Annotated in this window: 56 protein-coding genes, 1 other RNA gene and 1 pseudogene (1 of these 58 running past the window's edge); 18 read left to right on the top strand and 40 right to left on the bottom strand. The window is 68.6% G+C overall.

What is annotated here, in order from left to right; translation table 11 throughout:
• Positions 1–239: the 5' portion of a hypothetical protein gene (locus tag DI526_RS05310; protein WP_304274991.1), read on the bottom strand. Its footprint begins 178 nt before the window's first position; only the first 239 of its 417 coding nucleotides appear in the window; its start codon is at positions 237–239; the stop codon falls past the left edge of the window.
• A gap of 60 nt (positions 240–299) precedes the next feature.
• A complete protein-coding gene (locus tag DI526_RS05305) occupies positions 300–638 on the bottom strand; it encodes a hypothetical protein (RefSeq protein ID WP_304275034.1) in 339 nt (112 codons plus the stop codon).
• A gap of 171 nt (positions 639–809) precedes the next feature.
• Between DI526_RS05305 and DI526_RS05300 the strand changes: the two genes are divergently transcribed.
• Together DI526_RS05300 and DI526_RS05295 are read left to right on the top strand one after the other, a co-directional pair.
• Positions 810–2,708: an ATP-binding protein gene (locus DI526_RS05300; protein WP_304274988.1), complete on the top strand. Its 1,899-nt coding sequence runs from the start codon at positions 810–812 to the stop codon at positions 2,706–2,708.
• A gap of 125 nt (positions 2,709–2,833) precedes the next feature.
• On the top strand, positions 2,834–3,184 hold the full coding sequence (locus tag DI526_RS05295; protein WP_304274986.1) for a hypothetical protein: 351 nt from the start codon (positions 2,834–2,836) through the stop codon (positions 3,182–3,184).
• 6 nt (positions 3,185–3,190) lie between these two features.
• Here DI526_RS05295 and DI526_RS05290 read toward each other — a convergent pair whose 3' ends face one another.
• From DI526_RS05290 to thiD, 3 genes are all read right to left on the bottom strand, one after another.
• Positions 3,191–4,018, bottom strand: a complete 828-nt coding sequence (locus tag DI526_RS05290) for a PhzF family phenazine biosynthesis protein (RefSeq protein WP_304274984.1) — start codon at positions 4,016–4,018, stop codon at positions 3,191–3,193.
• 85 nt (positions 4,019–4,103) lie between these two features.
• On the bottom strand, positions 4,104–4,688 hold the full coding sequence (locus DI526_RS05285) for a nucleotidyltransferase family protein (RefSeq protein ID WP_304274981.1): 585 nt from the start codon (positions 4,686–4,688) through the stop codon (positions 4,104–4,106).
• Entirely contained in the window at positions 4,685–5,500 is an 816-nt protein-coding gene (thiD, locus tag DI526_RS05280; RefSeq protein WP_304274978.1) for a bifunctional hydroxymethylpyrimidine kinase/phosphomethylpyrimidine kinase, read from the bottom strand. Before thiD ends, DI526_RS05285 begins: the two co-directional genes overlap by 4 nt.
• 248 nt (positions 5,501–5,748) lie before the next feature.
• Here thiD and DI526_RS05275 point away from each other — a divergent pair, with 248 nt between their 5' ends.
• Both DI526_RS05275 and DI526_RS05270 read left to right on the top strand, forming a co-directional pair.
• The gene (locus DI526_RS05275) at positions 5,749–7,626 is read left to right on the top strand and encodes a glycoside hydrolase family 127 protein (protein WP_304274974.1); all 1,878 of its coding nucleotides are present in this window, start codon (positions 5,749–5,751) and stop codon (positions 7,624–7,626) included.
• A 410-nt stretch (positions 7,627–8,036) separates the two neighbouring features.
• Positions 8,037–9,866 (top strand): HAMP domain-containing methyl-accepting chemotaxis protein, encoded by a 1,830-nt coding sequence (locus tag DI526_RS05270; RefSeq protein ID WP_304274972.1) that lies wholly within the window; start codon positions 8,037–8,039, stop codon positions 9,864–9,866.
• A gap of 20 nt (positions 9,867–9,886) precedes the next feature.
• On the opposite strand, the gene folP is transcribed toward DI526_RS05270, so the two are convergent.
• The 11 genes from folP to ybgC all read right to left on the bottom strand — a co-directional run bounded on the left by folP (position 9,887) and on the right by ybgC (position 22,073).
• Positions 9,887–10,717, bottom strand: coding sequence for a dihydropteroate synthase (folP, locus tag DI526_RS05265; RefSeq protein WP_304274969.1), 831 nt, complete (start codon positions 10,715–10,717; stop codon positions 9,887–9,889).
• 10 nt (positions 10,718–10,727) lie between these two features.
• Positions 10,728–12,749 carry a PAS domain-containing sensor histidine kinase gene (locus DI526_RS05260; protein ID WP_304275032.1) on the bottom strand — a complete coding sequence of 674 codons (2,022 nt, stop codon included), beginning with the start codon at positions 12,747–12,749 and terminating at the stop codon, positions 10,728–10,730.
• Between the two features lie 205 nt (positions 12,750–12,954).
• A complete protein-coding gene (ftsH, locus tag DI526_RS05255; protein ID WP_304274966.1) occupies positions 12,955–14,835 on the bottom strand; it encodes an ATP-dependent zinc metalloprotease FtsH in 1,881 nt (626 codons plus the stop codon).
• A gap of 34 nt (positions 14,836–14,869) precedes the next feature.
• Entirely contained in the window at positions 14,870–16,096 is a 1,227-nt protein-coding gene (gene tilS, locus DI526_RS05250; RefSeq protein WP_304275029.1) for a tRNA lysidine(34) synthetase TilS, read from the bottom strand.
• Positions 16,097–16,319: 223 nt separating this feature from the next.
• Positions 16,320–17,177, bottom strand: coding sequence for a tol-pal system protein YbgF (gene ybgF, locus DI526_RS05245; protein WP_304274964.1), 858 nt, complete (start codon positions 17,175–17,177; stop codon positions 16,320–16,322).
• 165 nt (positions 17,178–17,342) lie between these two features.
• Complete coding sequence (gene pal / locus DI526_RS05240; RefSeq protein WP_304274961.1) at positions 17,343–17,912, bottom strand: peptidoglycan-associated lipoprotein Pal; 570 nt, start codon at positions 17,910–17,912, stop codon at positions 17,343–17,345.
• Positions 17,913–18,114: 202 nt separating this feature from the next.
• Entirely contained in the window at positions 18,115–19,458 is a 1,344-nt protein-coding gene (tolB, locus tag DI526_RS05235; RefSeq protein ID WP_304274958.1) for a Tol-Pal system beta propeller repeat protein TolB, read from the bottom strand.
• A complete protein-coding gene (locus DI526_RS05230; RefSeq protein ID WP_304274955.1) occupies positions 19,458–20,273 on the bottom strand; it encodes an energy transducer TonB in 816 nt (271 codons plus the stop codon). The genes tolB and DI526_RS05230 overlap by 1 nt, the downstream gene beginning before the upstream one ends.
• Positions 20,274–20,280: 7 nt before the next feature.
• Positions 20,281–20,802, bottom strand: a complete 522-nt coding sequence (locus DI526_RS05225) for a biopolymer transporter ExbD (protein ID WP_304274953.1) — start codon at positions 20,800–20,802, stop codon at positions 20,281–20,283.
• A 3-nt stretch (positions 20,803–20,805) separates the two neighbouring features.
• Positions 20,806–21,498 carry a protein TolQ gene (gene tolQ, locus DI526_RS05220; RefSeq protein ID WP_304274950.1) on the bottom strand — a complete coding sequence of 231 codons (693 nt, stop codon included), beginning with the start codon at positions 21,496–21,498 and terminating at the stop codon, positions 20,806–20,808.
• 119 nt (positions 21,499–21,617) lie between these two features.
• Positions 21,618–22,073: a tol-pal system-associated acyl-CoA thioesterase gene (gene ybgC, locus DI526_RS05215; protein ID WP_304274948.1), complete on the bottom strand. Its 456-nt coding sequence runs from the start codon at positions 22,071–22,073 to the stop codon at positions 21,618–21,620.
• A 101-nt stretch (positions 22,074–22,174) separates the two neighbouring features.
• Here ybgC and DI526_RS05210 point away from each other — a divergent pair, with 101 nt between their 5' ends.
• A complete protein-coding gene (locus DI526_RS05210; RefSeq protein WP_304274944.1) occupies positions 22,175–22,351 on the top strand; it encodes a CopG family transcriptional regulator in 177 nt (58 codons plus the stop codon).
• Positions 22,351–22,623: a type II toxin-antitoxin system RelE/ParE family toxin gene (locus DI526_RS05205; RefSeq protein ID WP_304274942.1), complete on the top strand. Its 273-nt coding sequence runs from the start codon at positions 22,351–22,353 to the stop codon at positions 22,621–22,623. The genes DI526_RS05210 and DI526_RS05205 overlap by 1 nt, the downstream gene beginning before the upstream one ends.
• Here DI526_RS05205 and DI526_RS05200 read toward each other — a convergent pair.
• From DI526_RS05200 to ruvC, 4 genes are read right to left on the bottom strand one after another with little or no spacing between them, the layout of a single operon-like run.
• Complete coding sequence (locus DI526_RS05200) at positions 22,620–23,441, bottom strand: FtsW/RodA/SpoVE family cell cycle protein (RefSeq protein ID WP_304274939.1); 822 nt, start codon at positions 23,439–23,441, stop codon at positions 22,620–22,622. The two genes, DI526_RS05205 and DI526_RS05200, sit on opposite strands and share 4 nt — an antisense overlap.
• 3 nt (positions 23,442–23,444) lie before the next feature.
• Positions 23,445–24,482 carry a Holliday junction branch migration DNA helicase RuvB gene (gene ruvB, locus DI526_RS05195; protein ID WP_304274937.1) on the bottom strand — a complete coding sequence of 346 codons (1,038 nt, stop codon included), beginning with the start codon at positions 24,480–24,482 and terminating at the stop codon, positions 23,445–23,447.
• Entirely contained in the window at positions 24,479–25,099 is a 621-nt protein-coding gene (ruvA, locus tag DI526_RS05190) for a Holliday junction branch migration protein RuvA (RefSeq protein WP_304274934.1), read from the bottom strand. Before ruvA ends, ruvB begins: the two co-directional genes overlap by 4 nt.
• Positions 25,096–25,617: a crossover junction endodeoxyribonuclease RuvC gene (gene ruvC / locus DI526_RS05185; RefSeq protein WP_304274931.1), complete on the bottom strand. Its 522-nt coding sequence runs from the start codon at positions 25,615–25,617 to the stop codon at positions 25,096–25,098. The genes ruvA and ruvC overlap by 4 nt, the downstream gene beginning before the upstream one ends.
• A gap of 102 nt (positions 25,618–25,719) precedes the next feature.
• On the opposite strand from ruvC, the gene DI526_RS05180 reads away from it, so the two are divergent.
• The 3 genes from DI526_RS05180 to DI526_RS05170 all read left to right on the top strand — a co-directional run bounded on the left by DI526_RS05180 (position 25,720) and on the right by DI526_RS05170 (position 26,823).
• Positions 25,720–26,019 (top strand): hypothetical protein, encoded by a 300-nt coding sequence (locus tag DI526_RS05180; RefSeq protein WP_304274929.1) that lies wholly within the window; start codon positions 25,720–25,722, stop codon positions 26,017–26,019.
• Positions 26,020–26,081: 62 nt separating this feature from the next.
• A complete protein-coding gene (locus DI526_RS05175) occupies positions 26,082–26,363 on the top strand; it encodes a hypothetical protein (protein WP_304274926.1) in 282 nt (93 codons plus the stop codon).
• 55 nt (positions 26,364–26,418) lie between these two features.
• On the top strand, positions 26,419–26,823 hold the full coding sequence (locus tag DI526_RS05170) for a GFA family protein (protein ID WP_304274924.1): 405 nt from the start codon (positions 26,419–26,421) through the stop codon (positions 26,821–26,823).
• Here DI526_RS05170 and DI526_RS05165 read toward each other — a convergent pair.
• From DI526_RS05165 to ssrS, 7 genes are all read right to left on the bottom strand, one after another.
• Positions 26,820–27,752: a nucleoside hydrolase gene (locus DI526_RS05165; protein ID WP_304274922.1), complete on the bottom strand. Its 933-nt coding sequence runs from the start codon at positions 27,750–27,752 to the stop codon at positions 26,820–26,822. The two genes, DI526_RS05170 and DI526_RS05165, sit on opposite strands and share 4 nt — an antisense overlap.
• Before the next feature lie 49 nt (positions 27,753–27,801).
• Entirely contained in the window at positions 27,802–28,536 is a 735-nt protein-coding gene (locus tag DI526_RS05160) for an MgtC/SapB family protein (protein WP_304274919.1), read from the bottom strand.
• 59 nt (positions 28,537–28,595) lie between these two features.
• Entirely contained in the window at positions 28,596–29,351 is a 756-nt protein-coding gene (locus tag DI526_RS05155; RefSeq protein WP_304274917.1) for a YebC/PmpR family DNA-binding transcriptional regulator, read from the bottom strand.
• A gap of 99 nt (positions 29,352–29,450) precedes the next feature.
• Complete coding sequence (locus DI526_RS05150; protein ID WP_304274915.1) at positions 29,451–29,864, bottom strand: organic hydroperoxide resistance protein; 414 nt, start codon at positions 29,862–29,864, stop codon at positions 29,451–29,453.
• Positions 29,865–29,948: 84 nt separating this feature from the next.
• Positions 29,949–30,782, bottom strand: coding sequence for a YmdB family metallophosphoesterase (locus tag DI526_RS05145; RefSeq protein WP_304274912.1), 834 nt, complete (start codon positions 30,780–30,782; stop codon positions 29,949–29,951).
• A 30-nt stretch (positions 30,783–30,812) separates the two neighbouring features.
• Complete coding sequence (locus tag DI526_RS05140; protein ID WP_304274910.1) at positions 30,813–31,412, bottom strand: 5-formyltetrahydrofolate cyclo-ligase; 600 nt, start codon at positions 31,410–31,412, stop codon at positions 30,813–30,815.
• Positions 31,413–31,437: 25 nt separating this feature from the next.
• A non-coding RNA gene (ssrS, locus tag DI526_RS05135) (6S RNA) lies at positions 31,438–31,602 on the bottom strand.
• Positions 31,603–31,719: 117 nt separating this feature from the next.
• On the opposite strand from ssrS, the gene DI526_RS05130 reads away from it, so the two are divergent.
• Both DI526_RS05130 and DI526_RS05125 read left to right on the top strand, forming a co-directional pair.
• A complete protein-coding gene (locus DI526_RS05130) occupies positions 31,720–32,001 on the top strand; it encodes a type II toxin-antitoxin system ParD family antitoxin (RefSeq protein WP_304274907.1) in 282 nt (93 codons plus the stop codon).
• Positions 32,002–32,031: 30 nt separating this feature from the next.
• Positions 32,032–32,292: pseudogene (locus DI526_RS05125) on the top strand (type II toxin-antitoxin system RelE/ParE family toxin); the annotation flags it as partial.
• Here DI526_RS05125 and DI526_RS05120 read toward each other — a convergent pair.
• Complete coding sequence (locus DI526_RS05120; protein ID WP_304274904.1) at positions 32,293–32,619, bottom strand: cell division protein ZapA; 327 nt, start codon at positions 32,617–32,619, stop codon at positions 32,293–32,295. It abuts the pseudogene before it with no gap.
• Between the two features lie 3 nt (positions 32,620–32,622).
• Positions 32,623–32,997: a hypothetical protein gene (locus DI526_RS05115; RefSeq protein ID WP_304274902.1), complete on the bottom strand. Its 375-nt coding sequence runs from the start codon at positions 32,995–32,997 to the stop codon at positions 32,623–32,625.
• Positions 32,998–33,299: 302 nt separating this feature from the next.
• Between DI526_RS05115 and gap the strand changes: the two genes are divergently transcribed.
• The 3 genes from gap (at position 33,300) to fba (ending at position 36,897) form a co-directional block, all read left to right on the top strand.
• Positions 33,300–34,307 (top strand): type I glyceraldehyde-3-phosphate dehydrogenase, encoded by a 1,008-nt coding sequence (gene gap / locus DI526_RS05110; RefSeq protein WP_304274899.1) that lies wholly within the window; start codon positions 33,300–33,302, stop codon positions 34,305–34,307.
• A 70-nt stretch (positions 34,308–34,377) separates the two neighbouring features.
• Positions 34,378–35,568 carry a phosphoglycerate kinase gene (gene pgk / locus DI526_RS05105; protein ID WP_304274898.1) on the top strand — a complete coding sequence of 397 codons (1,191 nt, stop codon included), beginning with the start codon at positions 34,378–34,380 and terminating at the stop codon, positions 35,566–35,568.
• Positions 35,569–35,805: 237 nt separating this feature from the next.
• Entirely contained in the window at positions 35,806–36,897 is a 1,092-nt protein-coding gene (gene fba / locus DI526_RS05100; RefSeq protein ID WP_304274895.1) for a class II fructose-bisphosphate aldolase, read from the top strand.
• 90 nt (positions 36,898–36,987) lie between these two features.
• On the opposite strand, the gene DI526_RS05095 is transcribed toward fba, so the two are convergent.
• Together DI526_RS05095 and DI526_RS05090 are read right to left on the bottom strand one after the other, a co-directional pair.
• Positions 36,988–38,202, bottom strand: a complete 1,215-nt coding sequence (locus DI526_RS05095; protein ID WP_304274893.1) for a histidine-type phosphatase — start codon at positions 38,200–38,202, stop codon at positions 36,988–36,990.
• Between the two features lie 95 nt (positions 38,203–38,297).
• Positions 38,298–41,105, bottom strand: a complete 2,808-nt coding sequence (locus DI526_RS05090) for a TonB-dependent receptor (protein ID WP_304274891.1) — start codon at positions 41,103–41,105, stop codon at positions 38,298–38,300.
• Between the two features lie 177 nt (positions 41,106–41,282).
• Here DI526_RS05090 and DI526_RS05085 point away from each other — a divergent pair, with 177 nt between their 5' ends.
• Positions 41,283–42,044 carry a DeoR/GlpR family DNA-binding transcription regulator gene (locus DI526_RS05085; RefSeq protein ID WP_304274889.1) on the top strand — a complete coding sequence of 254 codons (762 nt, stop codon included), beginning with the start codon at positions 41,283–41,285 and terminating at the stop codon, positions 42,042–42,044.
• Between the two features lie 9 nt (positions 42,045–42,053).
• Positions 42,054–42,929, top strand: coding sequence for an endonuclease/exonuclease/phosphatase family protein (locus DI526_RS05080; protein WP_304274886.1), 876 nt, complete (start codon positions 42,054–42,056; stop codon positions 42,927–42,929).
• On the opposite strand, the gene DI526_RS05075 is transcribed toward DI526_RS05080, so the two are convergent.
• On the bottom strand, positions 42,926–44,254 hold the full coding sequence (locus tag DI526_RS05075; RefSeq protein WP_304274884.1) for a DUF5690 family protein: 1,329 nt from the start codon (positions 44,252–44,254) through the stop codon (positions 42,926–42,928). The two genes, DI526_RS05080 and DI526_RS05075, sit on opposite strands and share 4 nt — an antisense overlap.
• 68 nt (positions 44,255–44,322) lie before the next feature.
• Positions 44,323–45,042, bottom strand: coding sequence for a UTRA domain-containing protein (locus DI526_RS05070; RefSeq protein WP_304274882.1), 720 nt, complete (start codon positions 45,040–45,042; stop codon positions 44,323–44,325).
• 173 nt (positions 45,043–45,215) lie between these two features.
• Here DI526_RS05070 and DI526_RS05065 point away from each other — a divergent pair, with 173 nt between their 5' ends.
• The gene (locus DI526_RS05065) at positions 45,216–47,339 is read left to right on the top strand and encodes a phosphocholine-specific phospholipase C (RefSeq protein WP_304274879.1); all 2,124 of its coding nucleotides are present in this window, start codon (positions 45,216–45,218) and stop codon (positions 47,337–47,339) included.
• Positions 47,340–47,360: 21 nt separating this feature from the next.
• Entirely contained in the window at positions 47,361–47,936 is a 576-nt protein-coding gene (locus DI526_RS05060) for an HD domain-containing protein (RefSeq protein ID WP_304274874.1), read from the top strand.
• Here DI526_RS05060 and phnX read toward each other — a convergent pair.
• From phnX to DI526_RS05025, 7 genes are all read right to left on the bottom strand, one after another.
• Positions 47,933–48,745, bottom strand: coding sequence for a phosphonoacetaldehyde hydrolase (phnX, locus tag DI526_RS05055; RefSeq protein ID WP_304274871.1), 813 nt, complete (start codon positions 48,743–48,745; stop codon positions 47,933–47,935). The two genes, DI526_RS05060 and phnX, sit on opposite strands and share 4 nt — an antisense overlap.
• Complete coding sequence (locus tag DI526_RS05050) at positions 48,742–49,875, bottom strand: TIGR03364 family FAD-dependent oxidoreductase (protein ID WP_304274869.1); 1,134 nt, start codon at positions 49,873–49,875, stop codon at positions 48,742–48,744. The genes phnX and DI526_RS05050 overlap by 4 nt, the downstream gene beginning before the upstream one ends.
• Positions 49,872–50,840 carry an aspartyl/asparaginyl beta-hydroxylase domain-containing protein gene (locus tag DI526_RS05045; protein WP_304274868.1) on the bottom strand — a complete coding sequence of 323 codons (969 nt, stop codon included), beginning with the start codon at positions 50,838–50,840 and terminating at the stop codon, positions 49,872–49,874. The genes DI526_RS05050 and DI526_RS05045 overlap by 4 nt, the downstream gene beginning before the upstream one ends.
• 3 nt (positions 50,841–50,843) lie before the next feature.
• Positions 50,844–52,760, bottom strand: coding sequence for a tetratricopeptide repeat-containing sulfotransferase family protein (locus DI526_RS05040; protein WP_304274866.1), 1,917 nt, complete (start codon positions 52,758–52,760; stop codon positions 50,844–50,846).
• Positions 52,757–53,386: an aspartyl/asparaginyl beta-hydroxylase domain-containing protein gene (locus DI526_RS05035; RefSeq protein ID WP_304274861.1), complete on the bottom strand. Its 630-nt coding sequence runs from the start codon at positions 53,384–53,386 to the stop codon at positions 52,757–52,759. The genes DI526_RS05040 and DI526_RS05035 overlap by 4 nt, the downstream gene beginning before the upstream one ends.
• Positions 53,383–54,021: a sulfotransferase family 2 domain-containing protein gene (locus DI526_RS05030; RefSeq protein ID WP_304274858.1), complete on the bottom strand. Its 639-nt coding sequence runs from the start codon at positions 54,019–54,021 to the stop codon at positions 53,383–53,385. The genes DI526_RS05035 and DI526_RS05030 overlap by 4 nt, the downstream gene beginning before the upstream one ends.
• A gap of 82 nt (positions 54,022–54,103) precedes the next feature.
• A complete protein-coding gene (locus tag DI526_RS05025; protein ID WP_369691887.1) occupies positions 54,104–55,501 on the bottom strand; it encodes a TonB-dependent receptor in 1,398 nt (465 codons plus the stop codon).
• Positions 55,502–55,559: the final 58 nt, after the last annotated feature.

The following is a 55,559-nucleotide window of genomic DNA, read 5'->3' as shown; positions in this document are numbered from 1 at the left end:
AGCCAGAAGCTGGCGTAGCGCAGGGCCAGAAGCAGAAAGCCGACCCCGACGAAGCCGTCCACGGCCAGCAGCAGCAGGCCTTGCAGCTCGCCCCGTGTCGTCAAATGGATGATTTCGACGCCGATCGTCGAGGCCGCCACGATCATGCCGGCGTATCGCTCCGCCGCCCCGCCTTTCACCATCGCGAAAAGGCAGACGGCGAAAATCAACGCCAAGGACAGAATCAGAAAAAGCGACATAGGCATGAAAAAGGCCTCTAACCGGGATTAGAGGCCTTGTGGGTTAAACTATTGCAACCTTCAGATGACCTGGCGGAGACCCGCCTCGCCGGTCGTCCGGGTGCCTTGGTTCTTTTCTTCCACGCCAGCCAGCTTGGTGCGGATGCCGAGGCGGAGCTTGGTTTCGTTCAGCTCCGAGTGGGCTTCGACCATCGCCGACCGCGCCTGGCTCAGCGCGCTCATGGCTTCGGCCAGCTTCGTGGCGGCGCGATCGCCGACCACGGCCGAGATGCCGAGATCCTTACGAGCCTTCATCAGGTCGGCCATCAGTTCGGCCGTTTCGACCATCGCCGCGTCAACGGCGTTCTCCGACGCGAACAGCTTGGTCGCGACCCGTTGAGCAACAAACACTTTTTCCACGCCCGCCTCCATTAATGAAACACTAATGGTGAAGGTAAATAGGAAGTTAACTTAATTGCAATACCGTATTTGCGCGCAATCGTTGGCACGATCGGGCGCGCACGCATTTTTAGAAGTGAAGCGTTAGGAACCTTGCGGCAAACTGCCGCCGAATCGAGCTCCTGGACGCCTATGAGCGACAGACCCCACACGCGGGATTCCCGCGAATCGACGCACGCGCCGCTCCAGGCGCGGATCGCTGGTGTGGCTCTGGCCACCACGGTCCTCGCGCTCGTGGCGGCATGCCTCTGTTTCATGTTGCAGCAATGGAGCGTGGCGCGACAGGAATCGCGCGCCAACCACGCCGTCCTGGCCGAGATGGCCGTGGCGGGCGCGGCGGGGCCGCTGGCCGACAACAACCTTCCCGGCGTCTATCGCGCGCTTGAGGCGGTCTCAAGAGCCCCGGGGGTCGCCGCCGTTCGGATGATCGACTCGCGCGGCCGCACCGTCGCCCAGCTCGGCGAAGCCGCCCCTGCGGACGCCGACACGCTGAAGCGTTCGGTCAACGCCGGCGGCAAGCAGATCGGCGAGATCGTGCTGGTCGCTCGCCGCCCCAGCATAAGCCAGATCCTGGCCCGCGACCTGGCCTTGACCGGCGCTCTGTTCTTCGGTTCGGCGGGCCTGGCGATCCTGCTGGCCAACGGCATGGCCCGCAGCATGGCGCGCCCGATGAAGCGGCTGTCGCAAGCCATGCACGAGACCGCGGTCGGCGGCCGGTTCATGCCGGTCGAGCAGACGGCGGACGACGACGTCTTCCAGAGCCTGATCGACAGTTTCAACCATCTGGTGGCGCGGCTGCGCGCCAATGACGAGGACCTGCGCGGCGCCATGGCCGAGCTGGTCAAGGCCCGCGACGACGCCAACACCGCCAACGTGCTGAAGTCGCACTTCCTGGCCAATATGAGCCATGAGATCCGCACCCCGCTGAACGGCGTGCTCGCCATGGCCGAGGTCATGGACATGGACGAGCTGAAGCCGGCCCAGCGCGAGCGCCTGGCGGTGATCCGCGAGTCGGGCGGGCTGTTGCTGGCGGTCCTGAACGACGTGCTGGACCTCTCGAAGATCGAGGCCGGTCGCCTCGAGATCCAGGACCGTCCCTTCGACATCGCCCAGCTGGCCCAGTCGATCCGCGAAACCTACGCCCATCAGGCCCGCGAGAAGGGTCTCGCCTTCGAGGTGGCGGTGGCGCCCGAAGCCCAGGGCCTGTGGCGCGGCGACGCCGACCGGCTGCGCCAGATTCTTGGCAATCTGATCTCCAACGCGCTGAAGTTCACGCTGGAGGGCGCGGTCGCCGTTCGCTTCGCCTCGGCCGAGGACGGGTCGGGCCTGCGCATCGACGTGGCCGACACCGGTATCGGCATCTCATCGGATATCCTGCCGCGCCTGTTCGACAAGTTCGTGCAGGCCGACAGTTCGACCAAGCGCCGGTTCGGCGGGTCGGGCCTTGGCCTGGCCATCTGCCGCGAACTGGCGGCGCTGATGGGCGGCTCGATCAAGGTGCAAAGCCGCGAAGGCCGCGGCTCGACCTTCACCGTGCTGGTCGCGCTGCCCCGCGAGGAGGCGATCGTCCAGGTCCACGCTGTCGAGGAGGCCGCCGACAGCGCCCCGCAGCCGGCGCCGCAGACGGCCAAGGCGCCGCTGCGGGTTCTGGCCGCAGACGACAATCCGACCAATCAAAAGGTCATCGAGGCCGTGCTGGCCCCGCTCGGCGTCGAGCTGACGGCCGTGACCGACGGCGCGGCCTGCGTCGAGGCCTGGAAGGCCGCCAAGTTCGACATCATCCTGATGGACATCCACATGCCCGTCATGGATGGCATCGAAGCCGCGCGCGCCATCCGCGCCCTGGAGGCCCAGGAGGGCCGCGACCGCACCCCGATCGTGGCCGTGACCGCCAACGCCCTGGCTCACCAGGTCGAGGACTACCTGTCGGCCGGCATGGAAGGCCACGTCGCCAAGCCGGTCGAGGTCACCAAGCTCTACAGCGCGATCGACGACGCGATCGCCGCCGCCCGCATGGCCCAGGCCGCCTGAACCCAGGCCAGCCCATTATAGCACGCCTCTGAGAACCGCTTCCGCCGTCGCGAGTTCTTCTTGCTTCAGCGCCGTCGTCCCTCTGGGAACGTCGGCGGACATGATGATCAAGAGGAACCGAACCGATGAAGAAGATCATGATTCCGATCGCCGCGGTTTCGGCCCTGGCGGCCGTCACCCTTCCGCCCGTCGTATCGGCCCAGCCCATCCAGCAGCGCCAGGACCAGCTGGAGCGCCGCATCGACTTTGGCCTGCGCAACGGTTCCCTGACCCGCCAGGAAGCCTATCGGCTGCGGGCCGACCTTCGCGAGACCGAGCGCATGGAGCAGCGCTACCGTCGCGGCGGCCTGAACGGCTGGGAACGCGCCGACCTCGACCGCCGCTTCGACCGCATCAGCCAGCAGATCCGCTACGAACGCCATGACCGCGACTACGGCTACGGCTATGGCAACCGTCAGGGTCCCGCCCGCTGGTAGTCGGGCCTAGCTGAAGGCCGGCTCCACGCGGAGCCGGCTCTCCAACACGGTGACGCCGCGGCCGCGCAGCAAGACACGCGCGCCGCGGCGTTCGCATTCCAGATCCCCGCCGCGGCCCGGATAGGCCTGGTGGAACCGCAGGACCTCCGCGCCCAGCTTGTCGCCGTAGAGCGGCATGAGGATGCAGTGGGCCGAGCCCGTGGTCGGGTCCTCCGGAATGCCGAAGCCCGGGGCGAAGAAGCGGCTCACGACCGCATAGGGCCGCCCTGGATCGGCCTGGGCGACCACCACCGTCTGGCCAGGGCCACCGGTCGCCTCGCCGCCGATCGCCTTCAAGGCCGGCAGGTCTGGCTTCAGCGCCCGCACCGTCGCCTCGTCTTCCAGAACCGCGATCAGATAGGCGCCCGCCCAGACCTCGACCGGCGTCGCGCCCAGCGCCTCGGCGAGGCCATCCGGAATTGAGGTCCGGCGCGGCGGATCGGCGGGAAAATCCATCTCCAGACCCTCCCCCGCGCGCTTCACCGTCAACGGCCCCGACAGGGTGTCGAAGGTCAGCAGCGGCGCATCGGCGCCGAGCTCCGCGAACAGCATGTGCGCCGCCGCCAGCGTGGCGTGGCCGCACAGCGGGGCTTCCTGCGTCGGCGTGAACCAGCGCAGGCCGTAGCGCGCGGGATCGTCCGTCTTCAGCAGATAGGCCGTCTCGGCCTGATTATTCTCGGCGGCCAGAGCCTGCATCCAGACGTCGGTCGGCCAGGCGTCGAACGGCTCGACCACGCAGGCCGGATTGCCCTTGAAGGGGGCGCTGGCGAAGGCGTCGATGGTCCACTGGCGCATGCGGGCGATCTCCCGGAAATCCGTTGGACATCGCTGTTATGCGGGCGCGTGTCGCCGCGCAAAGCCTTTATTGTCCCGGTGACAATCAGGGCTCGATCGTGATCTCCGGCCAGCGGGCCTTGGCCGAGCCCGTCGTGCGCTCCCAGCCGCCGGCGCCTTTCAGCCGCAGCGGATTGGGCCGCAAGCGCAGGGCGAAGAGATCCTCCAGGCCGAACGGCGCGTGGACGGTCAGGCTGTCATCGGCCTCCAGACGCACGCCGACGCAGAAGGCCGTGGCGACGAAGCGCTTCAGCGCCGCGGCGCTGCTCTCCAGAGGCGGATAGGGCTCGTCGGCCCCGAACTTGTCGGCGAACCACAGATGGACCCGCGCCTGGTTGCGAACCTCGACCAAGTCGCGCAGCGGCGGGTCGAAAGCGGCCGCGACGCGCTTGATGACCACGTCCTCGGCCTCGTAGCTGACATCGCCGGCGTCGTGATAGGCCAGGTCATAGTCCTTGATGCCGTAGTCCAGCGGCCGCCCCGTCAGGTGGTTCCAGACAGGCTGGTAGACCGCGCCGGAGAAGATCATCCAGTCGGGCAGGTCCAGCTCGCGCGCCGTCTGGAGCACGGCCCAGGTGGTCGGGGTGGCGCGGACGATCTCGGCCAGCCGGGCTTCGAGCGCGCCCGTCATGCGCGCAGCGTCCAGCCGTGGTCCAGCGGGCCATGGCCGCCGCCGAAACCGGGCGCGCGCAGCATAGCCTCGTGGACATAGTTCCAGGCGCGGGCGACCGCCTGCTCCAGCGGCAAGCCCTGAGCCAGCCCCGCCGCGCAGGCCGAGGCCAGGGTGCAGCCGGTGCCGTGGGTGTGGCGGGTCTCGATCCGCTCGCCCTCGAAGGTCGTCTCGCCTTCGGCCGTCATCAGCACGTCGATGACGCGGTCTCCCGCCACATGCCCGCCCTTCATCAGCACCGCCTTGGCGCCGAGGGCCAGCAGGGCCTCGCCGGCGCGGCGCAGGTCGTCGGTAGTCTCGACCGTCAGGCCCGTCAGGGCGGCGGCCTCGGGGGCGTTGGGGGTCAGCAGGGCCGCGCGCGGGATCATCAGCGCCTTGACCGCGCCGATCGCCGCCTCTGCCAGCAAAGGCGCGCCGCCCTTGGCCACCATGACGGGGTCGACCACCGCCGGGACCTGGCCCGCGTGGTCGATCGCGGCGGCCACGGTCTCGACCACGGCGGCGTCGCCCAGCATGCCGGTCTTGATCGCGTCGGCCCCGATGTCGTCCAGCACCGCGCGGGCCTGGGCGGCGATGATGTCCAGCGGGATCGGGTGGACGCCCGTGACGCCCAGGGTGTTCTGCACCGTCACCGCCGTGATCGCCGTGGCCGCATAGCCGCCAAGCGCGGTGATCGTCTTGATGTCGGCCTGGATTCCCGCGCCGCCTCCGGAATCCGATCCGGCGATCACGAGAACACGGCCTTGCGGCGCCGGGGATGATGCTTGCGACATGGCAGACGTTTAGGCGGGAATCGGCGCGATGGGGAGGCCCGACCCGCGCCGGTCGTGAGTCAGGCCGCCCCGATCGACCACGCCCAGGGCGCGGACGGTAAATCGCCGACGAGACGCTTTCCTCGGCGCCGTTCAGCGCTTAATAACTCCTACAATAAGCGGCGCACGGCCGCATCGCGTCAGGGAGTTCGCGTATGGCCCATGGTGACTGCTGCTCCGGCCTCCGCGCGGGATGGCCCAGGCGTTCCGTGCTCGCCGGCGCCCTGGGCGCTATGGCCTCGACCAGCGCCCTGACCGCCGCAGCCGCCGCTCCAGGCGCCCCCCGCCTCTCCCCGTTCGACATGCGCGACGTCGAGCTGCTCGACAGCCCCTTCCTGCACGCCCAGCGCCAGACCGAGGCCTATCTGCTGTCGCTGGAGCCCGACCGCCTGCTCAGCGCCTTCCGCACCAACGCGGGCCTCGCGCCCAAGGCCCCGCCCTACGGCGGCTGGGAGTCGGAAGCGATGTGGGCCGATATCAACTGCCATGGCCACACCCTGGGCCACTACCAGTCGGCCTGCGCCCTGATGTACCGCTCGACCGGCGACGCGCGGTTCAAGCAGCGCGTGGACTACATCGCCGACGAACTCGCCGCCTGTCAGGCGGCGTCCAACTCCGGCCTCATCTGCGCCTTCCCGAAGGGCCCTGCCCTGGTCGCGGCTCATATTCGCGGCGAGAAGATCACCGGCGTGCCCTGGTACACCCTGCACAAGGTGTTCGCCGGCCTGCGCGACGGCTGGCAGCTGGCCGACAGCCAGACCAGCCGCGCCGTGCTGCTGCGCCTGGCCGATTGGACGGTCAAGGCGACCGCCCCGCTGTCGGACGCCCAGTTCGAGACCATGCTGCAGACCGAGCACGGCGGCATGAACGAGGTCTTCGCCGACCTCTTCGTCCTGACCGGTGATGCGCGCTACCGGACCGCGGCCGAGCGCTTCTCGCACAAGGCCCTGCTGACGCCGCTGTCCCAGGGCCGCGACACGCTGGATGGCCTGCACGCCAACACCCAGATCCCCAAGGTCATCGGCTTCCAACGCGTGCATGAGGCCACCGGCCAGGGCGCCTACGGCGACGCCGCCCTGTTCTTCTGGCGCACCGTGACCCGGACGCGGTCGTTCGCCACCGGCGGTTCGGGCGATAACGAGCACTTCTTCCCGCGCGCCGATTTCGACAAGCGCGTGTTCTCGGCCAAGGGCTCGGAGACCTGCTGCCAGCACAACATGCTGAAGCTGACGCGCGCCCTGTTCGCCCAGGACCCGCGCGCCGAGTACGCCGACTATTACGAGCGCACCCTCTACAACGGCATCCTGGCCTCGCAGGACCCCGACAGCGGCATGGTCACCTACTTCCAGGGGGCGCGGCCGGGCTACATGAAGCTCTACTGCACGCCGGTCGACTCGTTCTGGTGCTGCACCGGCACGGGCATGGAGAACCACGCCAAGTACCGGGACTCGATCTACTTCCACGACGCCAAGACGCTGTACGTGAACCTGTTCATTCCGTCGAAGGTCGCCTGGAAGGCGCACGGCGCGACCCTGACCCAGACCACGACCTTCCCGGACGACCCGACCACCACCCTGCGCTGGAGCCTCAAGCGCCCGACCGCCCTGACGCTGAAGCTGCGCCAGCCGGGCTGGAGCCGCACGGCGACGGTCCTGGTCAACGGCAAGGTCGCGCTGCGCTCGAAAACCCCCGGATACCTCCAGATCGCCCGCACCTGGAAGGACGGCGACACGGTCGAGCTGCGCCTTGAGATGCGGACCGGCTTCGAGACCGATCCCGCCGCCACGAACATCGCCGTCTTCACCCACGGCCCGCTGGTGCTGGCCGGCGCCCTGGGGACCGAAGGCCTGGCGCCCGGCGCGGACATCATCGTCAACGAACGGCTCTACGGGAAGTACAACGACGGCCCGTTCACCCCGCCGACGCTGTCGGGCCAGCCAGCCTCGGTCGCCGCCCGCATCCGGCCGACGGGCAAGCCGCTGGAGTTCACGGTGACCTCGGCCGAGGGCGGCGCGGTGCGCCTCGTTCCCTACCACCGCATCGCCCACCAGCGGTACGCGACCTACTGGCGGCTGAGCGACGCCTAGCCGTCGAACCCAAGGTTGGCGCGCGCCCTACGACAAGGCGCGCCGGCCGCTCGGCGTCGCCAGCGGCGCCTTGAGCTCTTTCGAATGTCCGTTAAGGCCCGCACCGATCTTTAAAAGCAGCCACACCGCCGCAAGATCCTAGTAGAATATTCCTTATTTAGGATTTCCCCCGGCTTCGTAGACATTAATCGATAAACTTTTCGATATGCGAATAATATGATATTTGCTTTTTACTTTGATACCGCTCACACGAGACAGATATTAGGGCGAATTCTAAAGTCTTCATGCCTTTCCGACTGATTTCTATACATGGGTCATATTGCCGCATATCGACTTCGTTAACCTCGACCTAAACGCCCCCCCCCGCAAGCTCCAGCATAACCTTTCCTCCTGCGTGTGAGCTCGCGCCGATGATCGACAACCTGAAACTGCTGACCAAGATCATGACCGTGATCGGCCTGATGGCCGTTCTCGCGCTCGGCGGCGCCATCTTCGGCGTGCTTCAGATCATGAAGGTCGACACGGCCTATTCAGAACTGACCGACCACCGCGCCCCGGCCGCCGTGGAGCTCGTGCGGATCAACCGCTCGCTGAACAAGCTGAGCTATGCGGCTTATCGCACCCTCGTCTATGACGGCGCGTCGGCGGAGGCGAAGGCCGCGGCCAAGGCGGGCGCCGACGCGGTCAAGGAAATCAATACGGCGGCGGCGAAGGCCAAGCAGATCGATCCGGCCCAGGCCGCCTTCGTCGACTCGATCATGCCGAAACTCAACGCCCTGACCGGGACGGGGCAGGCCGTCATGGAAGCCGGGCTGAGCAACGACGACGAGAGCGCCAAGGCGCTGCTGCGCGGCTACGACAAGGACGTCGTCAAGCTGAGCACCGAAATCAAGCGGCGAAACAACAGCCTGACCAAGGATATCGCGGCGCAAAGCGCGAATCTGTCCAATGAATCGCGCTTCGACATGGCCACGCTGTTCGGCCTCATGATGGTGGCGATCGTGGTGGGCGGCGCCGCCGCGGCCTGGATGGCGATCTTCAAGATCACCCGTCCGCTGCAAGCCCTGGCCGGTCGCATGGAAAAGCTGGCCAATGGCGATCTCAGCGTCGAGGTGCAGGGGCAAGCCCGTCGCGACGAAGTCGGCCTGATGGCCAAGGCCGTGCAGATCTTCAAGGACAACGGCATCAAGGCCCGCGAGGCCGCCGCCGAGATCGAGGCCGCCCGCGCCGAGAACGAGGCCGAGCGCGCCCGCAACGACGCCCAGCGCCGCGCGCTCGAGGCCGAGCAGACCATGATCGTCCAGACCCTGGCCCAGAGCCTGGGCCGCCTGGCCAAGGGTGACCCGACGACCTCGATCCAGGCCGACTTCCCCGGCCAGTACCGCCAGATCAAGGACGACTTCAACGCCGCCGCCCAGAGCCTGCGCACCGCCATGACCGCGATCCGCACGGCCGCCGAAGGCGTGCGCGGCGGCGCGGCCGAGATCTCCGAAGCCTCTAACGACCTGTCGCGCCGCACCGAGCAGCAGGCCGCCAGCATCGAGGAAACCGCCGCGGCGCTTTCGGAAGTGGTCGGGCGGGTCAAGCGCAGCGCCCAAGGCGCCAATGAAGCTTCTAAAGCCGCCTCCGGCGCCCGCGTCGACGCTCAGCAGTCGGGCGAGATCATGCGCCAGGCGGTGGCGGCCATGGCCCAGATCGAGGAAAGCTCGGGCCAGATCAGCCAGATCATCGGCGTGATCGACGAGATCGCCTTCCAGACCAACCTCCTGGCCCTGAACGCCGGCGTCGAAGCCGCTCGGGCGGGCGAGGCGGGCAAGGGCTTCGCCGTCGTCGCCCAGGAGGTCCGGGCCCTGGCCCAGCGCTCGGCCGAGGCCGCCAAGGAGATCAAGCAGCTGATCTCCGACAGCAGCTCGCAGGTCGACCAGGGCGCCAAGCTGGTGACCAGCACGGGCGAAGCGCTGCAAGGCATCGTCGACAAGGTCAGCCACATCGACAGCCTGATCAAGGAAATCGCCGCCAGCGCTCAGGACCAGGCCAACAGCCTGTCCGAGGTCAACGCCGCCGTGAACCAGATGGACCAGGTCACCCAGCAGAACGCCGCCATGGTCGAAGAGGCCACGGCCGCGGCCGCCAGCCTGAGCGGCGAAGGCGCCGAACTGACGCGCCTCGTCGGCCAGTTCCAGATCGCCAACGACGACCAGGTCGCCGGCGGGGTCACCAAGCGGGCGTCGGGCTTCTAGCCCTTGAAGGGGCGCGGGGCCTACCGCGCTCCGGCGATCGCCGCCTGGACCGCCAGGGCCTGGACCGTCTCGCGCACGTCATGGACCCGGACCGCCGCCACGCCCGCGGCGGCGGCGGCCAGATGCGCGGCGAGCGAGCCGCCCAGGCGATCGTCCGCCTCGCGCGCCGAAGGATCGACGCTGGCGATGAAGCGCTTGCGGCTGGCGCCCAGCAGGATCGGATAGCCCAGGGCCACGAACCGCGGCAGGGCCGCCAGCAGGGCGAGGTTGTGCTCGGCGGTCTTGCCAAAGCCGATGCCGGGATCGAGCCAGATCTTCTCCTTGGCGACGCCCGCGGCCATGGCGGTGAAGGCGCGAGCCAGCAGGAAGGCCTCGACCTCGGCGACGACGTCGTCATAGCGCGGGGCGTCCTGCATGGTCCCGGGCTCGCCCAGCATATGCATGAGCACGACCTCGCAGCCCAGCGCGGCGGCGACCTCGGGCGCGTCGGGCGAAAAGCGCAGGGCGCTGACGTCGTTCCAGATCGTCGCCCCCGCCTTGACCGCCGCGCGGGCGACCTCGGGCTTCATGGTGTCGATCGAGATCGGGACCGCGCTGGCCGCGCGAACCGCCTCGATCACCGGAACCACCCGCCGGATCTCCTCGAAGGCCGAGACGGGCGTCGCGCCAGGCCGGGTGCTCTCGCCGCCGATGTCGAGGAGGTCCGCGCCCTGGGCGATCAGCCGCCGCGCGTGTTCGATCCCTTCCGCCGGATCGAAGAACCGGCCGCCGTCCGAGAAGCTGTCGGGCGTGACATTGACGATCCCCATCACCTGGGGGCGCGGAGCGGCGGGACGGGCGGCGAGGCTCATGGCCGGGCTTTTACCCCTCGCACAGCATCCGGTCGATGCGTCCGGTCAGGTCGCCGACGGCGAACGGCTTGGTCAGCACCTCCATGCCGTGCTCGATATGGCCGTGGTTCAGCACGGCGTTCTCCGCATAGCCGGTGATGAACAGGACCTTCAACTCGGGACGCAGGGCCCGCGCCGCGTCGGCCACCTGGCGGCCGTTCAGCCCACCCGGCAGGCCGACATCGGTGATCAACAGGTCGATGCGTCGTTCGCTCTGGAGGATGCGCAGGCCGGCCGCGCCGTCCTGCGCCTCCAGAACGGCGTAGCCCAGCTCGCTCAGGGCGTCGACCACCAGCATCCGCACGGTCGGCTCGTCATCGACCACCAGCACCGTCTGGTCGGCGTGGGCGGGCGCCGCGTCCGGGCTGGCCAGTATCGGATCCTCGTCCTCGTCGCCCAGGTGCCGGGGCAGGTAGAGGCAGACCATCGTGCCCTGGCCCACCTCGGAATAGATCCGCACATGGCCGTTCGACTGGCGGGCGAAGCCGTAGACCATCGACAGGCCCAGGCCCGTCCCCTGGCCGATCGGCTTGGTGGTGAAGAAGGGGTCGAACACCCGCTCCAGCGTCGCCTTGTCGATGCCCGAGCCGGTGTCGCTGACGCAGACCGAGACGTACTGGCCGGACTCCAGGCCGTGCTCGCGGGCGGTGCGCTCGTCCAGCCAGCGGTTGCCGGTCTCGATCGTGATCCGCCCGCCGTCCGGCATGGCGTCGCGCGCATTGATGCAGAGGTTCAGCAAGGCGTTTTCGAGCTGGTTGGCGTCGACCAGGGTCGGCCACAAGCCGGCGGCCGCCACCATCTCCACGTCGATCGACGGGCCCACGGTGCGGCGGACCAGTTCGACGAAATCGGCCATCAGCCGGTTGATCACCACGGCCCGGGGCGCGAGGGTCTGGCGACGCGAGAAGGCCAGCAGGCGATGGGTCAGGGCCGCCGCACGCCGCGCCGCGCCTTGCCCCGCGCCCAGATAGCGCTCGACGTCGCCGGTCCGGCCCTGGGCCAGCCGCGTTCCGATCATCTCGAAGGCGCCCGAGATGCCGGCCAGCAGGTTGTTGAAGTCGTGAGCCAGGCCGCCGGTCAGCTGGCCGACCGCCTCCATCTTCTGGGCCTGGCGCAGCTCCTCCTCGGTCCGCTCGCGCTCGGCCAGGGCCTCGGTCACGCGGGCCTCCAGAGTCTCGTTCAGATGGCGCAGCTCGGCCTCGGCGCGCTTGCGGTCGGTGACGTCCTGGAAGAGTACGGCCACCTGTTTCAGCTCCGGCGGCTCGATGCGGAACGACGACAGCGACAGGTGGCGTCCCGTCGCCACCAGCTCCTGTTCGAAGCGGATGGGAACGCCGGTGCGTAGCACAGCGCCGTAGCGCGCGACCCAGGCGTCGGCCTCGGCGGGGACCATCTCGCGCAGCGTCTGGCCGACGACATTGGGAATGCCCGCGTGCCGCTCATAGGCGGCGTTGGCCATGATGTGGATGTAGTCGCTGTCGGGCCCGTGCGGGCCGTCGAAGAATTCGATGACGCAGAAGCCCTCGTCCATCGACTCGAACAGGGCGCGATAGCGGCGCTCCTTGGCCAGCCGCGCCTGGTCTTGCAGGACCCGGGCGGTGATGTCGTTGCAGTGGACCAGAACGCCCTGGACCACCCCGTCCTCGTCTCGGACCGGCGAGGCCAGCAGGTTGCACCAGGCCTCCTCGCCCGCCCGGGTGAAGGAGACATTCTCGAGCACGACGCTTTCCCCCGCGCGTCCCCGCGCCAAGAGTTCGGCGGCCTGGGGAATCGGCAGCGCCTCGACAAAAGGACGGCCCAGGGCGTTGGGCAGGTCCAGCATGGCGCGGGCTGCGTCGTTGTGCAGGGTCGCGGCGGCTTCGCCCCAGGCCAGGAACGACGGAATGGGCGAGGCCAGCATCATGCCAGCGGCGACTTTCAAGGCCGCGGGCCAGGCCTTCGGCGGCGGCAGTCCGGTGCTGGTCCAGTCCCCGGCTGCGATCGCCGCGCCCATCTGGCCGCCGCGCGTCAGGAAGCCACGGGCAAGACCGACTTCGCTGGCCCTGTCGTCGTCAAGCGTAGTGACCATTGGCCTGCGTGCGCCCCGGACCGCGAACTTGCGGTTAAGCTCCAACGCTCCTGTTGCGAACGGGTTTCAGCGGGACAAGAAAAAAGCCGGCCCTTTCGAGCCGGCTTGATCCCTGGAAGTCTCAGCGACGTCAGGCGGTGACGCTGGCGCCCGCGCCCGGAGACAGCGGCACCAGCGACGGGGCCACGATCGTCTCCTTGGTCTCTTCCTCTTCGCGCTTCGGGGGGACGCCCTTCAGCACGCCGGCGATCTCCTCGCCCGAGAGGGTCTCGTACTCCAGCAGCGCCTTGCCCAGGGTGTGCAGGTCCTCGATCTTCTCGGTGAGGATGCGGCGAGCCTCGTCCAGGCCGAACTGCACCAGGCGCTTGACCTCGCTGTCGATCAGCCGGGCGGTTTCTTCCGAGACGTTCTGGGTGCGCGCGACCGAGTGGCCCAGGAACACCTCGTCCTGATTGTCGCCATAGGCCACCGTGCCCAGGGCGTCGGAATAGCCCCAGCGGGTGACCATGTTGCGGGCGAGATCCGTGGCGGCCTTGATGTCGCTGCTGGCGCCGGAGGTGATGTTCTCCTTGCCGAAGATCAGCTCCTCGGCCACGCGACCGCCCATCATGATGGCCAGGCGGCTGGTCATCTGCTGGTACTTCATCGAGTAGCGGTCGCCTTCCGGCAGCTGCATGACCATGCCCAGGGCCCGGCCGCGCGGTACGATGGTGGCCTTGTGCACCGGGTCGGCCAGCGGGACGTTCAGGGCCACGATGGCGTGGCCGCCCTCATGATAGGCCGTCAGCTTCTTTTCTTCCTCGTTCATGGCCATCGAGCGGCGCTCGGCGCCCATCATGACCTTGTCCTTGGCCTGCTCGAAGTCGCTCATGGTGACCATGCGGCGGTTCTTGCGAGCGGCCATCAGGGCGGCTTCGTTGACCAGGTTGGCCAGATCGGCGCCCGAGAAGCCCGGGGTGCCACGCGCCAGCGTCTTGACGTCGACATCGGCGGCCAGCGGCACGTTCTTCATGTGCACGCGGATGATCTTCTCCCGGCCGGCGACGTCGGGGTTGGGCACCACGACCTGACGGTCGAAGCGGCCCGGACGCAGCAGGGCCGGGTCCAGGACGTCCGGACGGTTGGTGGCGGCGATCAGGATGATGCCTTCGTTGGCCTCGAAGCCGTCCATCTCGACCAGCAGCTGGTTCAGGGTCTGCTCGCGCTCGTCGTTGCCGCCGCCCAGGCCCGCGCCGCGATGGCGGCCGACGGCGTCGATTTCGTCGATGAAGATGATGCAGGGGGCGTTCTTCTTGGCCTGCTCGAACATGTCGCGCACGCGGCTGGCGCCGACGCCGACGAACATCTCGACGAAATCCGAACCGGAGATGGTGAAGAACGGCACGCCGGCCTCACCCGCCACCGCGCGGGCGATCAGGGTCTTGCCGGTGCCGGGAGGGCCGACCAGCAGGGCGCCCTTCGGGATCTTGCCGCCCAGGCGCTGGAACTTGGCCGGGTCCTTCAGGAAGTCGACGACCTCCTGCAGCTCTTCCTTGGCCTCGTCGACGCCGGCGACGTCTTCGAACGTGATGCGGTTCTTGTTCTCGGTCAGCAGCCGGGCCTTGGACTTGCCAAAGCCCATGGCGCCCTTCGCCCCGCCCTGCATCTGGCGCATGAAGAATAGCCACACGCCCACGACCAGCAGGATCGGCAGCAGCTGGACCAGGATGGCCAGGAAGCTGATCGAGCCGCTCTTGAACTTCACGTCGGCGTTCTTGGCCACCATGCGGTTGACCAGCTCGTCGGAGTCCATCGGGGCGTTGACCGTCAGCACCTTGCCGCTGGCGTCCTTGGCCTGCACGACCTGGCCCGAGATCTCGGCCGACTTGATCTGTCCGGCGTCGACCTGCTTGAGCAGCTGCGAGTAGCTGATCTCGCCGCCGCCCTTGGTGCGCGCGTTCTGGCTCACGAAGAACACGCCCATCAGGGCCGCCACGATCACCAGCCAGATGGCTGCGTTCCGAAAATTCATACGCGTTGTCTTCCCAACGATAGGTCTTCGCCCCTCAAGATAAGGGCTCGCGAGCGCTTGCGCCACGTACGTGACATCTGGTCACGGATTCTTGGTCGTAAAGGCCGACCGCGGCCTCGAACCGACCGCCAACGAGCAGACGCGCACGCCCTCCCCCTTCGGCTGCAAAAGAAGGCCCGTCAAGCGCGGGCGAACACGGCGCCGCGCCATGCCGCAGGAGCAGGGGCAAGCTGGGCCGGACCGCGGCGGGCAGCTTGGCCAGGCTCTGGCGTTGCGCGGGCGACAGGCGCGAGGCGTGCCCCTGCAAGGCGCAGACGGTCACAGACGATACGCCGGCGACGATCTCCCATCGCCCGTCCCAGACACCGGTCTCGCCCGGCGCCAGGGTCAGCGACGCTAGGCCGCCGCGCGCGGTCTCGCCGGCGTCGCGGCAGATCAGCACCTCGTCTCGCGCCTCGATCCGGGCCCCGGCGAGCGTGGCGGTGAAGGTCTCACCGCCTCGCAGCCGCCGGACCAGGCGCTCTAGTCGCTCGCCGCGCGGAGGGCGCTCGGTCCCTGCGGCGCAGAGCAGGGCGGCGGCGAGGTGGGCGGCGGCGGCGTCGCGGGACAGTCGAAGGGCGCCGGCGTCATCGACCGCGAACACCGGAGGCGGCCTCGCCGCTTCCGGCTCCAATACCGCCCCGTCAGCCCCGCCGGCCCGGGCGCGGGCGCGGGCGTAGCGGAGATCGGCATTGGCCGGATCGTCGAGCCAGGTCTCGCCCTCGGCGGCGAGCGCATCCCGGATCTCGACGCGCGTCAGGGACAGCAGCGGCCGCAGCAGGAAGACGTCGCGCCCCTCGGGCCAGACCGGCGATGGCGCCCATTGCCGAGGATCGGGGACCGTCGAGCCTTCAGCGCGCATGGCGGCGGCCTCCGCGAGGTCGCTGGCCGTGTGGCCGAGCAGCAGGACCGAGGCGCCGGCCTCACGCGCGGCGCCCGCCAGCAGGGCATGGCGGGCCCGGCGGGCGGCGGCGGGAAGACCCGTTACAGGCTTCGGGCCGATCCAGGCCAGCGCCTGCGCCTCGGCGCCCAAGGCCTTGGCCCTGGCAAGCGCCTCGGCGGTCCAGCGCGCGCTATCCGCCTGCAGTTGGTGATCGACGACCAGCGCCAACACGCGCCGGCCACACGATTTCGCCCAGTCCAGCGTCGCCTTCAGCAGGAACAAGGAGTCCCCGCCGCCGGAAAAGCCAACGGCCAGCGGGGCTTTGGACAGGGCCTCCAGACGGCGATCGAAGGCGCCAAGAAAACCCTCTCTCCTAGAGAGAGGGAGGGGCCCGCCGCCGGAGGCGGTGGGAGGGTGAGAGGTTTCACCATCCACCGGACAATCCTAGCCCTTCATCATCGGCGTTCGCCTGAGCCTAGATCGGCGAGAGTATAACCTCTCACCCTCCCATCGCCGTGCGATGGGTCCCCCCTCTCTCCAAGAGAGAGGGGTTCATCTTACGCTACGAACACTTCGCCGCGACGCGGGTCGAGGCCGCGCGCGAGGTGACCTGCGCGGAGGCCTTCGGATAGCGCTTGGCCAGCTCGTCCAGGGTGCGGCAAGCCTCGGCGCTCTTCTTCAGCGCCACCATCGAACGGGCCAGCTTCAGGGTCGCGTCCGGCGCCCAGGCCGTCTGCGGCCAGCCGCGGATCGCGCCGATATAGGCCGCGGCGGCGTCGGTATAGGCTTCGCGCACGAACAGCGTCTCGCCCAGCCAGTAGCGGGCCTCCGGTGTCTTGGCGCTGTCCGGATAGTTGGCGACGTAGGTCGCGAAGGCCTGCTCGGCGTTGGCGTAGTCGCCATCGAGCATGATCTGCCGGGCCTGCTTAAAGGCGACGGCCGGATCGGCCGGGGGCGGAGGCGGCGGCGCGATCGCGGCGCCGGCGGCGGGAGCGGCGGCCTGCGCGGCGGCTGCGGCCTGCAGGTCGGCCAAGGTCTTCTCGATGGCGGCCAGGCGCTGTTCCAGCGCGTCGGCGCGGGCCTTCTGCTCGGCCGCGGCCCGGTTGGCCTTGGTGAGCTCGAAGGTGACGGTCTCGTTCTGGCCGTTCAGCTTGGTCAGGGTCTGCTCCAGGTCGGTGACCCGGTCGTTCAGGGCGGCGATCTGGGCGTCGGTCTCGGCCGGCTGGACCACCACGGGCTTGCCGGTGTCCCTGCCCTGGAAGACGATCGCGCGCAGCTCGCGGACCACCTTCTCCATCCGCTCCACGCGCTTGGCCGAGCGGTCGTCCAGCGGATCGGCTTCCGGCAACGGGGTCTGGGCCATGGCCACGGCGGCGCTGGAGGCGAACAGAACGGCGAGCAGGGCGGATTTGAGCTTCATGACCGTGATTTACCGGTAGGACGCGGACAAAACTAGGGCGCGGCAGCCGAAAGTGGACGCCGGTTTCGGCGGCTGCCGCGCCCCAGATTGAAACCTAAATTTTTCCATTCCGGAAAAATTTAGGGCGGCCATTCCAAGGAAGGCCGCCCCATTTTAGCTCAGCGCTTAGCGGGCGCCGTCCGTGATGGCCGTGTGGCCGTTCCGGTTCTTGGCCCAGGCCTCTTCGGTCGAGCCGGCGTCGATCGGCTTTTCCTTGCCGAACGAGATCGTCTCGATGCGCGAGGCCGAAACGCCCTGGGCGATCAGGAAATCGCGGACGGCGTTGGCGCGGCGGGCGCCGAGGGCCAGGTTGTACTCGCGGGTGCCGCGTTCGTCGGCGTTGCCTTCGATGCGGACCTTCACGGCCGGATAGCGGTTCAGCCACTGGGCCTGACCGGCCAGAACCGGCTGGGCGTCGGCGCGGACCGAATACTCGTCGGTGTCGAAATAGACCCGGTCGCCGACATTGACGACAAAGTCCTGCACCGAGCCCGGCAGCGGGCCCTGAGCGACCGGCGGGGCCGGCGGCGGGGTGTAGGGAGCGGGTTCCTGGGCCGGCGGCGGCGCCGGGGGCGTCGGCGCGACCGGCTGGGGCTTCGGACGCGAAGCGCAGGCGGCGAGCGAGGCGGCGGCCAGGCCGACGAGCGCCAGTCTAGCGGCGCGCTGGGGGTCGAAGCTCATCCAGTTTCTCCTCAATTCAACAACTCTGGACCTGATCCATACCTGCGACCTGCGGGACATGGGCCGCTAAATGCCTGCCCATACCTCACAATGACGTCAGAAGTCCGCCAGATGACGCCGAAAGTCTTCGCCTGAAGCCATTTCGATGGGGACTATGACCGAGTTAGTGGCCAGGGAACGCGCTCGCAAGGCTAAGGTTGCGCCGGCTGTCAATTTGTCAGTCTAAAAGCGGCGACCAGGCGGGGTCGGACCCCGAACCGCTATAGGCGGCCGGCCGCAGGATCCGGCCGGTGATGTCCACCGTCCAGAGCTTTGGATTGCCGGCCGAGCTCTCGCGGAAGAACATCAGCACGCGCCCGTTCGGGGCCCAGGTCGGGCCTTCGTCGAGATAGCTGGTGGTCAGCAGGCGCTCGTCGCTGCCGTCGGCGCGCATGACGCCGATGTGGAACTCGCCGCCCGTCTGCTTGGTGAAGGCGATGAAGTCCCCGCGCGGGCTCCAGACTGGCGTGGTGTAGCGGCCCCCGCCGTACGAGATCCGGCGCACGCCGGTGCCGTCGGTGTTCATCACATAGAGCTGCGCCTGGCCGCCCCGGTCGGAGTTGAACACGATCTTCGTCCCGTCCGGCGAGAACGAGGGCGAGGTGTCGATGGCCGGATCGGTGGTGATGCGGGTGGTCGCGCGGCTGCGCAGGTCCATCACATAGATATCGCTGTTGCCGTTCTTCTCGACCGAGAAGGCCACCTTGCCGCCGTCCGGCGAGAAGCGCGGGGCGAACACCATGCCGGGGAACTTGCCGACCGTCTCCTGGCGGCTGGTCTCAAGGTTCAGCAGGTAGATCGACGAGCCCGTCGGCCGCAGGGCCATGTAGGTCAGCTCCTGGCTGGTGGAGCTAAAGCGCGGCGTCATGACGATGTACGAGCCGTCGGTCAGGTACTGCGGGTTGGCGCCGTCCTGGTCCATGATCGCCAGGCGCTTGATGCGGTTCAGCTTGGGACCGCTCTCGGCGACGAACGCCACGCGGGTGTCGAAATAGCCCTTCTCGCCGGTCAGCCGCTCATAGACGGCGTCGCTGATCTTGTGAGCGACCCGCCGCCAGTTATCCGGCGTCGAGGAAAACTGCAGGCCGAGCAGCTGCTGCTGGCTGAACACGTCCCACAGGCGGAAGTCGACGCGCAGGCCGCCGTCGGGGCCGACCGTGACCTGGCCGTTGATCAGCGCCTGGGCGCCCGTGGCCTGCCAGTCGGGGAAGCGCGGCTGGATGTTGACGTCGGCCAGCTTGTCCGGAACGCCCGAAACGTTCAGCGGCTGGAACAGGCCCGAGCGCTCGAGATTGCCGCTGATGACCTGGGCGATCTCGGCGCCGCGCGTCGCGCCCGAGAAGGCGGGAATGGCGATGGGCAGCGGCTTGACCGCGCCGGCGTTGATGTCGACCTCGATCTGCGCGGCGGCCGGCGTGACGAAGGCCGCGCCGCTCGTCAGGGCGGCGACCATCAGCAACAGGGCCCGCATTCCCTTCCAAGCTTGACGCATCGGGGTCTCCTTCTTGTTCCTTCCGGACATCAACGCGAACAGGCCTGTTTTGCGTTGAAGTTCAGGGCGATTTTCTGACCGTACAGATCGGGCGGCAGGTAGGCGAACGGCGAGGCGGCGAACAGCGCGCGGATGGCGCGGTCCGAGGCGGCCTTGACCACCGGGTCGGGCGATGACGTGCCCGGCGACTCCGGCTGGCCGACGACGCGGCCGCCCGGGCCGATCACGAAGACCACGCGGACATTGACGTTGGCGCCGCCCTCGACCTCGCAGTTGGGGTTCCAGCGCTGCTGCACCTCGCCCTGCAGGCGTCCCAGCGCCGCGGCCGAGAGACCCGTGGCCGCGCCCAGGGCGGGCCGGGCGGAGACCGAGGTCTCCTGACGCGCGGGCCCCTTCGGCGCGTTCGAGGTCGGCTTGCCGGTCGCCTTCTGGGTCTTGGCGATCGTCGCCTCGAGCGAGGCGAAGAAGTCGTTGTCGTTCTTCTTCGGTTGAGGCGTGGACTTGGCCGGCGTCGGTGTCGGCGTGGGCTTGGGGACCGGCGTCGACTTGGGCGGCGGCGCGGGCGCAGGCGTCGGCGTGGGCGCGGGTGTCGGGGCTGGCGGCTGCGGCGTGGCCTGCGGCTCGGGCTCGGGCGTCTGGGCGGTCTGCTCGACCGGCGCTTCCTCGGCCGGGCGGACATTGGTCGGACCATTGGTGACGATGGTCACCGGCACCGACTCGCCGATGGTGATCGGCTTGGACGACTTCCACGGCAGGCCGAACGCGATCAGCGCCGCGACCGCGCCGTGCAGCGCGATCGAGGCCAACAGGGCCGGAGAGACCTTTTGTTCGCGGCGGGCGATCATGCCGCCCCTACTGCGCCGACCGCGCGTCGCCCGCGTCCGCCGGCTTGGCGTCGCGCGGGGCCGCGCCCGAGGACGGGCCGCCCGTCTCGGTGATCAGGTTGATCTTGTTGAAGCCAGCGTTCGACAGGCCGGCCATCACCTGGGCGACGACCTGGTAGGTCGCGCCGCCGTCGGCGCGCACGAAGATCGGCTTGTCGTAGCCGTCGCCGGCGATCGCGCTGATGCGCGGCGCCAGGTTCTCGAACGGGATCTCCGTCTCGCCGACGAAGATGCCGCCGTCCTTGCGGATCGAGACGGTGATCGGCTCTTCCTGGTTCTGCAGGGCCGCGGCCTCGGTCTTGGGCAGCTCCAGCGGAACACCGGCGGTCAGCAGCGGCGCCGAGATCATGAAGATGATCAAGAGCACCAGCATCACGTCGACCAGCGGCGTGACGTTGATCTCGGACAGGGCCCCGCGCGAGCGGCGGCCGCGACGGCGGCGGCCTCGGCCGCCCCCGGTGGCGAAGGCGTCGTTGGAGGACATCGCCATGGCTTAGCGCTCGGTCAGGCGACGCTGGATCGCGGTCGACAGGTCGTCGGCGAAGCCTTCCAGGCGGCCGGCGTACTTGCCCGCGTCGGTCGAGAACTTGTTGTAGGCGATATAGGCCGGGATGGCGGCGATCAGGCCGACGGCCGTGGCGAACAGGGCTTCGGCGATCGACGGGGCGACGACGGCCAGCGAGGTGTTCTTCGACAGGGCGATGTTCTGGAAGGCGTGCATGATGCCCCACACCGTGCCGAACAGGCCGATGAACGGGCTGGCCGTGGCGACGATGGCCAGGCTCCCGAGCCCCTCTTCGACCTTGGCGGTCTCGCGGGCGATGATGGTGTCCAGGATCCGGTCGATGCGGGCGATCAGAAAGCCCGTCTGGTTCTCGGTCATGGCGCGGGTCTTGGCCTCGCGCCATTCCTTCAGCGCCGCCTGCAGCATGCGCGGCAGGGCGTGGGCGGGATTGGCGCCGGCCTCGCCCGCCACATCCTCCAGCGAGCGCCCGCCCCCGACCTGCTCTTCGAAGCGGTCGGCCGCCCGGTTCAGGGTCGTGAAGCGATAGAGCTTGTCGATGATCACGGCCCACGACCCCAGCGAGGCCAGGATCAGGCCGATCATCACGCCTTTGACGACCCAGTCGGCCTGCATGAACAGGGCGAAGAACGAGAAATTCGGGGCGGCGGCCGAGGCGTCCATGCGGGATAGGGCTCCGTTGGGGCGTCTGATCAGGACAGAGGTGCGCCGTATGGCATGAAGCGGCGCTTGGGTGAAACTATGACGCGGGTCGATTGATCCGAAAAAATGGGGACGCCGCTTCAGGCCTCGCCGGATGAGGCCAGCCAGGGCGCCAGCTTGGCGGTCATCTCCGCCGTCGGTCGGCGCGGACGGCCCGATAGGCTGATGCAGACCGCGACCGCCTTGGCCTCCAGGATCGTCTCGTCGCCGCGCGTGATCCGCTGGCTGACATGCAGCCGGACGCCTTCGACACGCTCGTACAGGGTGCGCACCACCAGGGCGTCGTCGATCCTGGCCGCGCGCTTGAAGTCCAGCTCCATGCGGATGACCGCGAAACCGGTGTCCTGCTGCGCCAGTTCGCTGTGCGAGATGCCAACCGCCCGGAAGAAGTCGCTGCGCCCTCGCTCCAGATAGCGCAGGTAGTTGGCGTGATAGACGATGCCGGTGAAGTCGGTGTCCTCGTAATAGATGCGCACGGGCAGCTGATGCTCGCGGCCATCGAAGACGCCGGCGGTCGGTTCGGGCGGGGTCGTCATGGCGCTTGATTAGCCTCTGAGACGACGAGCGTCAGCCCTCATTTCGGCATACGACGTTAGGCGCGACTCGACATGTTCTTCTTTTGCGCCAGCGTTTCCACATGAAGATCGAGCCGGCCATCTTCGACGAGGTCGACGCCGAAGGCGAGGCGGCGGCCGATGCGCGCGCCGAGGCGGATGTCGCCTCAGGCCGCGTGATCAGCCATGAGGCGGTGAGCCGCTGGCTATCGTCGTGGGCTCAAGGCGATCCTTTGCCACCGCCCGAAATCGGCGACTAGTGCGGCTGATCATCTGGACGGCCGAAGCGGTCGGCAACCTGCGGAGCATCTTCGGCTATGTCTCGGCGTTCAATGCGCCGGCGGCGGCTCGGCTGGCGCGGCGCCTCCAGACAGCGGCGGATAGTCTGGCGGATCACCCCGACCGTGGTCGCGAAGCGTCTGGCGGCTTACGCGAATTGGCGGTCATCCATCCGGATCTGATCCGCTACAGGGTGCGTGATGACGCCGTGATCATCCTGCGGATACGGCACGGCGCGCGGCAGAACGGTTAGTCGTTCTCGCCTGGGTTTATAGACGCCAGCCCGATCGAGAGCAGCCAGCCCAGCAGGGGCGAGGCGCCGGCGCCGAGGACGGGCGCGGGATAGTTGCCCAGCAGGTTCGCCAGCGCGAAGCCGGTCCAGACGCCGGCCAGGGCCAGGGTTTGGGCCTCCCGGCGTCGCCAGAGCATGGCCAGCGGCAGGGCCGCCATGGCGAGACCCGCGAGAACGCCAACCAGCGGCGCGGCGGCGAAGGCGTTGGGGATGACCCGCTCGACATGGGCGACGGCCGGCAGGGGGTCATGGCGGGTGAAGGCGTAGGCCGCGCACGCGAGACCCAGGACCGCCAAGGCGACCGGGCCGCGCTTTGACGGCGCGCCGACCGCGCCGGCGGCGACGCCCAGGGTCAAGGCCAAGACCGATGCCGCGTCGGGTTGGGCGGCCAGCACCAGGAGCAGCGCGGCGACCAGCCCGGCCGTGATCGGCTCGAGGCGTCGCGCGACGATCCAGGCGACCAGCGGCGCCAGCAGCGAGGCCGGATGAAGTTGGACCGGCCCCAGGGTGATCCAGCGGCGTATCCCCTCCATCGAGACGCCGGCCAGAAGGACATAGGCCTCGACCGCGAAGGCCAGGGCGAGGATAGCGCGCGCGCCGAGGACGCCCGGCTCCCTGCCCCAACGTCCGACCGCGAACGCCGCCACGGCGCCCACGAGAGCGGCTGCGCTCTGCATCACGAGCGTCGATGTCGAGCCGCCCGCGAAGTGGATCGCGACGAGCGAAATCAGCATGGTCGTCAAGACTTGCCCGCCGGCAAGACGAAGGCTGGCGCTCATGCTCTACTCGTCGAAAAGCCCGCCCTGCGCGGTCCCCGGCGGGGCGGCGGGCGGGGTGAGGCCCAGGTGAAGATAGGCCTTGCCGCAGGCCATGCGGCCGCGTGGTGTGCGCTGGATGAAGCCCTGCTGCATCAGATAGGGCTCGATCACGTCCTCGACCGCGTCGCGCGCCTCGGCGATGGCGTAGGCGATGGTCTCCACGCCCACCGGGCCGCCGCCATAGTGCTCGATCATAGCGCGGAGGTAGCGGCGGTCCAGGCTGTCGAGGCCGCTCTCGTCGACCTCCAGCCGGGCCAGGGCCATGCCGGCGGCCTTGCGGTCGATGAGGCTCGCCCCATCGGCGGTGGCGAAGTCGCGGACGCGGCGCAGCAGGCGGCCAGCGACGCGCGGCGTGCCCCGGGCCCGCTTGGCGATCTCGTCGGCGCCGTCGTCGGACAGCGGCGCCCCCATCTTGCGGGCGGCGTGCTGCAGCACGTGGCGCAGCTCGGCGGGCGTGTAGAACTCCAGCCGGACCGGGATGCCGAAGCGGTCGCGCAGGGGCGTGGCCAGCATCCCCGCCCGGGTCGTGGCCGCCACCAGGGTGAAGGGCGCCAGATCGATACGGATCGAACGCGCCGAGGGCCCCTCGCCGATCACCAGATCCAGCACGTGGTCCTCCATCGCCGGATAGAGGATCTCCTCGACGTTCGAGGACAGGCGGTGGATCTCGTCGATGAACAGGACGTCGTTGGCTTCCAGATTGGTCAGGATCGCCGCCAGGTCGCCGGGTTTGTTCAGCACCGGACCCGAGGTGGCGCGGAAGTTCACGCCCAGCTCACGGGCGATGATCTGGGCCAGAGTGGTCTTGCCCAGGCCCGGCGGGCCGAACAGCAGCACGTGGTCCAGAGCCTCGCCCCGTCCCTTGGCCGCCTCGATGAAGACGCGAAGATTGCCCTTGGCCTGCTCCTGGCCGACGAATTCGGCCAGGGTCTGGGGCCGCAGGGCGCGGTCGGCGGGCGCGAGATCGCCGTGCTGGGGTTCGCCGGAGATGACCCTTGTCATCGGCCTAGCTCCTGCAGGCCGGCCTTGATCAGGGCCTGCACGGTGGCCTCCTCGCCGAGACGATCGGCGGCGGCCTCGACGACGCGGCGGGCGTTCACCTCGGCCACGCCCAGGCCCATCAGGGCGGCGACCGCGTCGCCGGTCGGGGCGGGCTTGGCGGGGGCGGAGGACGCGGCGCTGGCGGCGGGCGCGGTCATCAGCACCGGGCCGTCGGTGATCGGCTTGTCCTTCAGCTCGGTGACGATGCGCAGGGCGAGCTTGGGACCCACCCCGTTGGCGCGGCCGACCGCGGCCTTGTCCTCGCGGGCGACGGCCGAGGCGAGCTCGGCCGGCGACAGCACGTCCAGCACGGCCATGGCCGCCTTGGGCCCGACGCCCTGGATGGCCTGCAGCAGCACGAAGGCGCGACGGTCCTCGCGGGTCAGGAACCCGTAGAGCCGCAGGCCCGCGCTCTCGCTCCACTGGCTCTCCACGTGCAGCAGGGCCTCCTCGCCCAGGGCCGGCAGGCGCTGCAGCGTGCGGTGGCCGCAGCGGACGACATAGCCGACGCCCATGACGTCGATCAGGGCCTCTTCCTCGCCGACCTCGGCGACAGCGCCCCTCAGGCGACCGATCATGCGACCCTCCGGTGGGCGGCGCGCAGGTTGGCGTGGGTGATGGCGACGGCCAGGGCGTCGGCGCAGTCGGCCGTGGTCTTGCCGGCGGTCGGCAACAGACGGGCGATCATGAAGCCGATCTGCGCCTTGTCGGCCGCGCCGGTCCCGACCACCGCCTTCTTGACCAAGCGCGTGGAGTACTCCGCCACCGGCAAGCCGGCGCGGGCGGGGGCGATCAGGGCGGCGGCGCGGGCGTGGCCGAGCTTCAGCGTCGACTGGGCGTTGGTGTTCAGGAACACCTCCTCGACCGCCGCCTCGTCGGGCCGGTGCTGCTCGATCACGGCGGTCAGGCCTTCGAACAGGTGCAGCAGGCGCTGGGCGAAGTCGGCCTTCTCGTCGGGGACGATGACCCCGTGGGCGACGTGGCTCATCCGTGCGCCGTCGATCGCCAGCACCCCCCAGCCGGTGCGGCGCAGGCCCGGATCGAGGCCAAGGATGCGGATGGGCGTGCGATTCGCGTTCATCATGTGTTCTCGCACTTTCCTCGCTTCCGCCTCCGAGGAAAAGCCCCGACTTCCCTAACGACTCGTAAACGCGGCGCGCTCTTGCGCCGGGAGGCGGCCGAGACCAAAAACGCCCCCATGATCGTCTCCCACTATCGCTGCGACTGGACCCATCCGCCGAGCGAGGATCCCGTCGCCATCTTCTACGAGGTGGACGGGCGGGGCGGCGTGCCGCGGTTGATCGACGTCTTCGCCGACGGCCGGCGCGTCTGCGCCGAGGCCGAGTACGGCGGCAGCCTGGTCGAGGGCGCGTTCCGCGACATGGCCGCCAACCTGCTGGAGGGCCACGCCGCCGAACACGAGGGCGAACGCCTGACCCTCACGCCGATCACCGCGGCGATGTTCGAAGACGAATGGACCGCCGGCGGCGGAATTTGATCCAGGCCCTGGCGAGCTCGACGCCGCCCCCTATCTAGCGCTCAGTCGCTAGGGAGACGCCGATGGTCAGCACCTCGGACGAAGGCATTCTGACCGAGTACATGGTCAGCTACTGGTCGATGAAGCACGAGAAGATCGACCGTCCCACCAAGCTGCTGGAAACGCTCTACATCGCCGAGCGCTACCGGGCCGGCGAGAGCCTGCAGGCGGCGCGCTCGGCCTACGACCATGCGATCTGGAACGGCGTGCCGATTTCGGAGATGGACCAGCGCCTGGCCGATCTCGACCAGTTCATGCGCGACCTCGTTCGCGAACGCGCGGCCCAGTGGGGCCAGCCGCACTAGAAAGCTTGTCGCTCGCCAGCCGATGAGGCCAATCTTCCGTCCAGGGAGAGACGCCATGATCCTGCGAACCGGCGGCTGCCGCTGCGGCGAAATCCGCTACGCGCTTTCAGCCGAGCCGATGTTCCACATCGCCTGCCACTGCCGCGACTGCCAGTACGTGGCGGGCGGCTCGCCGAACCTGACCATGGTGTTTCCCGCCGACACCCTGACGGTGACCCAAGGCCAGCCCCGTGTCTTCAAGGCCCGCGAAGCCAGCGGCGGAAGCTATTTCTGCGGAACCTGCGGCGTCCATGTCTTCTCGCGGCCGGACAAGAACCGAAGCCTGGTGGCGGTCAAGGTCGGCGGACTGGACAACGCCTCCGACTTCAAGGTGCAGGCCGACATGTGGATGGCCAGCGCGCCGCCTTGGCATCGCCCCCATGACGGCGCGATGCAGTTTGATCAGAACCCGCCGGGCTAGGCCGCCTCGACCGCCTTGGCCCCGAACAGCCCGCCGACGATCAACCGGCGCACGCCTTCGATGTCGAGGCCGACGCAGACCTCGGCGTTGGGCGCGCCGTCGATCCGCTCGACCCGGCCCAGGCGCGGACCATCGACGGCGACGCGCAGGCGGGCCGGCTCGAACGTGAAGAGCTCCGGCGCGATCAGGCTGGCGGCCGCCACGGCGTCGTGCGGGCGGCAACCCTCGCCGCCCCAAACGCTCTCGTGGAACGCGATATAGCCGCCGGCCGCCTTGGTCAGACGCGTCGACAGCGGCGAGCCGCAACACGCCGCGCCGCGCGCCAGATCGTCCGCGGTCACCTGGACGAGACGGCTGACGTCCAGCGGCATCAGGCGCGGCATGACCCCCGCCTCCAAGGTGCGCTGGAGGGCTTCGGGATCGCTCCAGCTGTTGAAATCGGCGCCGCCGGCCGCCTTGCCTTCCACCGCGAAAGCGCCGGCCGTGATCGTTGGGCGCCAGTCGCGAAAGGCGGCGGGGTCCTCCAGCAGGCCCTTGGCGAGATTGGTCAGCGGGCCGAGAAACAGACCCGTCACCTTCCGTCGCGCGGCGAAGGCCAGGAAGTTGGCCGAGTGCCCCCGGTCCAGTTCAGGCAGCTTCCAGCGCTGGGAGAAGCCCGCGCCGTTCAGGCCGTCGACGCCGTGGGCCGGCCGCATGCGCTCGACCCGGCGCCTGGCCAGGCCCGATCCCGCGCCGATATAGACCTCGGCCCCGCAGCCGGCCAGGCGCAGCACGCCGCGCGCATTGGCCGCCGCCTGGTCGACATAGGTGTTGCCGAACACGGCCGAGACCGACACCACCTCAAGCGCCTGCCGGGCGCGCGCCAGCAGCGCCAGCGCCAGGGCGTCGTCCACGCCGCAGTCGGTGTCGATGTGAACCTTCAGGACCATCCGGCCACTGTAGCGGCGCGACATCACGGCGAGAAGACGACGCGATGCTTCAGTCCTTGCGCGGGAGGATGTCGAACTCGACGACGCGCGGGTCGGACCTCAGCCGATGGGCGACCTCGCGCAGGCGCAGGGCCCCCTTGCCGGAGAACGGTCCGGCCAGCTCGAACACCGCGCCGCCGTCGCGGAGCCTGAGGTTCAGCCGCTGGCCCTTCAGGTCGTACTCGGCCAGGAGGCGGCGCAGCTCCTCCTCGTCCAGCGGGGTCTCGCGGCGCGAACGGACGCTGATCTCGGTGTAGTTCTTTTGGGGCAGGCTTCTGTCGAGCCAGCGCGCGGCGCCCAGCGTGATCACCGCCAGCACGGCGCCGACGATCGCCAGGTCGTAGAGGCCCACACCGAACAGCATGCCGATCGCCGAAGTTATCCACAGGGATGCGGCCGTCGTCAGCCCGTGCACCGACACGCCCTGCTGGAAGATCACGCCGCCGCAGAGGAAGCCGACCCCGGTCAGCACGCCATGGGCCATGCGGACAGGATCGATGCGCAGGACATCCGCCGGCGTGTCGCTCATCCACCGCACCTGGTGGACGGCCGCCAGCATCAGCAACGCCGAGGCCAGGCTGACCAGCATATGGGTGCGCAGCCCCGCCGGCCGGGCGCGGTACTCACGCTCGAACCCGATCACGGCGCCGGCGGCCAGGGCGCCGGCGATGGGCAGGAAGTCTGAAGGGGACAGCCAGGCCATGCCGGCTGTAACGGCCGGAAAGCGGTTCGTGATCCCGGACATGGAAACGCCGCGCCGACTGCGAGCCGGCGCGGCGTTCAGGATCGAAGCAAAATCGAGCCTCAGCCCAGCTTGGCCAGGTCTTCTTCGCTGATGTCTTCGTTCGAGTAGACGGCCTGCACGTCGTCGTCCTCGTCCAGCATGTCGAGCAGCTTCATCAGGGTGGCGACGCTGTCGCCGGTGACCGGCACCTGCATCTTCGGGCGCCAGGCGATCTTGGTGTTGGCGGCCGAGCCAAACTTGGCTTCCAGAGCGGCGGCGACCTCGTTGAGGTCCTCGAAGGCGGTGTAGATCGTGTGGCCCTCGCCTTCCTCGTCCATGTCCGAGGTGACGTCATCGGCGCCGGCCTCGATGGCGGCTTCCATCATGGCGTCTTCCGAGGCGGTCTTGGCCGGATAGCTGATCTGGCCGACGCGGTCGAAGTTGAAGGTCACCGAGCCGGTGGCCCCCATGTTGCCGCCCATCTTGGTGAAGTAGGAGCGGACATTGGCGGCGGCGCGGTTCTTGTTGTCGGTCATCACCTCGACGATGATCCCGACCCCGCCGGCGGCCACGCCCTCGTAGCGGATTTCGGTGTAGTCGGCCGCGTCGCCCATCTGCGACTTCTTGATCGCGCGGTCGATGACGTCCTTGGGCAGGCTTTCGGCCTTGGCGTTGTTCACGGCCAGGCGCAGGCGCGGGTTCATGGCCGGATCGGGCAGGCCCGACTTGGCCGCGACGGTGATTTCCCGCGACAGCTTGGAGAACAGCTTGGACCGCGCGGCGTCGGCGCGGCCCTTGCGGTGCATGATGTTCTTGAATTTCGAGTGGCCGGCCATCGAAGGGCTCTGCTTCTAAGACGATTGGAGGCGGGGCTTTTAGCCCCTGAGGCGGGGCTTTGTCACCCCGCCCGCCCAAAAGCCGGCCCGAAAGCGACCTTAGGCGACTTCCAGATCGACCTGCACGTTGCCGCGCGTCGCCTTGGAGTAGGGACAGACCTCGTGGGCGGCGTGCAGCAGCTTTTCGGCCGTCTCGCGGTCCAGTTCAGGGGCGTTCAGCTTCAGGCGCACGCCGACGTGGAAGCTGGTCTCGTCCTGGATCAGGTCGACCTCGGCGTCCAGGCTATGCTCGCCCAGCTTGACACCCTGGTTTCGGGCGACCAGGCCCAGAGCGCCCAGGAAGCAGGCGCTGTAGCCGGCGGCGAACAGCTGCTCGGGATTGGTGCCATTGCCATCGCCGCCCATCGACTTCGGGAAGGCCAGCTTCACGTCCAGGTGGCCGTCGTCGGACTTGGCCGTCCCGTTGCGGCCGCCGACGGCGTGGGCGTGGGCGGTGTAGATGGCGTCGGTCATGGGGCGCTCCATTGGCTTCAAGGATCTCATGTGAGACCCGAACCATGACAGCCGCAAGCTGAGCCTTATTGGATATTCGTGTCGCTAGACGTCCGGCACCGTCTGCTTCAGCCGCCCGCCCACCCGGATCGGCTCGACACGCGTGGCCAGGCCCGTGCGGTCGTCGGTCTCGACGAAGACGCCGCAGACCGTCGCCGGACCGCTGGCCGGCTGGTAGCGGCCGCCGCTGATCTTGGTGGTGAAGCGCCGCAGCGGCTCTTCCTTCTGGTTGCCGATCACGCTGTCGTAATCGGCGCAGGCGCCGGCGTCGGTCTGATAGGCCGTGCCGCCAGGCAGGATCTGGCAGTCCGCCGTCGGGACGTGGGTGTGGGTGCCCACCACCAGCGAGGCGCGGCCGTCGCAATAGTGACCCATGGCCATCTTCTCGGACGTGGCCTCGCAATGCATGTCGACGATCACCGCGTCGGCCACCTGGCCCAGCGGCGCCTTGTCCAGCTCGCGGTCGGCGGCGGCGAACGGGTCGTCCATGGCGTCCATGTGGACACGGCCCAAAAGGTTGACGACGAAGATCGTCTTGCCGCTATCCGTCTGGAATAGGTGGCTGCCCCGCCCCGGCGCGTCCGACAGGATCGGATAGTTGGCCGGACGGATCAGGCGCGGCTCGCGCACGATATAGGTCAGGGCCTCGCGCTGGTCCCAGCTGTGGTTGCCGAGCGTCAGGCAGTCGGCCCCGGCCTCGAACAGCTCGCGTGCGGTGTTCTCGGTAATCCCGAAACCAGCCGCCGCGTTCTCGGCGTTGATGATCACGAACTCCAGGCCGAGCCGGCGGCGAAGGTCGGGCAGATGGTCGGCCAGGCCGTCCCGGCCCGACTTGCCGACGACATCGCCGAAAAAGGCGAAACGCATCGAAAGTCCCAAGAAACTGTATGGATCGAGCCCATCGGGGGCTCAGGCTTTGACGGCGATATACTCTTTTTCGGTGAGAATGGCGTCTAACCTTTGATCGTGCGGCTCGTGTGGCAAATTCTCCGCCTGCTGACCGCTGTAGCCGACGCCGAGCACGAAGACCGCCTTGCAGGCGCGCAGGGCCTCCAGCGCCCGATCGTAGTAGCCGCCGCCCTGCCCGAGCCGCACGCCATCGCGCTGGAAGGCCAGCAGCGGCGTTATGACGAGATCGGGCTCCACGATCGGGTGTCTGGCGCTGGGCGCGCGCAGGCCGATCTTGTCGTGGACCAGGGGCTCGCCCGGCGTCCAGGCGCGGAACACCATCCGGTGCGCGTCGGAGTCGACCACCGACGGCAAGGCAAGCGTCCAGCCCATCTCGCACAGCGCGTCGCCAAGCAGCAGCGGCGACAGCTCCGAGCCGAGACCGTGATAGAGCGCCGCCACCTTGCCGGCGGGATCAGGAAACAGCCGGGCCAAGGGCTCGCGGCCCACCTCGGCGATCATCCAGTCGGCCTGCGGATGCTCGCGGGCCAGCTGCTTGCGCTGATTGCGCAGGAAGATGCGCAGCGCCGTCTTGGCCGCGACGGGGTCGGCGATGGTCATGCGCCGCTTATAGAAGGAAAAGGGTGGCGGCGCCGCGAAGAACCGTGGGCGACAGTTTCAATCCACTCGGACCTGGCATGCCAGGTGGGCGCCGTATTTCCGCAGCCACGGCCACGGAAAGGCACAGCTCCCAAGAGAGTCGATTAAGGTCCCCGGGATGTGAAGTCCCCGACGCGAACCGCAGCAAGACCCGCCGGAGACATAGATAGGCGCTCGACCCTGGAAACGCCAGCGGCGCCTTGTCGCGACAAGACGGTATGCAAGCTTCACACCGCATATTAGGCTCCTTTAGAGAAGAGGACGCCTCATGACCGTCGTCAGCAAGCGAACCGTCAGCCTGCCCGCCGAGCAATCTCGATACATCGACGAGCTGGTCGCGGCCGGAACCTATGCTTCCGCAAGTGAAGTCGTTCGGGCCGGTGTCCGGGCGCTACAGGAGCGCGACGTCGCGGTCGAGCGCTGGCTGCGAGAAGACGTCGCGCCCGTCTATGACGCCATGCTGGACGATCCAAACCGAGCGATCGACGCCGCGGAGGTGTTCGCCTCGATCCGCGCGCATCATGCCCAGCGGCTGAAGACCAAGCCTTGATGCGAAAGGTCGTCTTTTCCGGAAGCGCGCGACGATCTTTTCGAGCTTCACCGATACATCTTCGAACGCGGAGCGCCCATCGCCGCCCTCGCCTATATCGAGCGGCTAGAGGGGCGCTGCATGACCCTGGCGGACTTTCCGGAACAAGGCTCGCGCCGAGACGACATACGTCCGGGCCTCAGGCTTGTCGGGTTCGAGCGACGCACCGAGATCGCCTTCCACGTCACGCCAAGCGCCGTGATCATCGACAGGATCTTCCACGGCGGACGCGTGATCGAGGTGGACGGCTGATCAATCCGCCGCGAGTTTCTCGATCTTCTCGGCGGCGGCGTCTAGGGCGCGGATGGCGGCGATCTCGGCCTTGGTGCCTTCCTGGTTCAGGCGGGCGATCTCGCTCTGGGCGTGGGCCAGGCGCAGCTTCATGTCCGACAGCTCGTCGGCCAGCAGCAGGGCGCCCATCAGGAAGAGCCGCGTCTCGCCCAGTTGGCCGACATCGGCGCTGACCTGGCGCACCTGGCGGTCGAACAGGCGGGCGAGCTCGGTCAGGTGCGGCTCCTGCCCGTCCTCGCAGCCGACGATGTAGGGCCGGCCGTTCACCTGGATCGTCACCTGGGCCATGGGTCAGGCCTCCTCGGAGTCTTCGAACAGGTCATCGTCGTCGGTCGGCGCGTGCAGGTCGTTGGCGACGCCGTCCTCGCCCAGCGCGGCGCGGATCTCTGCGATGGCGCGGCCGAGGGCGACCGAGGCCTGCTCGCCGGCTTCCTCCAGCGCCTTCTCACGCTCGCGGGCGGCCTCCAGGTCGGCGACCAGCTGAGCCTTCTCGTTGTCGTCGAACAGGCCAGGCGCGACGGCGCTTCCAGCGCCGGCGGCGGTCGCGGCGGCGAGCGCGCGCTTGGCGTCGGCGGCCTTGGCCGCCAGGCGGTGCTCGAGCTGGCTCACCGCGCGCTCCAGGCGGCGCACGGCGAGGTCGAGGGCCGTACCGTCGGCCGGGATCATCGGCGGATTTCCATCATGCAACGCAACATACAGATCGACGCCCTCTAAGCCAGCCGGGCGCGGCGACATTTGGGCGACATCGACGTGCATAGCAGCATTCGCCGCTGCTTGTCCGCGCCGCATGCGGACGAAAGCCTGTTTCCTTGGGGATGTCGCCGCTTCCGGAGACCGCGCTTTTTGGCGTAGGAGGCGTCAAATCGCGCGTCCGCGGACTTGACTTCGCGCCCCCAGGCCGCAAAACGCGCTGCGAAAATAGGGAACGCCGATCGATCCCGCTCGGCGGCCAAACAGGAGAAAGACCCATGGCTGTTCGCGTCGCCATCAACGGCTTCGGCCGCATCGGACGTCTGGTCCTGCGCTCCATCGCCGAGCATGGCCGTCGCGACATCGAGGTCGTCGCCATCAACGATCTGGGCCCGGTCGAGACCAACGCCCACCTGCTGCGCTACGACAGCGTCCACGGCCGCTTCCCCGGCGTCGTCACCTCGGGCGAGGACTGGATCGACGTCGGCATGGGCAAGATCAAGGTCACGGCCATCCGGAACCCTGAAGAGCTGCCGCACAAGGACCTGGGCGTCGACATCGCCTTCGAGTGCACCGGCATCTTCACCGCCAAGGACAAGGCCAGCGCCCACCTGAAGGCCGGCGCCAAGCGCGTCCTGGTCTCGGCCCCGGCCGACGGCGCCGACAAGACCATCGTCTACAAGGTCAACCACGAGACCCTGACCGCCGACGACATCGTCGTCTCGAACGGCTCGTGCACCACCAACGCCCTCGCCCCGGTCGCCAAGGTCCTGCACGACCTGTTCGGCATCGAGCGCGGCTACATGACCACGATCCACAGCTACACCGGCGACCAGCCGACGCTGGACACCATGCACAAGGACCTCTACCGCGCCCGCGCCGCGGCCCTGAGCATGATCCCGACCTCGACCGGCGCCGCCAAGGCCCTGGGCCTGGTTCTGCCGGAACTGAAGGGCAAGCTGGACGGCTCGTCGATCCGCGTCCCGACCCCGAACGTCTCGGTCATCGACCTGAAGGTCGTCGCCGCTCGCGAGACCAACATCGCCGAGATCAACGCCGCCCTGCAGGCCGCCGCCGACGGCGCGATGAAGGGCGTCCTGGCCACGACGACCGAGCCGCTGGTCTCGTCGGACCTGAACCACATCGCCGCCAGCTCGACCGCCGCCCTGCCCCAGACGCAAGTCATCGAGGGCAAGCTGGCCCGCGTGCTGTCGTGGTACGACAACGAGTGGGGCTTCGCGACGCGCATGAGCGACACCGCTCTTGAGATGGCGAAGTTCCTGTAAGGAACCGAAATACCCAGCCCCCGCTCCGCAAGGAGCGGGGGTTTTCCTTGTTCGATATTCAGGACGACCGATGACCTTCCGCACCCTCGACACCGCCGATCTCGCCGGCAAGCGCGCCCTGGTCCGGGTGGACTTCAACGTCCCCGTCGACGGCGGCAAGGTCGCCGACGACACCCGCCTGCGCGCGGCGCTGCCGACCATCGCCTACCTGTCCAAGCAAGGCGCCAAGGTGGTGCTGCTGGCCCACTTCGACCGCCCCAAGGGCAAGGTCGTGCCGGAGATGAGCCTCGGCTTCGTGGCCGAGCCGCTGTCCAAGCTTCTGGAGCAGCCGGTCGCCTTCGCCAGCGACTGCGTCGGCCCGGCCGCCGCTGAAGTGGTGAACGGCCTCGAGAACGGCGGCGTCGCCCTGCTGGAGAACGTCCGCTTCCACGCCGGCGAAGAGAAGAACGATCCAGAGTTCGCCAAGGCCCTGGCCGCCAATGGCGACGTCTATGTCAACGACGCCTTCAGCGCCGCCCACCGCGCCCACGCCTCGACCGAAGGCTTGGCCAAGCTGCTGCCGGCCTATCCGGGCCTGGCCATGCAGCGCGAGCTGGAAGCCCTGGACGCCGCCCTGGGCAAGCCCAAGAAGCCGGTCATCGGCATCGTCGGCGGCTCCAAGGTTTCGACCAAGCTTGATTTGCTGCGCAACCTGGTGACCAAGCTGGACTACCTGGCCATCGGCGGCGGCATGGCCAACACCTTCCTCTACGCGGCCAAGATCGACGTCGGCGCCTCGCTGTGCGAGGCCGACATGGCCGAGACCGCGCGCCAGATCATCGACCTGGCCGGAAGCGCGGGCTGCAAGCTTCTGCTGCCGACCGACGTGGTGGTCGCCCAGGAGGTCAAGCCCGGCGTCGCCTCCAGCGTCCGCAACGTCTACGACGTCAAGCCCGAGGACCGCATCCTCGACGCCGGCCCCGAGACCGTCGCCACGCTGAACGCCACGATCGACCAGTGCGAGACCCTGATCTGGAATGGTCCGCTGGGCGTCTTCGAAGTACCGCCGTTCGACAAGGCGACTGTTTCGGCGGCAAATCACGTCGCCGAGCGGGCAAAGGCGGGGAAACTCGTTGCGGTTGCGGGCGGTGGCGATACTGTCGCGGCGCTGAACCACGCTGGCGTCGCGGCCGACATGACGTTCGTCTCGACCGCCGGTGGCGCGTTCCTGGAATGGATGGAGGGCAAGACGCTCCCGGGCGTCGCCGCGCTCGAAGCCTAAGCATAAGACAATTCTGGCGCGGATCGTGCAGATCCGCGTTCAGTGTGTGCCAGATTGAGTATCCAGCGCGTCAGGCGAACGTGTGTGCGGCTTTCCCGCCCCTGACGTGCTTTAGACTGAGATCGGGTTCTCGGGTTCGAACGAACCACGGGAGCACGCGGGCAAAGAGCGCTTCAGCGCCGAGCCCCAACAACAAGAAACGAACCCACCCACTTCACGCTTGCAGGAGAGAATTACGTGGCTCGCATCACGTTGCGACAGTTGCTGGACCATGCCGCCGAGCATGAGTACGCGCTTCCGGCCTTCAACATCAACAACATGGAACAAGGCCTGGCGATCATGGAGGCGGCCGACGCCGTCAACTCGCCGGTCATCATCCAAGCGTCGCGCGGGGCGCGCAGCTACGCCAGCGACATCGTCCTGGCCCGCCTGATCGACGGTCTCGTCGAGCTCTATCCGCACATCCCGGTCTGCATGCACCAGGACCACGGCAACGGCCCGGCGACCTGCGCCACGGCGATCCAGTACGGCTTCACCTCGGTGATGATGGACGGCTCGCTGATGGAGGACGCCAAGACCCCCGCCACCTACGATTACAATGTCGACGTCACCCGTCGCGTGGTCCAGATGGCCCATAGCTGCGGCGTCTCGGTCGAAGGGGAGCTCGGCGTGCTGGGCTCTCTGGAAACCGGCATGGGCGAGGCCGAGGACGGCCACGGCTTCGAAGGCAAGCTGTCCCACGATGAACTGCTGACCGATCCGGACCAGGCGGTCGAGTTCGTCCACGCCACCGGCGTCGACGCCCTCGCCATCGCCATGGGCACCAGCCACGGCGCCTACAAGTTCACGCGCAAGCCGGACGGCGACGTCCTGGCCATGAACGTGATCGAGGAGATCCACCAGCGCCTGCCCAACACGCACCTGGTGATGCACGGCTCCAGCTCGGTGCCGCAGGAGCTGCAGGACATCATCAACCAGTACGGCGGCGAGATGCCCCAGACCTGGGGCGTGCCGGTCGAGGAAATCCAGCGCGGCATCAAGCACGGCGTGCGCAAGATCAATGTCGACACCGACAACCGCCTGGCCATCACCGGCGCCATCCGCAAGGTGCTGATGGAGAAGCCCGCGGAGTTCGACCCGCGCGCCTATCTGAAGCCGGCCAAGGAAGCCATGCGCAAGGTCTGCGAAGCCCGCTTCACCGAGTTCGGCTCGGCCGGCTGGGCCGACAAGATCAAGCCGCTGTCGACCGCCGCCATGGCCAAGCGCTACGCCTCGGGCGAGCTGCACGCCAAGTTCGGCGACCGCCAGACCAAGGCCGCCGCCGAGTAAGGCGTCGCCCTGAAGCGATCGAAGGCCTCCCGGAGCGATCCGGGAGGCCTTTTCGTATCGGGGCGTCGGCCCGGTAGACGGCCTGTCGGCTTATCGGCTGGGAGATGCGTCCGTCCTGACCGCGTCCGAGAGCCGGCGATCGAAGGCGTCAAGCGACAGGACGCGACGCCCCCAGACGGCGATCGCGGGTCTCGACACCGCGTCCCTCGCCCGCCGCAAGGCCTGGGGCGACTGGGTCTGATAGCGGACCTCGATCCAGCGACGCCCCGCATCGTCCACCAAGCGAAGGAAGACCAGCGCGCCGCCGGGCGGGACATCGCCGGTCGCATAGCCCGGGGCCGACAACGGGGCGCCCAGCGCCGCGCCCAGGGCGGTGACATTGGTGTCGTGGCCCACGAAGACGTCGACGCCCGTTGTTGGAGCCGCCAGAGCCTCCCGCACGCGGCGCGCCAGGGGACCGGCCTGACGCGCGGTCATGTAGGGCGGCCGGGTGAAGACGTTGAACAGCGCCGCGTGCAGCGCGCCCAGCCGCTTCAGCGCCCCCGGCTCGACGGCGCGCCAGCGCGGCGGGCTGGGCGAGAGCCCCTCGACATATTGCAGCAGGAGGACCTGGGCCGTGCCCGACGCGTCGCGGATCGGGCCGCTCAGGTCAACGCCGCGCCCGTCGCCGGATGGCTTGACGCCCGAAGGATGCTCCGGCTGGCAGCCTGTGGGCGCGCCGCATCCCAGAACGCGGTCGAGCTCTTCGAGCTGGGGCTTGAGACGGGCGGCCAAGCGATCGACCCCGCCGGTGTGGGCGTTGATCGACGCGATCGCGGCGGCTGGATCGAAGGGCGCGACGCCGGCGCGCAGCGGCTCGAACAACGGATCGACCTCGCTCGCCGCGAGGTGGCCCACGGGCAGGCCGCAGCCGGGCGCCAGCCCCTCGGCGAAGGCCTCACCGCTGGCGATCGTGCGCTCGGCGGTGTTGGTCCAGATCCTGACCTGTCCGGACGCGGGGCAGCCCTGCGCCGGCAGGACGCCGAGCTTGGCGAACCACGCGCGGTCCGAGCGGCCCAGCACCTCGAGCGCCCGCGCGCCATGCGGCGTCAGATGCTCGGCCGGAACGGGCCAGCTCGGCCAGGGGTCACCGGTCCGCGTGCCCTCGGGCGCCTCGCCGACGATCGGGGCGCGAATCCCGTGTCGCATGACGACGACGACGCGGTCCACGCGCGTCGCGGCGGCCGCCGAAGCGCTGGTCACGGCCACGAGGGCGCAGGCGATCAGGACTTGCGCCAGGCGGCGCGGCGTTCTGGAACGGGACACCGTTCTGTTCCTCTTGGGCGGCCCGCGAACGAAACGATGCGCCCCTCCGCATGGAGGCGCGCATCGCCGCTTCGCAGCGCCGGGATGAAAGCGCCTTAGAAGCTCTTCTTCAGCGTCAGCAGCGTGGTCCGGCCGGAGTCGACGACGTCCGAAAGGGCCAGGCTGTCCTTGCCGATATGCGACCAATAGCTGTAGTTCTTCAGCAGGTTGGACACCGACAGGTCGAGCTTGAAGCCGTTGTCGAACGCATAGCCGGCGTGCAGGTCGACGCGGCGCATCGGGCGAACCCAGAGGTCGTCCCAGCCGACGGCGGCCGTACCCAACGCGTCATATCCGGCCACGTAAGCGCCGGTATAGCGGTACATCACGTCGAAGCTGAAGCCGCCCTTCTGGTAGAAGAGCTGGGCGTTGGCCAGCCAGTCGGGCGCATTCTGGATGCGCTTCTCGACGCCCTTGCCCAGGTCGACGCTGGTCCACTGGCGCGTGACGTTGACGCCGACGCCGAGACCGCTGAGCAGGCCCGGCAGGTCCGCGAACTTCTGGCGCAGTTGCATTTCCGCGCCGTAGACGTCGCCGCTGCCCCCGTTGTTCGGCTGGCTGATCGTGGTCTTGCCCTCGGCGAAGGTGTCGCTGTTCACCGAGCTGGAGCCGTTGTCGTACATGTAGTCCGACAGGCGCTTGTAGAAGCCGCCCAGCATGGCGTAGCCGCCCTTGTCGTTGCTCCACTCGCCCGACAGGTCGAGATTGATCGCCTTGATCGGCTTCAGGTTCGGATTACCGCGGGTGATCGAGACGTTGCCGTCGTCGCCGGTCTGGCGGCGCTCGCCGCCCGCCAGCTGGATGAAGGCCGGGCGGGTGTACGAGGTCCACACCGAGCCGCGATAGACGGCCGCGTCGCTGGGGCGCCAGGTCACGAATACGCTGGGCAGAACCTCGTTGTACTCGGTGCTGCTCGTGCTCCAGTTCCCCGTCAGCTCCTTGCCCTTGTCGGTCGGGATCACCCAGTAGAGGTTGTCGATCTTGGTGTGCTCGTAGCGCAGGCCAGGCTGCACCTCGACGTCCCCGAACTGGTAGTCGGCGGCGGCGTAGACCGAAGCCACGGCCTCGTCACCCTTCTGGGTGTTGCAGTTGAAGTTGTTGACGGCGTTCGAGCCGCAGGTGTCGAACGAGGCGTCGGTCTTGTACTTGTAGAAGTACTCGAACAGCTTTTCCTGGTTCACCTTCGGAACGCGCCACTTGTACTGGCCGGGGAACACCTCGTCGTAGTAGCTGGTGGCCAGGCCCAGGCTCTGCCAGGTGAGGCCGCCCTGGCCGATCAGGTTGGCGAAGTGGTCGTTGGTCCAGTCGCGGTTGGTCACGCGGCGGTGGCTGTCGACATACTTGCCGCCCAGCTTGATCCACTGCAGGGCGCGGCCTTCGTAGACACGCTTGGCGTCGAACTTGAAGCCGTACTTCTGCTGGCCGCTGAACTGCTCGGTCAACTGACCGGCGCGGCGAGCCAGAAGGGCGGTGTTGGCGTTGTTCAGGTCGTCATAGATCGTGCTGGTGAACAGCGGATAGGGCAGGTTGTCGGCATAGCCGATCGACAGACCGCCCAGAGGACGGTTGGAGCCCTTGTTGTAGTTGTCGCTCTGGTTGATGCGCGCGGAGGCCTCGATGTGGTTCGGGCGGTCGTTGTTGCCTTCGCTGAAGAAGACCTGCGGCGACAGGGTCCAGTCGCCCAGCGTCTTGTCGAAGCCGGCCTGCAGGGTGGCGAGGTCCGCCTCCTCCGGATTGGTCTCGTACCAGACGCGGGTCGAGATCGCGTCGACGCTCAGCGCGTAGCGACCGCTGCCGGCGACGGTTTCCTTGTAGCTCTTGCTGGTGCTGACGAACTGGCTGAGCGTCGAGTTCTGCTGGGTCTTGGCCTTGGCGTAGGAGCCGCGCAGATAGGCGTCCAGCGTGGTGTCCGGGCGCCAGTTCAGGGTGAAGTTGCCACCCCAACGCTCGGTGTAGCCGTTCGAGACGCCGAAGTTCACGCCCGTCTGGGTGATGTTCTTCTCGGGATCCAGACCCGGATAGCTGACGCCGTCGGCGTTGCGGACCAGATAGCTCCAGCCGCCGTCGTTCTGGGCGGCCATCACGCCGGCCATCTCGCTGTTGGCGTAGTTGCGCTTGTCGTAGAAGGCGCTGGCGTAGACGCCGAAGCTCTGTTCGGGGCCGAACTTCTTGGCCAGTTCGCCCGACACGCCGCCGCCCAGGCCCTTGTCGCCGTAGTCGCGCGCGCGGCTCTCGACACGGCCCGAGGCGGTGATCGCGCCGGAGAAGTCTTCGCGGTAATCGAAGGCCGAGGGCGTGCGGAAGTCGACCGTGCCGCCGATGGCGTCGCCGTCCATATCGGCGGTCGAGGTCTTGTTCAGCACGATGGTGTGCAGACCCGACGGCGGCAGCAGGCTAAGCTGGACCTGGCGGCTGTAGGGCATGCCCTGGGCCACGGTCACGCCATTGATCATGTTGACGTTGAACTCGGCGTTCAGGCCGCGGATCGAGACAAACATGCCTTCGCCGCGCGAGGCCCCGTCGATGCCGCCGAAGAACGAAGAGCCGGTGTTCATCACGTTGACGCTGGGCATCATGCCCAGGGCTTCGGCGACGTTGTGAACGGCGGTGTGCTCCAGGTCCTCGGCCGAGAGGACCGCGATGGCGTTGGCCGCGCGCATCTGGGTCTTGGCCGCGTCGTTGCGCTTGGCGACGATCACCAGGGAGTCGATGGTGTCGGACGGTTCAGCCGCGGCCGCCACCGTGTCGGCCTGGACGCCGCTCGCCCAGGCCAGGCCGAACACCCCGGCTAGCAGGGCCGCCTTGATCGACTTGCCCGCGCGCGCGCGCGGCCGCTTGGCGCCTTCGCCGTTCCACTCTTTCATCACCACACCCCTGACTTGGTTCGCTGTTCGCGACGGCGCGGCTCATACGAGGTCGTTGAGACAGGGGCGTGACATTTCTGCGCGATTTGTCGCGACGCGCACGTCTTTATCGACAAATCCGCACCACTCCTTCAGAATTCCCACAACAATCGGATGGGGCGGAAAGAGGAAGCGGCCATGCTCAAGCGCCAGGACCGCCAGCGCGAGATACTCCGCAAGCTCAAGCCGGGGGAAAGCCGCGCCATCGGCGGCCTGGCCCAGGAGCTGGAAGTCTCCGAGGAGACGATCCGCCGCGAGCTGCGCGTGCTCGAAGCACGCGGCGCGGTGGTGTGGACGCACGGCGCGGTCCAGCTGGCGGCGGTGTCCAGCGAAGGCCCCCACGACCGGCGCATGCAGGAGCATCTGTCGGAGAAAACCCGGATCGCCGCGGCCACCGCGCCCTTCGTGCGCGACGGCGACACCCTGTTCATCGACGCCGGCACCACCGCCTGCTACGTGGCGCGGGCGCTGGCCGGGGTGCGCCGGGAACTGAAGGTGATCACCAACTCTCTGGTCGTGGCCCAGACCCTGGGAGGCCGTGACGGCAACAGCCTGTTCCTGGCCGGCGGCGAGCTCGACTACGACTACAAGGCGTTCTGCGACCACGTGGCCCAGGCCTATGTGGCGCAGTTCACGCCACACCTGGCCATACTGACGGTGGGCGGCGTCCACGCCGTCCATGGCCTGACCGACCGGCACGCCCGCGAGGCGGCCGTGAGCCGGATCATCTACGAGCGCGCCGATCGCGTACTGCTGGCTGCCGACCACAGCAAGTTCGGCCGCCTGGGACTGATCCAAACCGCATCGCCCGAGGAGGTCGACATCCTGGTGACCGACAAGCCGCTGGACGCGCCCTTCGCCGAGGCCTTCCGTCACGCGACCGTCGTCGTCGCGCCCTAGGACGCGTTCATGCTTCGCAAAACCCTGAAACTCGCCCTGGTCCTCACCGTCGCAGCCGCCGCCCTTCCGGTCGCCGCGCGCGCCGCGCCGCCGTCGCTGTGGGTGATGAGCTACAACATTCGCTACGACAATCCCGACGACCGGCCCGACTGGCGCGCGCGTCGCGGGCCGATGGCGCGCCAGATCGCCTTCTTCGCGCCGGACATCCTGGGCCTCCAGGAAGCGCTCTTGCCGATGGTCGCCGATCTCGCCGAAGCGCTGCCGGGTTACGCCCACTACGGCGTCGGCCGCGACGACGGCGGCCCGCGCGGCGAGAGCACGACGATCTTCTACCGCGCCGCGCGGTTCGAGCGGCTGCTGGCCCAGACCCAGTGGTGCTCGCCAACGCCCGACCGCCCCGGCAAAGCGTATGACGCGGCGCTACCCCGAACCTATACCCGGCTCGTGCTGCGCGATCGCGCCAGCGGCGCCCTGCTCGACGTTCGCAACGCGCACCTCGACCACGTGGGGGCCGTCTCGCGAAAGCTGTGCGCCGAGCAGATCCGCGATCAGGCCCCATGGCCTGGAGCGCGGCTGGTCGTGCTGGGCGACTTCAACAGCAAACCCGGCGAAGAGCCCTATCTGGCGCTGACCGACAAGACGACGCCGCTCAAGGATGCGCGCCTGGCGAGCCCGGTGGTCTTCGGTCCAGAAGGCACGTTCAACGACTTCGCACCGGGGGCCGCGCCGTCGGGGCCGATCGACCACATCTTCGTCGATCGCGCCCTAACCGTTCGGCGCTTCGCGACCTTGACCGATACGGACAGCGGCCTGGCGATCTCCGACCATTTCCCCGTGATCGCCGAGATCGCCTTGCCCTTCGCCGGGAAGCGACGCCGGCCCTAGCGGCCGCCCTCAAGCGCGCCGTGCGGCGCCCGAGCCTCGACCCGACCGCTCAAGGCCGGCCGGCGACGCAGGAAGTACAGGCCCGCCAGGATCGTGCACGCCGCGCCCACCAGGCTGGTGGCGTAGATGCTGGCGACGAAGAAACCGAGCCAGTCGAGGGCGACCATGGCCAGGTTGCGCCAGATCAGCAGCGCGACGCTGCCCAGATAGCCGGACGCGTCCGCGACATAGATCAGGAAACCGGCCGTTCCGACCTGCCCGCTATAGGCGACCATCCGGTCGAACAGCATGGCGTTGAACGGCGTGTAGGCCATGTAGAGGCCCGCGCCTGTCAGGATCATCCAGGCCAGCGGCGAGAGCATGTGGGCCTGGAAGGCCAGGGTCGACAGGCCCAGCATGACGAAGCCCGCCAGGATGACGCCGTGCATGACCAGAAGCGCCCTCAGGTTGTCCCGCACCAGCATCACCGCGCCGAGAACGGCCAAGGCGATCACCGCGACCGGCAGTTCGCTGGCGGTGAAGACGTCCGACGCCTCGCCAAAGCCCAGGGCGGTCCAGATCTCGGCGGCGAAGTTGTCGCGGAAGTCCCGCAGCGCCGTCAGCAGGACGTAGGAAAGCACCAGCAGGGCGATGCCCGGCGCATAGGCCGCCAGGAACGCGCGGCGCTGGGCGCCGTTCATCGGGAGCCGACGGACGCGGGCGGCCTCGTCCTCGGCGCTGGGCGGCGGAAGCTGGGTCAGCGCCCAAACCGACACCGCCAGCAGCGGCATGAACACCGCGCCCGTCGCGGCCGGCATCCAGAAGGCCGAGACGTGGAGATCGCTCATCAGCCACTTGCCGACGGACTTCACCACGCCGGACGACAGGATGAAGCTCGCGCACAGGATGGCGCCCAGCACCTCGGAGGTGCGCCGGCCCTCCATGTAGCCGAAGACCAGCCCCCAGATCATGCCCAGCGGCAGGCCGTTCAGGAACAAGGCCAGCACATTCCAGGGCGCAGGAACCACCGCGAAGGCCAGCAGCGCCAGCCAGGACGCCCCGATCAGGCCCAGGATGGCGCCGCCCCGCCGCGCGGGGGCGATCTCTGAGATCACCTTGACCCCGATGAACTTCGACGCCGCGTAGCCTATCACCTGGGCCAGGACGAGGGCGATCTTGTAGTCGATCGCGAAATGCCAGCCCTCGACGACGCCGAAGGTCGCCGCCGCGAACGGCTTGCGGAAGGCGTACATCGAGAAATAGGCGCAGAAGCCCGCGAGGCCGGCGAACAGGGCGAAAGCCAGCGGATGGGCGCGTTCGAGCCAGCGCCGAGGACCAAGGATCATGAAAACGCCCCGCATTGGAGCGTCTTGGTCTATACCACTGACATGTCGGCTCGATGACGGTCTGCGCCCTAGCGGACGCGGATGTCCACGCTGACGGTCAAGGCGTCATGACGCCAGTATTCGCGGTCGAACTCGACCACATTGCCCTGCGCGTCGTAGCAGGTGCGCACAAGGCTCAGCCCCGGCAGACCGGACTTGACGCGCAAGGCCTCGGCCTCGCCGCGTGTGAGGGCGCAAGGGCGCATGTCGACCTTGTTGCGCGCGACGCCGACGCCATAGACCGTCTTCAGGACGCTGGTCAGGGAGCCGTTCAGGTCGTGCTCGATCAGGCCGGGGGCGCGGGCCGCATCGACGATGATGCTCTCGATCAGCACCGCGCGGCCGTCGATCGAGCGGCGGCGGTGGATCCAGTACATCGGCGCGCCCACCGGGCGCGAGAAGATCTGCGACAGCATCGCGTCGCAGGCGATCTCGACCTTGCTCAGCGTCTCGGTCTCGGGGCGCCGGCCCTGGGCCTCGACATAGGACATGAAGCCTTCCCAGCGGGTCGGATCATAGACCACCGGCGGCGGCGAGACATACCAGCCGCTGCGCTCTTTCCGATAAATGACCCCCTCGGCCTCGAGCTGGAAAAGGGCCTCCCGCACCGTCCCGCGGGCCACGCCGCCGCCGAGCTGCAACTGGCGCTCGGAGGGAAGCCGTTCGCCGGGCTTGAACTCTCCAGCCATGATGCGGGCGGCGATGTCGTCGCGCACGCCGATATACTGGAGACTGTCGGGCTGTTGCATCGAACGACCTAGCCGGCGGTCGAATCCCGCCGGCCGCAAGGATGGGAGGGGGGCCTGCCTGGGTCAAGGAACCCGATAGCGGTTCCGGCGGCGCCACGTGAGCGTGTCACGAAAGGTTCGTCATTAAGCGCTTCAATCTGGTCTATACCAAATCGGACTGGAGGAGACGGCCCATGGCGACCGACCGACGCTCGTTCCTGCGCGCCGCCGCGGCCGGGGCCGCCTCCGGGCTTTTGCCCGCGACCGTCGCCCGCGCCTTGGCCATCCCGGCCCGCCATCGGACCGGCACGATCATGGACGTCGAGCACGTGGTGATCTTCATGCAGGAGAACCGCGCGTTCGATCACTATTTCGGCACGTTGAACGGCGTTCGCGGCTTTGGCGATCCGCGGCCGCAGCGCCTGCCGGGGGGAAGCTCGGTCTGGCGCCAGCCCAGCCGCGAGCATCCTGACGGCTTCGTCGCCCCGTTCCACGGCGACGCCTCGGCCACCAACGCCTATACGGTCGACGGCTCAGAGCAGGGCCACCAGGGGGCGACCACCATCGTCAACGGCGGACGCTACGACCAGTGGGGTCACTCCGGCGAGCTGCATAAGCGGATGGTCTACTACAAGGCCTCCGACCTGCCCTTCTATCACGCGCTGGCCAGCGCCTTCACGATCTGCGACGCCTACCACTGCTCGACCCTGACCCAGACCTACCCCAATCGCCTGCACCTCTGGACCGGCTGCAACGGCGGCGGGAAGGTCGGCGGCGATCCGGAGATGACCAACTACGGCGAGGACGAAACCCCCAGCGCCGACATGGCCGAGGACAAGGTCATGGCCAAGGGGCCCTATGACTGGACCACCTATGCCGAGCGCCTGGAGGCCGCGGGGGTCAGCTGGAAGGTCTATCAGGAGTACGACAACTTCGGCGACAACATCCTGTCGGTTTTCAAGCCGTTCCGCCCCTGCGCCAAGGACTCGCCGCTGTACGCCCGCGGGCGCTCGTGGGTCTCAGAGCACAAGACCGGCGCCGATCGCACCCGATCGGACGGCGAGCAACTGGTCGAGGCCTTCCGCGCTGATGTCGCCGCCGACCGCCTGCCGCAAGTCTCGTGGATCGTCACGGCCGCCGACCTATCGGAACATCCGCAGGCCGAGCCCTCCAAGGGCGAGCACGTCTGCGCCGAGCTGGTCAAGGCGCTGGTCGACCACCCCGAGGTCTTCGCCAAGACCGTGTTCATCGTCAACTACGACGAGGCTGGCGGCTTCTACGACCACATGCAGCCGCCGATGCCGCCGCTGACCGCCGAGCAGGGCTGGAGCTCGGTGTCGGTCGCCGGCGAGAGCAAGGACTACGGCCAGGCCGACGTGGTCAACAAGGGCGCGCATCCGCTGGGCCTGGGCATCCGTGTCCCGGCCATCATCGTCTCGCCCTGGACGCGCGGCGGCTTCGTCTGTTCGGAGGTGTTCGATCACACCTCGACCCTGCGGTTCCTGGAGCGGCGCTTTGGCGTGCGCGAAGAGAACATCAGCGACTGGCGCCGGACGGTCTGCGGCGACCTGACCTCGGCCTTCGACTTCGCCGCGCCGAACCAGGATTGGACGGCCCTGACGCTGCCGGCGACGGCCGACTACATGAAGCGCGTGGCGCGATCCAAGGCCGCCCCGACCTTGCGAATTCCCGCCATCCAGACAGCCTCCGCCCAAGACGGCGCGCAACGCGGCGCTCGCGCCCTGCCCTACCTGCTGTCGGCCGACGCGCGGGTGAAGGACGGCCGGGTCTGGATCGATCTGGTCAACGCCGGTCGCGCCGGGGCCGTGTTCCAGGTGTTCGACAACACCGACCGGGACGGACCGTGGCGCTTCACCCTGGCCGCCGGCCAGGCCTACGCCGCGGGCCATTGGAACCGCCCCGGCCGCGCTCCAGGCCCCTACGATCTCACCGTCCACGGCCCCAATGGCTTCTATCGTCGCTTCGCCGGGGACACCTCGCGACCCCAGCCCGCGATCAAGGTCCTGCCCGATGCGCGGGCGCGCCTGGTGCTGCGGCTGGCCAGCGAGCAGGCCGGACAGGTGATCGCCCAGATGGACGAGGCCTATCCCCTGTCCGACGGACAAGCGCGCCAGACCCTGGCGCTGAAGGCCGCGCGTGGGATCGAGGCCGCCTGGGACCTGCGCGGCAGCGATCACTGGTACGACCTGACCCTGACCCACGCGGACGATCCCGCCTTCCTCCAGCGCCTGGCCGGCCATATCGAAACCGGCCAGGCCAGCCGCACCGATCCCGGCATCGGGCGCATGCGCCTGTAGCCGCTCTCTGATGGACATCGCATGACCGCCAACACCCCGGCCGATACGTTCCTGGCCGAGATCACCGACCTGTTCTCCCGCCTCGGCGACCTGCACTATGGCGAGGACGTCAGCCAGATGGACCACGCCCTGCAGACGGCCCTGCACGCAGAGTTGGACGGCGCTGCGCCCGCCCTGGTCGTCGCCGCCCTGCTGCACGACGTCGGCCACCTGATGCAGAAGATCGGCGAAGACGCCGCCGACCGCGGCATCGACACGCGCCACGAGCAGATCGGGGCCGGCTATCTGGCCCGCGGCTTCGGCCCTGAGGTGACCGAACCGATCCGCCTGCATGTGGCCGCCAAGCGCTATCGCGTCGCGGTGGATCCGGGCTACGCCAGCCGCCTCAGCCCCGCCTCGCAACAGAGCCTGGCCCTGCAGGGCGGCCCGATGAGCCCTGACGAGATCAAGGTCTTCCTGGCCAATCCGTACGCCGCCCCGGCGCGAAAGCTCCGCGACTACGACGAGGCCGGCAAGGCCCTGGAAGCCGAGGTCGCAAGCTTCGAGAGCTATCGCGACCTGATGCGCGGCCTGATCGACCAGGCGGGCAAGCTTTAGGAAGGCCGCTCGCCCCGCGCGATCCGGGCTTCGATCTCGGCCAGCACCGGGCCCAGCTCGGCGACCGTCTCGACCACATAATGCGCGTCGGCGTTCGCCAGGGCCTGGGCGGACGCGGCGACGCGGGCGGCGCGGTCCTCGGCCGGCAGGTCGCTCAGCGCCTCCTGGCTCAAGCCCACGCCATTGCCGGACGCCGAAAGACCGATGGTCCAGGCGCCGGCCTCACGCCCTTCGGCGATCCCCACGACCGCGTCGTCGACCTTCACGCACGCGCGCGCCGGCCACGCGCCCAGGTCCACAAGCGCCTTCCACATCATCAGGGGCGAGGGGCGTCCTTCGCGGGTCTCGCCGGCGCAGACCACGACGTCCGGCGCGTAGCCTTGCTCGGCCGCCAGCGCCAGGATGTCGGCCATCATCGGGCGGGTGTAGCCGGTCGAAGACCCGATCCGCACGCCGCGCGCGCGAAGGTCGGCGACCAGGGACGCCGCGCCCGGGATCAAGGCGGCGCAGTCGCGGGCGGCCGCCCGCATCCGGGGCTCGACGGCGTCGTGCAGGCGATCGACATCGTGTTCGCCGGCGGCCTGGCCATGGCGCAAGCGCCACGCCTCACCGACGCGCGGGGCCGCCAGCAGAGCCCGGATATGGTCGCGCTTGGCGCGGCCCATGTCGCGCCGCGCCTCGGCCTCGGTGATCTCGACGCCGGCCTCGGCGAACACCGCCTGCAAGGCCAGCACCGGCGCGCGGCAGCCGAAGTCCACCATGGTGCCGGCCCAGTCGAAGATCACGGCGCGGATCGGGCTCTGGGTCACGCGAAGGCTCCTTGCGGCAGGTCGAACAGGTCGGCGATCACCGTCTCGGCGAGGCCGAACGCCGTCGAGGCGCCGGTCCCGCCGGTCACGACGACCAGCCGCACCTCCGGCATCGGCGTCTCGACCAGGCTATGGCCGGCGGCCGAGGCGTAGGTCCCGGTCCAGCGCTCCAGTACCGGTGGCCACGCCTGGCCGAACACCTGGGCGAACTCGTCCAGGATCAGGGCGTCGACGTCGTCGCGCCCGAACGGATCGGGCGTCGGCGCATAGTGATGGCTGTCGCCCACCACCAGCGAGCCGTCGGCGCTCTGGGCGACGATCAGGTGGACGCCGTGCTCCAGATGCGCGGGCTGCTCGACCTCGAGGCGCGCGCGCAGGGCCCCGGCTTCCGGCAGGTCGGCGTAGCCCAGATAGCGCACGAGTCCGAGGTCGGACATGACCGGCGACGGCAGGCGCCAGCCCGGATCGGCCAGCCGCAGCATCTGCAGCTTGCAGCGCGTGACGCCCGCGCGGGCGAAGGCGTCGGGGAACAGGGTGACCAGATCGTCGCCCGGGCAGACGACGATGGCGTCCGCTTGGATGACGCCGGCGGAGGTCTCCAGTCGTCCGGTCTCGACGCCGCGCACGGCCACCCCGCGCAGGATGGTGACGCCGCGCGCCGCCTCGAGCCAGGCCGCCAGGCCTGGGATGGCGGTGCGCGACTCCACGCGCAGGTCGACACTGCTGGTCAGCGCGCCGAGGACCTGCCCGGCCATCGGCAACCGATCCCCCAGCGCCGCGGCGTCGCGCCAGGCGCAGCCTTCGGCCATCTCCGTCCGTAGAAAGGCGTCGAGCACCGTCTTCGCCTCGGGACGCCGTGCGACCATGGTCAGGCCGCGCTGGAGGACCTCGACGCCGGCCTCGGCGGCGACTTCGCGCCACACATCCGCCGAGCGGCGCGCGTGGTTCCAGACCACGCCCCGCGCCTGGCCGGTGACGGTCACGAAGCCGAAATTGCGCACAGAGGCGCCATTGGCCTGGGCGTCGCGATCGACCACGACGACCCGCTTGCCCAGCCGCGCGGCGGCCAGGGCGTGGGCCAGCCCCACGACGCCCGCGCCGACGACGGCGACGTCGAAACCTTGTTTCAAGACAGACCTTCCCTTTGGCGCGCCGCGTCCAGATCGACCAGATGCTGCAGCACGCGCTTGTCCAGCACCAGCAGCGCGCCGGCGCCGTTGGTGCGCATCACGAGACCCTCCGCCAGCGGACGAGCCGCCTGCCCGAACGCGCCGGCCAGATGCTGGAATTCAGCCGCCGCGCGACCATTAACGCCGTGCAAGGCGCACAGCTGGCGCCAGTCGAAGACGAAGCTCTCGAGAAGCTGGCTGAACAGCGCGGCGCGTTGGCGAACGTCAGGCGTATCGACCGCCAGGGCGAGCTCTTCGCGCAGATCATCGAGCAGCCACTGGACCTCGGCCGCCGGCATGATGACCGTCCGATCGTTGACCTCGGTCAGCAGCGGATGACGCGCGGCAGGATCCCAGCCCACCTTGCGCCATTGGGCGCGCGGCGGCGGCGAAGCGTTGACGAACCGCCAGAAGGCCGCCGTGCCCGTCGTGTCGGCCACCAGATGAATCCGCTCGCCGCCCGCCTTGTTCTCGACGTGGTGGCGCCGCCAGTTGTCGAACACCCAGGCCTCGCCCGGGCCCATGTGGACGACCTCGCCATCGCAGTGAAAGCGAACTTCCGGCCAGGTCTGGACGGGAATATGCAGCCGCACGCGCGTGTGCCAATGGTAGTTGATGTCGGCGTGTTCCGGCACGCCCGCGCCCGGCGCCAGACGCATCAGCCGCGACCGGCTCCAGACCACGCCGAAGCCCGCCAGCGCCTGCTTCAGATACGGCATGGCCTCCAGCCAAGGCGTCGGCGCCATGCGGCCTTGAACGCCGTCGGTCTCGCCGCCGCCGGGGGTGATCAGCCGGACGGCGCTGTTGCCGGGCGCCTGATCCGGATGCGCCACCCAGGCCTCGGGCGGCAGGGCGGCGACCTCGGCCTGCAGCCGCGTGACATCGAACAGCAGGGGCAACTGGAAGAAGGGGCGTGAGAGCCGCATGGGTCAGGCCGTCTCCGTCATCGCATCGCCCAGGGCCGCGCGCAGCGGCGCGAGCCAGGGCTCGTAACGCTTCCATTGCTCAAGACCCTCGCGGCCGATCGGCTGGCGCACCTGCTCGGCGCTGGGCGTGCGGATGCCGCGACGGGTCTGGTGGAAGTTCAGGCATGACGGCTCGAAGGCCAGTCCGCCGTGCGCGAGCATCCGCCGGGTGGCGGCTTCCAGGTCCTCGACCACGTCCTCGTAACGAACGCGCAGCACCCGTCCGGGCAGCACGGTGTCCCAGTGGCGCATCAGATCGCGATAGATCCGATAGTAGCCGCCGATGTCTTCGAGGCTGTAGGTGAACTCCTGGTGGGTCGTGCCGAACAGCTGCTTGAAGTTGCTGAAGCCGCAGGCCATCGGCTCGCGCCGCACATCCAGAATCGTCGCACGCGGCAGAATCAGGTGGATCAGCCCGATGTGCCAGAAATTGTTGGGCATCTTGTCGATGAAGAACGCCCGCCCCAGGCGGCGGTAGGCGCGCGTCTCCTGCAAGAAGCGATCACCCAGGGCGCGCGCCTCGCCGGCCGTCAGATCCAGCAGCGCCTCAGGACGGACCGGCAAGCCGCAGTCCGGGTCACAGCCGCAGAGCTCGCCAGCGTAGCGGCCGATCTCGGTCAGCTCATGCGTGCCCTCGACCTGGGAATGGGACGCCAGGATCTGCTCGATCAGCGTCGAGCCCGAGCGGGGCAGGCCCACTACGAAGATCGGCGCCGGATCGTCCAAGCCCCAACCTTGGCGTTGTGTGAAGACGTCCGCCGTCAGGGTCTGTTTCAGACGCTCGGCGCAGCGTTCCGCCACATCCTGCCGATAGCGGCTCGAGGCGCGCCGCAGCGCGTTGCCCCGCGCGTAGAAGGCCCAGGAGGTCGCGTGGTCGCCCTGATCCTCGCACGCCTTTCCCAAGGCGAAGCGCAGATAGACGCGGTCCATGTCGGCCAGCCCCGGCCGCGCCTCGGCCGCGCGCATGCGGACGACGTCGTCGTCGGTGAAACGATGGGTCTTGAGATTGGCCAAGCTGAACCAGGCGACGCCGTGGTCCGGCCGCACGGACAAGGCGGCGCGATAGTCGGCGATGGCCTCGGCGCCGCGTCCCATCGCCTTCAGCGCGTTGGCCCGCCAAAGACGCAGGTCGGCGATCTCGTCCGCGGACTCGCACGGTCCCGCCAGCAGGCGCGCATAGAGGTCGATCACCGGCTCGAAGTCGCCCAGGCCAAGGCAGGCCGCACCGTACAGCTTCAGGAGGTCGCGGCTGTCCGGCGCGTCGACCAGCAGCCGCTCGGCTTGCCGCCGGGCCAGCAGGTGCTTCTGCCCTTGGAGCAAGACCATGGCGTAGTCGAAGCGCGCCTCACGATAGTCCGGCGCCTCGTCGAGGATCGCCGCCAACAGAGCCTCGGCGTCAGCCAGGGCGCCGCGCTCCAGCCGAATGCGGGCCAGCAGGCGCAAGGCCCCGACGGTCTCACCGGTCTCGCGCAGATGATCGGTCAGCACCGCTTCGGCCGGCTCAAGATCGCCGTCCGCGAGCAGGCTCTGGGCCATGACGATTGGAGGCGGCAGTTGCTTCAGCGCGGCCAGGCGCTGGGCCGCGACGCCGGCCTCCGCCAGGTCTCCGGCCAGGCGATGCAGTTGCTCAAGCATGTCCCAGCTGGCCGGCAGCGCCGGGTTCAGGCGGACAGCTTCGCGCAGGGCGACGATCGCTCCGGCGCCATCGCCCTGGGCTACCAGGCAGTGTCCACGCTCCTGGTGGAGACGGCTGAAACGCGGATATTCCGTATACAGATAGTCAAGCATCGCCAGGGCCTCGGCGACCCGCCGTTGCTCCCGCAGCGCACGCGCCTGGCGCAACGTCGCCTCGCGCGCCTCCAGGTCCCGCGGCGAGATCACGGCGCGGCGCTCGCGCTCAGGAACGGCGCGAGCCAGTCGGGATCGGGCTGGTCGGCGTCGTAGTACTCGAAGATCAGGTGAATACGATCGGTCTCTCCGTCGTTGCGCACCCAGTGGGGGCCAAGATTGTCGACCTCCACCGCCTCGCCGACGGGGAAGTGATGCTCGGTCCCGCCGAAGAACGACACCACGCCGGGATTGGTCGTCAGCGGCACGTGGATCTTATGCGGCCACTTGGCGGCCGGATTGGCGTCGATATGCGGGTGGATCACCCCGCCCGCCGGCATCCTGGCCAGCATCACCCGGGGAAAGACACCTCGCGCGTAGCCGTAGTCGGCAACCGCTTGGGCGAGCACCGGTTCCAAACGGCGGCGCCACGACGCCCAGGCGGGGCGGTCGTGCGAGCCGCGCCAGTCGCGCGGGCTGTCGACGAAGCGAAAGACGATGTGCCGCGTCGCGTCCAGCACCTCGAACCGGTTGGGCTTGGCGGCGTTCTCCGCGGCCCAAACCGGCTCCGGGATCGCCAGGACGGCGGCGCGCAGGGCGGCGATATCGACAGTACCGAGCCGACGGACCGCTCGGGTCTTGCGAGGATTTGGCGTCAGCTCGGACCGCGCGGGGCTCATCGCGCCCCCTCGAAGTCGTAGCCGAAGAGCTCCAGGTCCTGGGCGTAGCGCGCGGCGACGCCGTCGATCAGGGCCTGGTCGTAATAGTCGCGATAGTCCGCGTGCGCGGTGCTGTTGACCCGGTCCAGCGGACGCGGGGCGATGCCGATGCGCGCGCAGATCGCGTCATACGAGCCCTGCATGTCCTCGACCCGGCCGATCTGGTCGGCCAGCAGGGTCTCGCCGTCGTCATCGACCAGCAGCCAGGCCTGGGGCTGAAACAGGATGTGGCCCTCGGGCGGATCCACGAACAGGAAGTGGCGCATCGCCTCCCGGGGCTGGCGCTGGAAGACGTCGCCGCCGCGGAGCATGAAGGCGCAGTAGGAGACGAAGCGGTCGAACGGATTGCGCACGAACGCGAACTTGAAATAGGCGGCGAAGGCCTCTTCGCCCAGGTATGGCCGCACCTGGCGCAGCGACAGGTGGCCGTGCTGGATCGCCGCCAGGTCGCTCCACGGGAAGCGCTTGTTGACGAACAGACCGACCTGCTCGACGTCCTCTTCCCCCATCCGCTCGCGCAAGGCCTGGCGCACCGCATGGGTGCCAGTCTTGGGCACGGCGGCGAAGATGAAGCGGTGGCGATGGGAGACGATCACGTTGGAGCCCACGCAGAAGAGGGGCGCCCCTTCCCGCCGGGGAGGGCGGGTCGGGGCGCGATATCAATAAAGTCCAGTCGTCCTAGAACTTGTAGCGGAGGCCGACCATGTAGGTCGTACCGCTCTGGGTCTGGTTGTAGAGATACTCGTTCTGACCCCAGAACTGGGTGTCCTTCTGGTTCGTCAGGTTGATCGCGTTCAGCGTCACCTGCAGCGCGCTCGAGACGTTGTAGAAGGCCGAGGCGTCGACATAGGTCGATCCCTGGAACCCGCGCGTGCTGGCGCTCATCGGGTTGTCGCTGTGGCCGCTGAACCACTTGTTGCGGTGGCTCATGGAGCCCCGCAGACCCCACTGGTCGGTCTCGTAATAGAGCGTGGCGTTGTAGCTGGTGTTCGAGATCCCGGTGAGCGCCTCGTCGGCGTCCACATAGGTGTAGTTAACGACCGCGCCCAGCTTGTCGAACGGCGCGGGCAGGAACGAGAACTGGCCTTGCGCCGCCAGTTCGACGCCGGTCAGGTCCTTCGTGCCGGCGACGTTGATCGGCATGTCGAACTCTTTGACGATCGAGTTGGCCGTGGCGCCCGGGATCGTCGTGTAGGGCACGCCCGTCTGGCTGAACGGAATGTTCTCCAGCGTCTGGCTGCCGATGAAGTTCTTGATGCTCTTGTGGAACACGCTGGCCGACAGCATGCCGTCCTGGCCGAAGTAGTATTCGGCCGCGATGTCCAGGGTGGTGTCCTTGAAGGGCTTCAGGTTGGGATTGCCGCGCGAGGCGGTGATGTCGCCGCTGTCGGACTGGAACGCGCTGCCCTTGGCCGCCATCGAGCCCAGGCTCGGACGGTTCAGGTTCTGGGTGGCGGCGAAGCGCACTTGGATTTCAGGCGTCAGCTCCACCACGGTGTTCAGGGCCGGCAGGACGCCGGAATAGCTGCCCTTCACATCGGTGGTGCCCAGATAGGCGTAGCTGTCGCCCTGGATCCAGCCGGCGCCGTGCGTATCGGTCTGATAGCCGCGCAGGCCGATATTGCCGCGGAACCGCTTGCCCATCAGCTGGCTGTCCCAGTCCGCCTGCACATACTCGGACACCGTCTTTTCCGAAGTCTCGTAGACGTTCTCGATGTCCTGAAGCGCGCCGCCCGTGCCATCCTTGTTGGGGCCGAAGCGGTGGTACTCGTTGTACTTGGCGAAGGTCTTCTCGTAGTCCCCGACCAGCCACGAGCCGAACTCGTTGCTGAACACGCTGGTGATGTCGGCGACCGACTTGCCGCGCATCTTCGAGCGGGTGCCGTTGACGTTGTCGTCATAGAACAGGTCGCGGCCGCCCTGGGTGAACTTGTGGTAGGCGACGCCCGCGCGCAGCGTCCACACGTCGTTCAGCTCGTACTTGGCGTTCAAAACGCCTTCCTTCAGCTTCGACTGGTTGTTGAAGCCCCGGTAATAGAAGGAATCCAGCGCGTAGTGTCCGCCGTCAGCGCCCATGAGACAGATTGAGGGTTCCGTTTAGAGGAGGGTTTTGGTCTCGTCGAAGTGACGAAGG

It is taken from the genome of Caulobacter segnis, from assembly GCF_003243465.1.
Lineage (GTDB): Bacteria > Pseudomonadota > Alphaproteobacteria > Caulobacterales > Caulobacteraceae > Caulobacter > Caulobacter segnis_A.
This window is presented reverse-complemented; position numbering and strand designations above follow the sequence as displayed.

Coding starts and splice junctions, on each gene's coding strand:
- DI526_RS05150 (WP_304274915.1), bottom strand. CDS start 29,864: ATGACCGACGCCATCTACACCGCCCACGCCCACGCCGTCGGCGGCCGC.
- ruvB (WP_304274937.1), bottom strand. CDS start 24,482: ATGACAAGGGTCATCTCCGGCGAACCCCAGCACGGCGATCTCGCGCCC.
- DI526_RS05120 (WP_304274904.1), bottom strand. CDS start 32,619: ATGGCCCAGGTGACGATCCAGGTGAACGGCCGGCCCTACATCGTCGGC.
- DI526_RS05210 (WP_304274944.1), top strand. CDS start 22,175: ATGAAGATCGAGCCGGCCATCTTCGACGAGGTCGACGCCGAAGGCGAG.
- DI526_RS05075 (WP_304274884.1), bottom strand. CDS start 44,254: ATGATCCTTGGTCCTCGGCGCTGGCTCGAACGCGCCCATCCGCTGGCT.
- DI526_RS05115 (WP_304274902.1), bottom strand. CDS start 32,997: ATGATCCCGGCCGACGGTACGGCCCTCGACCTCGCCGTGCGCCGCCTG.
- DI526_RS05260 (WP_304275032.1), bottom strand. CDS start 12,749: ATGGGCGCGGCGATCGCAGCCGGGGACTGGACCAGCACCGGACTGCCG.
- tolQ (WP_304274950.1), bottom strand. CDS start 21,498: ATGGACGCCTCGGCCGCCGCCCCGAATTTCTCGTTCTTCGCCCTGTTC.
- folP (WP_304274969.1), bottom strand. CDS start 10,717: ATGAGCCTCGCCGCCCGTCCCGCCGCTCCGCGCCCCCAGGTGATGGGG.
- DI526_RS05200 (WP_304274939.1), bottom strand. CDS start 23,441: ATGAGCGCCAGCCTTCGTCTTGCCGGCGGGCAAGTCTTGACGACCATG.
- DI526_RS05165 (WP_304274922.1), bottom strand. CDS start 27,752: ATGGTCCTGAAGGTTCACATCGACACCGACTGCGGCGTGGACGACGCC.
- tolB (WP_304274958.1), bottom strand. CDS start 19,458: ATGTCCGGAAGGAACAAGAAGGAGACCCCGATGCGTCAAGCTTGGAAG.
- DI526_RS05285 (WP_304274981.1), bottom strand. CDS start 4,688: ATGACGGGCGCGCTCGAAGCCCGGCTGGCCGAGATCGTCCGCGCCACC.
- ftsH (WP_304274966.1), bottom strand. CDS start 14,835: ATGAATTTTCGGAACGCAGCCATCTGGCTGGTGATCGTGGCGGCCCTG.
- DI526_RS05180 (WP_304274929.1), top strand. CDS start 25,720: ATGATCGTCTCCCACTATCGCTGCGACTGGACCCATCCGCCGAGCGAG.
- DI526_RS05130 (WP_304274907.1), top strand. CDS start 31,720: ATGACCGTCGTCAGCAAGCGAACCGTCAGCCTGCCCGCCGAGCAATCT.
- DI526_RS05225 (WP_304274953.1), bottom strand. CDS start 20,802: ATGGCGATGTCCTCCAACGACGCCTTCGCCACCGGGGGCGGCCGAGGC.
- DI526_RS05160 (WP_304274919.1), bottom strand. CDS start 28,536: ATGTCCGGGATCACGAACCGCTTTCCGGCCGTTACAGCCGGCATGGCC.
- thiD (WP_304274978.1), bottom strand. CDS start 5,500: ATGTCGCAAGCATCATCCCCGGCGCCGCAAGGCCGTGTTCTCGTGATC.
- ybgC (WP_304274948.1), bottom strand. CDS start 22,073: ATGACGACCCCGCCCGAACCGACCGCCGGCGTCTTCGATGGCCGCGAG.
- DI526_RS05035 (WP_304274861.1), bottom strand. CDS start 53,386: ATGAGCCCCGCGCGGTCCGAGCTGACGCCAAATCCTCGCAAGACCCGA.
- DI526_RS05155 (WP_304274917.1), bottom strand. CDS start 29,351: ATGGCCGGCCACTCGAAATTCAAGAACATCATGCACCGCAAGGGCCGC.
- DI526_RS05085 (WP_304274889.1), top strand. CDS start 41,283: ATGCTCAAGCGCCAGGACCGCCAGCGCGAGATACTCCGCAAGCTCAAG.
- DI526_RS05080 (WP_304274886.1), top strand. CDS start 42,054: ATGCTTCGCAAAACCCTGAAACTCGCCCTGGTCCTCACCGTCGCAGCC.
- DI526_RS05090 (WP_304274891.1), bottom strand. CDS start 41,105: ATGAAAGAGTGGAACGGCGAAGGCGCCAAGCGGCCGCGCGCGCGCGCG.
- DI526_RS05295 (WP_304274986.1), top strand. CDS start 2,834: ATGAAGAAGATCATGATTCCGATCGCCGCGGTTTCGGCCCTGGCGGCC.
- DI526_RS05290 (WP_304274984.1), bottom strand. CDS start 4,018: ATGCGCCAGTGGACCATCGACGCCTTCGCCAGCGCCCCCTTCAAGGGC.
- pgk (WP_304274898.1), top strand. CDS start 34,378: ATGACCTTCCGCACCCTCGACACCGCCGATCTCGCCGGCAAGCGCGCC.
- DI526_RS05045 (WP_304274868.1), bottom strand. CDS start 50,840: ATGCGGCTCTCACGCCCCTTCTTCCAGTTGCCCCTGCTGTTCGATGTC.
- DI526_RS05300 (WP_304274988.1), top strand. CDS start 810: ATGAGCGACAGACCCCACACGCGGGATTCCCGCGAATCGACGCACGCG.
- DI526_RS05060 (WP_304274874.1), top strand. CDS start 47,361: ATGACCGCCAACACCCCGGCCGATACGTTCCTGGCCGAGATCACCGAC.
- DI526_RS05140 (WP_304274910.1), bottom strand. CDS start 31,412: ATGACCATCGCCGACCCCGTCGCGGCCAAGACGGCGCTGCGCATCTTC.
- ybgF (WP_304274964.1), bottom strand. CDS start 17,177: ATGAAGCTCAAATCCGCCCTGCTCGCCGTTCTGTTCGCCTCCAGCGCC.
- DI526_RS05065 (WP_304274879.1), top strand. CDS start 45,216: ATGGCGACCGACCGACGCTCGTTCCTGCGCGCCGCCGCGGCCGGGGCC.
- ruvA (WP_304274934.1), bottom strand. CDS start 25,099: ATGATCGGTCGCCTGAGGGGCGCTGTCGCCGAGGTCGGCGAGGAAGAG.
- DI526_RS05230 (WP_304274955.1), bottom strand. CDS start 20,273: ATGATCGCCCGCCGCGAACAAAAGGTCTCTCCGGCCCTGTTGGCCTCG.
- DI526_RS05025 (WP_369691887.1), bottom strand. CDS start 55,501: ATGGGCGCTGACGGCGGACACTACGCGCTGGATTCCTTCTATTACCGG.
- DI526_RS05170 (WP_304274924.1), top strand. CDS start 26,419: ATGATCCTGCGAACCGGCGGCTGCCGCTGCGGCGAAATCCGCTACGCG.
- DI526_RS05270 (WP_304274972.1), top strand. CDS start 8,037: ATGATCGACAACCTGAAACTGCTGACCAAGATCATGACCGTGATCGGC.
- DI526_RS05175 (WP_304274926.1), top strand. CDS start 26,082: ATGGTCAGCACCTCGGACGAAGGCATTCTGACCGAGTACATGGTCAGC.
- gap (WP_304274899.1), top strand. CDS start 33,300: ATGGCTGTTCGCGTCGCCATCAACGGCTTCGGCCGCATCGGACGTCTG.
- DI526_RS05070 (WP_304274882.1), bottom strand. CDS start 45,042: ATGCAACAGCCCGACAGTCTCCAGTATATCGGCGTGCGCGACGACATC.